Annotated in this window: 46 protein-coding genes, 3 tRNA genes and 3 pseudogenes (2 of these 52 running past the window's edge); 20 read left to right on the forward strand and 32 right to left on the reverse strand. The window is 71.8% G+C overall.

Annotated features, from left to right (window positions below; translation table 11 throughout):
• Both LN251_RS06895 and LN251_RS06900 read right to left on the reverse strand, forming a co-directional pair.
• Nucleotides 1-71 carry the 5' portion of an anti-sigma factor RsbA family regulatory protein gene (locus LN251_RS06895; RefSeq protein ID WP_458243597.1) on the reverse strand. It extends 871 nt beyond the left edge of the window, so only the first 71 of its 942 coding nucleotides appear in the window; the start codon lies at nt 69-71; its stop codon lies beyond the left edge, outside the window.
• On the reverse strand, nt 68-418 hold the full coding sequence (locus tag LN251_RS06900) for an STAS domain-containing protein (protein WP_458243598.1): 351 nt from the start codon (nt 416-418) through the stop codon (nt 68-70). The genes LN251_RS06895 and LN251_RS06900 overlap by 4 nt, the downstream gene beginning before the upstream one ends.
• 230 nt (nt 419-648) lie before the next feature.
• Here LN251_RS06900 and LN251_RS06905 point away from each other — a divergent pair, with 230 nt between their 5' ends.
• A complete protein-coding gene (locus tag LN251_RS06905; protein WP_458243599.1) occupies nt 649-1335 on the forward strand; it encodes an ANTAR domain-containing protein in 687 nt (228 codons plus the stop codon).
• Between the two features lie 347 nt (nt 1336-1682).
• Here LN251_RS06905 and LN251_RS06910 read toward each other — a convergent pair whose 3' ends face one another.
• From LN251_RS06910 to LN251_RS06930, 5 genes are all read right to left on the reverse strand, one after another.
• Nucleotides 1683-2207: a hypothetical protein gene (locus tag LN251_RS06910; protein WP_458243600.1), complete on the reverse strand. Its 525-nt coding sequence runs from the start codon at nt 2205-2207 to the stop codon at nt 1683-1685.
• Nucleotides 2208-2403: 196 nt separating this feature from the next.
• Nucleotides 2404-3360: an expansin EXLX1 family cellulose-binding protein gene (locus LN251_RS06915; protein ID WP_458243601.1), complete on the reverse strand. Its 957-nt coding sequence runs from the start codon at nt 3358-3360 to the stop codon at nt 2404-2406.
• Nucleotides 3361-3440: 80 nt separating this feature from the next.
• A complete protein-coding gene (locus tag LN251_RS06920) occupies nt 3441-4664 on the reverse strand; it encodes a L,D-transpeptidase (protein WP_458243602.1) in 1224 nt (407 codons plus the stop codon).
• Nucleotides 4665-4756: 92 nt separating this feature from the next.
• Complete coding sequence (locus LN251_RS06925; protein WP_458243603.1) at nt 4757-6052, reverse strand: alpha/beta hydrolase; 1296 nt, start codon at nt 6050-6052, stop codon at nt 4757-4759.
• A 192-nt stretch (nt 6053-6244) separates the two neighbouring features.
• A complete protein-coding gene (locus LN251_RS06930) occupies nt 6245-8062 on the reverse strand; it encodes an AMP-dependent synthetase/ligase (RefSeq protein ID WP_458243604.1) in 1818 nt (605 codons plus the stop codon).
• Between the two features lie 109 nt (nt 8063-8171).
• Between LN251_RS06930 and LN251_RS06935 the strand changes: the two are divergent.
• Nucleotides 8172-8636 (forward strand): annotated as a pseudogene (locus LN251_RS06935) (N-acetyltransferase family protein); the annotation flags it as partial.
• Nucleotides 8637-8765: 129 nt separating this feature from the next.
• Here LN251_RS06935 and LN251_RS06940 read toward each other — a convergent pair.
• The 12 genes from LN251_RS06940 to LN251_RS06995 all read right to left on the reverse strand — a co-directional run bounded on the left by LN251_RS06940 (nt 8766) and on the right by LN251_RS06995 (nt 18045).
• Nucleotides 8766-9602 (reverse strand): carbohydrate ABC transporter permease, encoded by an 837-nt coding sequence (locus tag LN251_RS06940; RefSeq protein WP_458243605.1) that lies wholly within the window; start codon nt 9600-9602, stop codon nt 8766-8768.
• Nucleotides 9603-9604: 2 nt separating this feature from the next.
• Entirely contained in the window at nt 9605-10585 is a 981-nt protein-coding gene (locus LN251_RS06945) for a carbohydrate ABC transporter permease (RefSeq protein ID WP_458243606.1), read from the reverse strand.
• An 86-nt stretch (nt 10586-10671) separates the two neighbouring features.
• Nucleotides 10672-12015, reverse strand: coding sequence for an ABC transporter substrate-binding protein (locus LN251_RS06950; protein WP_458243607.1), 1344 nt, complete (start codon nt 12013-12015; stop codon nt 10672-10674).
• Nucleotides 12016-12093: 78 nt separating this feature from the next.
• Complete coding sequence (locus tag LN251_RS06955) at nt 12094-13587, reverse strand: glycoside hydrolase family 32 protein (protein ID WP_458243608.1); 1494 nt, start codon at nt 13585-13587, stop codon at nt 12094-12096.
• Between the two features lie 387 nt (nt 13588-13974).
• Entirely contained in the window at nt 13975-15033 is a 1059-nt protein-coding gene (locus LN251_RS06960; protein ID WP_458243609.1) for a LacI family DNA-binding transcriptional regulator, read from the reverse strand.
• A gap of 293 nt (nt 15034-15326) precedes the next feature.
• Nucleotides 15327-15476, reverse strand: coding sequence for a hypothetical protein (locus tag LN251_RS06965; RefSeq protein WP_458243610.1), 150 nt, complete (start codon nt 15474-15476; stop codon nt 15327-15329).
• Between the two features lie 20 nt (nt 15477-15496).
• Nucleotides 15497-15814, reverse strand: a complete 318-nt coding sequence (locus LN251_RS06970) for a hypothetical protein (protein ID WP_458243611.1) — start codon at nt 15812-15814, stop codon at nt 15497-15499.
• 171 nt (nt 15815-15985) lie between these two features.
• Nucleotides 15986-16357 (reverse strand): hypothetical protein, encoded by a 372-nt coding sequence (locus tag LN251_RS06975; protein ID WP_458243612.1) that lies wholly within the window; start codon nt 16355-16357, stop codon nt 15986-15988.
• A 327-nt stretch (nt 16358-16684) separates the two neighbouring features.
• Complete coding sequence (locus LN251_RS06980) at nt 16685-16882, reverse strand: hypothetical protein (protein WP_458243613.1); 198 nt, start codon at nt 16880-16882, stop codon at nt 16685-16687.
• A 758-nt stretch (nt 16883-17640) separates the two neighbouring features.
• A tRNA-Ile gene (locus LN251_RS06985) sits at nt 17641-17717 on the reverse strand.
• A gap of 177 nt (nt 17718-17894) precedes the next feature.
• Nucleotides 17895-17967 (reverse strand) — tRNA-Asn (locus LN251_RS06990).
• Nucleotides 17968-17972: 5 nt separating this feature from the next.
• Nucleotides 17973-18045, reverse strand: a tRNA-Asn gene (locus tag LN251_RS06995).
• A gap of 134 nt (nt 18046-18179) precedes the next feature.
• Between LN251_RS06995 and LN251_RS07000 the strand changes: the two genes are divergently transcribed.
• The 4 genes and pseudogenes from LN251_RS07000 (at nt 18180) to LN251_RS07015 (ending at nt 23807) form a co-directional block, all read left to right on the forward strand.
• Nucleotides 18180-18485 (forward strand): YtxH domain-containing protein, encoded by a 306-nt coding sequence (locus tag LN251_RS07000; protein WP_142151804.1) that lies wholly within the window; start codon nt 18180-18182, stop codon nt 18483-18485.
• Nucleotides 18486-18535: 50 nt separating this feature from the next.
• Entirely contained in the window at nt 18536-19978 is a 1443-nt protein-coding gene (locus LN251_RS07005) for an FGGY family carbohydrate kinase (protein ID WP_458243614.1), read from the forward strand.
• Nucleotides 19979-20141: 163 nt separating this feature from the next.
• Nucleotides 20142-21875: an ABC transporter ATP-binding protein gene (locus LN251_RS07010; RefSeq protein WP_458243615.1), complete on the forward strand. Its 1734-nt coding sequence runs from the start codon at nt 20142-20144 to the stop codon at nt 21873-21875.
• A pseudogene (locus LN251_RS07015) lies at nt 21875-23807 on the forward strand (ABC transporter ATP-binding protein). Before LN251_RS07010 ends, LN251_RS07015 begins: the two are co-directional and overlap by 1 nt.
• A 114-nt stretch (nt 23808-23921) precedes the next feature.
• On the opposite strand, the gene LN251_RS07020 reads toward LN251_RS07015, so the two are convergent.
• From LN251_RS07020 to LN251_RS07040, 5 genes are all read right to left on the reverse strand, one after another.
• A complete protein-coding gene (locus LN251_RS07020) occupies nt 23922-25235 on the reverse strand; it encodes an RNA polymerase sigma factor (protein WP_458243616.1) in 1314 nt (437 codons plus the stop codon).
• 102 nt (nt 25236-25337) lie between these two features.
• Complete coding sequence (gene dnaG / locus LN251_RS07025) at nt 25338-27242, reverse strand: DNA primase (protein ID WP_458243617.1); 1905 nt, start codon at nt 27240-27242, stop codon at nt 25338-25340.
• A 107-nt stretch (nt 27243-27349) separates the two neighbouring features.
• Nucleotides 27350-28615 carry an NAD(P)/FAD-dependent oxidoreductase gene (locus tag LN251_RS07030; protein WP_458243618.1) on the reverse strand — a complete coding sequence of 422 codons (1266 nt, stop codon included), beginning with the start codon at nt 28613-28615 and terminating at the stop codon, nt 27350-27352.
• A gap of 162 nt (nt 28616-28777) precedes the next feature.
• Nucleotides 28778-30037 carry a deoxyguanosinetriphosphate triphosphohydrolase gene (locus LN251_RS07035; protein ID WP_458243619.1) on the reverse strand — a complete coding sequence of 420 codons (1260 nt, stop codon included), beginning with the start codon at nt 30035-30037 and terminating at the stop codon, nt 28778-28780.
• A 55-nt stretch (nt 30038-30092) separates the two neighbouring features.
• Entirely contained in the window at nt 30093-30935 is an 843-nt protein-coding gene (locus LN251_RS07040; RefSeq protein ID WP_458243620.1) for a sirohydrochlorin chelatase, read from the reverse strand.
• A gap of 215 nt (nt 30936-31150) precedes the next feature.
• Between LN251_RS07040 and LN251_RS07045 the strand changes: the two genes are divergently transcribed.
• A complete protein-coding gene (locus LN251_RS07045) occupies nt 31151-31822 on the forward strand; it encodes a SanA/YdcF family protein (protein ID WP_458243621.1) in 672 nt (223 codons plus the stop codon).
• Between the two features lie 102 nt (nt 31823-31924).
• On the forward strand, nt 31925-34033 hold the full coding sequence (locus tag LN251_RS07050; RefSeq protein WP_458243622.1) for a molybdopterin oxidoreductase family protein: 2109 nt from the start codon (nt 31925-31927) through the stop codon (nt 34031-34033).
• Here LN251_RS07050 and LN251_RS07055 read toward each other — a convergent pair.
• Entirely contained in the window at nt 34011-34445 is a 435-nt protein-coding gene (locus tag LN251_RS07055) for a gamma-glutamylcyclotransferase family protein (protein WP_458243623.1), read from the reverse strand. The two genes, LN251_RS07050 and LN251_RS07055, sit on opposite strands and share 23 nt — an antisense overlap.
• Before the next feature lie 134 nt (nt 34446-34579).
• Between LN251_RS07055 and LN251_RS07060 the strand changes: the two genes are divergently transcribed.
• A complete protein-coding gene (locus LN251_RS07060; RefSeq protein ID WP_458243624.1) occupies nt 34580-36244 on the forward strand; it encodes a M4 family metallopeptidase in 1665 nt (554 codons plus the stop codon).
• Nucleotides 36245-36317: 73 nt separating this feature from the next.
• On the opposite strand, the gene LN251_RS07065 is transcribed toward LN251_RS07060, so the two are convergent.
• The gene (locus tag LN251_RS07065; RefSeq protein ID WP_458243625.1) at nt 36318-36899 is read right to left on the reverse strand and encodes an NADPH-dependent FMN reductase; all 582 of its coding nucleotides are present in this window, start codon (nt 36897-36899) and stop codon (nt 36318-36320) included.
• 281 nt (nt 36900-37180) lie between these two features.
• Here LN251_RS07065 and LN251_RS07070 point away from each other — a divergent pair, with 281 nt between their 5' ends.
• Together LN251_RS07070 and LN251_RS07075 are read left to right on the forward strand one after the other, a co-directional pair.
• A complete protein-coding gene (locus LN251_RS07070) occupies nt 37181-37699 on the forward strand; it encodes a hypothetical protein (RefSeq protein WP_458243626.1) in 519 nt (172 codons plus the stop codon).
• Between the two features lie 133 nt (nt 37700-37832).
• Nucleotides 37833-38474, forward strand: coding sequence for a class F sortase (locus LN251_RS07075; RefSeq protein WP_458243627.1), 642 nt, complete (start codon nt 37833-37835; stop codon nt 38472-38474).
• Here the strand turns inward: LN251_RS07075 and cpt are convergent.
• A complete protein-coding gene (gene cpt / locus LN251_RS07080; protein WP_458243628.1) occupies nt 38455-38991 on the reverse strand; it encodes a chloramphenicol phosphotransferase CPT in 537 nt (178 codons plus the stop codon). The genes LN251_RS07075 and cpt overlap by 20 nt on opposite strands.
• A gap of 818 nt (nt 38992-39809) precedes the next feature.
• Here cpt and LN251_RS07085 point away from each other — a divergent pair.
• The 5 genes from LN251_RS07085 (at nt 39810) to LN251_RS07105 (ending at nt 45456) form a co-directional block, all read left to right on the forward strand.
• Nucleotides 39810-41021 (forward strand): NAD(P)/FAD-dependent oxidoreductase, encoded by a 1212-nt coding sequence (locus LN251_RS07085; RefSeq protein WP_458243629.1) that lies wholly within the window; start codon nt 39810-39812, stop codon nt 41019-41021.
• On the forward strand, nt 41021-43630 hold the full coding sequence (nirB, locus tag LN251_RS07090; protein WP_458243630.1) for a nitrite reductase large subunit NirB: 2610 nt from the start codon (nt 41021-41023) through the stop codon (nt 43628-43630). The genes LN251_RS07085 and nirB overlap by 1 nt, the downstream gene beginning before the upstream one ends.
• Nucleotides 43627-43977 (forward strand): nitrite reductase small subunit NirD, encoded by a 351-nt coding sequence (nirD, locus tag LN251_RS07095; protein WP_249834834.1) that lies wholly within the window; start codon nt 43627-43629, stop codon nt 43975-43977. The genes nirB and nirD overlap by 4 nt, the downstream gene beginning before the upstream one ends.
• Nucleotides 43978-44031: 54 nt before the next feature.
• Nucleotides 44032-44616 (forward strand): TetR/AcrR family transcriptional regulator, encoded by a 585-nt coding sequence (locus LN251_RS07100; RefSeq protein ID WP_458243631.1) that lies wholly within the window; start codon nt 44032-44034, stop codon nt 44614-44616.
• A gap of 72 nt (nt 44617-44688) precedes the next feature.
• Nucleotides 44689-45456, forward strand: coding sequence for an SDR family NAD(P)-dependent oxidoreductase (locus LN251_RS07105; RefSeq protein ID WP_458243632.1), 768 nt, complete (start codon nt 44689-44691; stop codon nt 45454-45456).
• A 12-nt stretch (nt 45457-45468) separates the two neighbouring features.
• On the opposite strand, the gene LN251_RS07110 is transcribed toward LN251_RS07105, so the two are convergent.
• Nucleotides 45469-46395 (reverse strand): oxidoreductase, encoded by a 927-nt coding sequence (locus LN251_RS07110; RefSeq protein ID WP_458243633.1) that lies wholly within the window; start codon nt 46393-46395, stop codon nt 45469-45471.
• 160 nt (nt 46396-46555) lie between these two features.
• Here LN251_RS07110 and LN251_RS07115 point away from each other — a divergent pair, with 160 nt between their 5' ends.
• The gene (locus LN251_RS07115; RefSeq protein ID WP_458243634.1) at nt 46556-46882 is read left to right on the forward strand and encodes a hypothetical protein; all 327 of its coding nucleotides are present in this window, start codon (nt 46556-46558) and stop codon (nt 46880-46882) included.
• A gap of 27 nt (nt 46883-46909) precedes the next feature.
• On the opposite strand, the gene LN251_RS07120 is transcribed toward LN251_RS07115, so the two are convergent.
• From LN251_RS07120 to LN251_RS07135, 4 genes and pseudogenes are all read right to left on the reverse strand, one after another.
• Complete coding sequence (locus LN251_RS07120) at nt 46910-47305, reverse strand: hypothetical protein (protein ID WP_458243635.1); 396 nt, start codon at nt 47303-47305, stop codon at nt 46910-46912.
• Nucleotides 47306-47386: 81 nt separating this feature from the next.
• The gene (locus LN251_RS07125; protein WP_403952163.1) at nt 47387-47710 is read right to left on the reverse strand and encodes a hypothetical protein; all 324 of its coding nucleotides are present in this window, start codon (nt 47708-47710) and stop codon (nt 47387-47389) included.
• Between the two features lie 318 nt (nt 47711-48028).
• Nucleotides 48029-50750: pseudogene (gene ppdK / locus LN251_RS07130) on the reverse strand (pyruvate, phosphate dikinase).
• 419 nt (nt 50751-51169) lie between these two features.
• The gene (locus LN251_RS07135; RefSeq protein ID WP_458243636.1) at nt 51170-52366 is read right to left on the reverse strand and encodes an ROK family protein; all 1197 of its coding nucleotides are present in this window, start codon (nt 52364-52366) and stop codon (nt 51170-51172) included.
• Nucleotides 52367-52486: 120 nt separating this feature from the next.
• Here LN251_RS07135 and LN251_RS07140 point away from each other — a divergent pair, with 120 nt between their 5' ends.
• From LN251_RS07140 to LN251_RS07150, 3 genes are all read left to right on the forward strand, one after another.
• A complete protein-coding gene (locus LN251_RS07140) occupies nt 52487-54118 on the forward strand; it encodes an MGH1-like glycoside hydrolase domain-containing protein (protein ID WP_458243637.1) in 1632 nt (543 codons plus the stop codon).
• Nucleotides 54115-56052, forward strand: coding sequence for an amylo-alpha-1,6-glucosidase (locus LN251_RS07145; RefSeq protein WP_458243638.1), 1938 nt, complete (start codon nt 54115-54117; stop codon nt 56050-56052). Before LN251_RS07140 ends, LN251_RS07145 begins: the two co-directional genes overlap by 4 nt.
• Before the next feature lie 151 nt (nt 56053-56203).
• Nucleotides 56204-57671, forward strand: partial view of a CDP-alcohol phosphatidyltransferase gene (locus LN251_RS07150; RefSeq protein ID WP_458243639.1) — the 5' portion only. 299 nt of this gene lie beyond the right edge of the window; the window shows 1468 of its 1767 coding nt (coding positions 1-1468); the start codon lies at nt 56204-56206; its stop codon lies off the right edge, out of view.

Below are 57671 nucleotides of genomic sequence, written 5' to 3' on the forward strand. Positions count from 1 at the left end.
TACTCCCGCTCGTCGCCGTAGAGAAGCGCGGGGTGGACGAAGGGGTCCTGCTCGGTGGTCGCGGTGCTCATGACGACGGCACCTCGATCGTGGGGATGCCGGGCCAGAACAGGTCCAGCGCACGACGCAGACTGACGGGGGGTTGCTGCAGCACGATCCTCCTGCCCTCCTCCAGTGACTGCGCCGCGGCGGCGAGCGCGTCCGTGCCCGCGACGTCGACGAAGGTGAGCGCGGACAACTCCAGCCGGTACACGGGCCGCGCGTCGCGCGCGGCACGGCTCAGCGCCCCTTCCCACTGCGCCAGGGTAGCGAGTCCGACCTCGCCGCCGACCCGCAGGCCCGCCCCGTCCGGCAGTGGGAACACCGTCAGCCGCGGTACGGGGGCGGTTCCGGACGGCGTCCGGCAGGGGACATCCACACCCTTCTCCCCTCTTCTCGCGGCCGCTCGGTGGACCCCGGTGGTCGTGGATTCACGTACCCGGCCGCGGCACGGCCATTCCCGGCGACGGTCGGTGTGTACTCCGTCGCCCTACGGGCAGGCGCATGGTCGGCACCGCCGGGTCCCCGCGGGGCCGGCACGGGAGACCCGCGCCCGGCGGCGGCCGGTGACTCAACGTCGTGACGACTGTCGGGAGCAGCGAGGCGGACATGACCTCAGTGGTACACACACCTCTCGGGGGGAAGCCGAACACCCTGGTCATCGACGCGAGGGTGGAGGAGGACCGGGCCGTGCTGACCCCACGCGGCGAACTCGTCCACGGCTGTACGGACGTGCTGTCGACGGCCCTGGAAAGACTGCCGGCGCATGTGCGCGGAGTGGATCTGGACATGACCGGCGTGGTCTTCATGGACACGGCGGGGCTGCAGTTCCTGGAGCGGCTCGGCGCCTTCGGGCGCCGGCGGGAGGTCCCGGTGCGCTCCCGGCACTGGAACGGCCAGCCGCGCCGGATCCTGGAACTGGCCGGTCTGAACCCCGACGCCCCCCTGCGGCACGCGGCCCACCCGGTGGACGGGGAGGCGGAGGCGCCGGGCGCCTCCGCGGTGGCCCGGGAGCGCGCGGAACAGCTGCGGGAGTTGCGCACGGAGGTCGAGCAGCTCAAGCAGGCGATGGCCTCCCGCCCGGTCATCGACCAGGCCCGGGGTGTGCTGATGGCCGTGCACGCCTGCACCTCCGAACAGGCGTGGGAGATCCTGCGCGAGGCCTCGCAGCGCTCCAACATCAAGCTGCGCGCCGTCGCCGCGGCGGTCACGGCCGGCGCGGAGCCCGACGGCCCCGCACCTTCCGAGGAACTGCGCCGGGCCCTGCGCACTGCGGTCTCGCACCACCTGCGCTGACGCCGGCCGAACCGGTCGAGGACGTCAGTAGGGCAGGATCCGCCCCGACGGCGTCCTGGTGTCGACGGGGGTGTCGCGGGGCTGGCTCGGGCGGCGGCTGACACGGACGCGTATCCGCTGGTTCATGACGACCTCCTCGGGTCTCTCGGTCCCTCTGGCCGACGTGAACCAGCCTGGTCCGCGTACCGCCCCGGCACATCGTGCCGACGAAGGCACCTGCCCTGCCTCTCCGGCGGGACCCGGCCGGGCGCCCGCTACTCCCCGGGGAGGAGGGTGACCCCAAGATCCCCCCGACGCCACACCCATAAACGATCGTTTTCGGCCACGCCCCGATTGACCTGGCGGAATCAGCTCAGTCCGAGGGAGGACAGCGCCGTCGTCCAGTCGGACGCGACCGCCTCTCGAGCGTCGTCCAGGCCGACCGTGCCGTTGCACACGGCCTTCTTCAGCTTGTTCTCCACGGTGTCCTTGTTGGCCGCGGTCGTGTCCCCGTAGCGCGGCTCGGGCCAGAGGTTCTCCGCGCTCTTCGGGGCTCCGCCGAGTTCGAGCGGGACGAGGTGGTCCTCCTCGTAGTCGGCCGTGCTGGTGTCCTCGTAGCCGTACTCCGCGATCTGCCGGACCTTGAGCGCGTTGGTGTAGGAGGTCGACGGCCGCACGGTGGAGGTCCATCCGGACACGCATATCGTCGAGCCGATGGTGTCCTGCGTGACGTCGGGGTTGTAGGCGCCGGGCTGGCAGGCGGGGTCGGGCAGGGGCAGGTAGTCCTGCGAGCAGCCGGCCGCATGAGCGGCGGTGCCCGTCCCGAGGATCAGGCCGGCGACGGCGAGACCGAGGGACGTGCTCGTGGCGGTGAGGCGGCGCATGGCGCGCATGGGGGTTCTCCCGCGTTCGGCCCGGGGATTCCGGGCAGTCGTGGGCATGACAGCACCGGCCGGGTCTATGCGGGTAGAAGCATCTGGCGAGAATTCGGTGAACTGGCCGAGTTCTTACCGCCCCATGGCATCCGGTTTCCCAACCCCTGGCGCGGACTTGGGAGTTGGGAAACCAACCGGAGACGAAAGCGCGCGGTCAGTGCGCGGTGAACTGCACGCGGGTCGGCTGGACGACGTTCGGCTTCACGGCGACCCCGTCCACCGTCAGCCGCTCGCCGTAGATGTCGGTGATCCTCAGGGACCCGCCGCAGCCGCTCCCCTTCTCGGAGAGGAAGTAGTTGTACGAGGTGCGCGGCAGCGCCAGCCATCCGCTCCCGGCGCGCACCTCCAGCCGCGCCACCGGGTTGCGGTGCCCGAGCACCTGGACCCCGCACCAGTACCGGCTGGACCCGGTCTTGTACCGCACCGAGAGCGTGCCGGCGTCGGCGGGGCTCACCAGCTCCCAGGACACGGCGATCCGCCCGGCCGACGGCGCGGCGAGCCTGGCGAACGCCTGGACGCTGAGGTCGAGTTGTCCGACGGCGCAGTCCCCCGGGCACTCGTTGACGATCCGCACCGTGACGGAGGCACCGCTCGCGGCACGGACCCGTACGTACGCCCCGCACGCCTTGGACGTCTCGTAGTCGGCGGTGTTCATCGCCGCGATCATCATGTCCGCGCTCGGACCGAACAAGCAGGCGCCGTCGCCGTCGGCGGCGTCGTAGTGCGTGGCGACGCCCTGGCGGGTGGTGCCGGGGACGATCCGCCCGGCCAGGGAGGCCGCGGCCGGTACGGCGCGCGGCGCCCTGGTCGGCTCGGGCCGTGCCGAGGCACCGGCCGCCCCGGCCGACGGCGTGGCGGAACGGGCCGTGGGCGACGGGGAGGCCGAGGCCGGTCTGCGGCCGGACGGCGTCGGCGACGGGCTCGCCTGCTCGACGCCCGCGACGGCCGTGGCCGCCGTGGCCGAGGTGTGCCCGGCGGCGGTCGCGCCCCCGCCGCCGGGCCGGAACGCGACCACCAGGGCCACGACGAGCGCCGCCGCCGCGACGGCGACGACGGACACGAGAGCCGGACGCCGGTCACGGGGCCGGCGGTGCGGAGTTGGGGACGCCACGGGCGAGGTCCTTACCTGGTTCGGTGACGGGATCATCGCCCCTGGGTCGCCGCCGGCGCCGAAAAGGTTGCCGCCGGTTCTCAGGACAGCGCGCTGCCCGCCCGCCAGGTCGCCCAGTCGACGTTCCAGTCCCCGTAGCCATTGCCCTCGGCGACGGGGTCCTTGGAGTGGACGACGGTGACCGGATCACCGAGGTGGACGTGCCCGAAGAACCACCGCGCGTCGCTCGTGCTCATGCCGATGCAGCCGTGACTGCCGTTGACCCGGCCGAACTTGCCCGCGTTCCACGGCGCCGCGTGCACGAACGTCCCCGAAGGGGTCAGCCGCACCGCCCACTTCACCGAACCGAGGTTGTACGCCTCGGGGCCGAAGATGCCCACGGTCCGGGAGTTCATCCGGATGCTGGGGACCTTCTCCAGGACGACCATGGTGCCGTTCCAGGTCTCGAAACCGGGCTTGCCGCTGGAGACCGGAAGGGTGCGCAGCACCTTCCCGTCCTCCTTGACCGTCATGGTCTTGCGGTGGGTGTCGACGGTGCTGACGACCGCGTGCCCGACGTGGAAGCGGACGACGCGCTGCTGGGTGCCGTACACCCCGCCGCCCGCGTCGACGCCGCTCAGGGCCATCCGCAGGGTGACCTCGGTGCCGGGCGTCCAGTACCCCCGGGGCCGGTAGTCGACGCGGTCCTTGCCGCTGTGGTCCTTCACCCAGCTCCATGCGCCGTCGACGTGCGGGCTGGTGGTCACCGAGAGCCTGCGTTCCACGGCCGCCTTGTCCCGGACGGGCTTGTTGAAGGCGACCGACACCGGCATGCCGACGCCGACGGTCGCGCCCTTCTCCGGGCTGTACTCGCCGACGAACGTGCGCGCCCGCGCGGTGGCGAGGGTGGTCCGCCGCGTCACCGTCTTTCCGTCCGCGTCCTTGGCCCGGGCGACGACGGTGTACTTCGTCGCCGGCGCCAGCAGGGCGGACGAGGTCCAGGTGTGTCCGTCCGCCGACAGCGATCCGCCGAACTCGTCGGTTTCCGGGGCGCTCACCCGTATGTCCACGAGCCTGCCGCCCGAGGAGTGGACCCGCACCTTGTCCCCCGGCGAGGCGGCCGCGCCGCCGCTTCCCGGCTGCACGGTGATGACCGACGCCGGGCTCTTCGTGGCCTGCTTGCCGTCGCTCTTCGCGCCCCCACCGCCGTCGCAGGCGGTCAGGAGCAGCGCGGCGAGGCCCACCGCGGCCGTCACTCTCCTCGCCACCCGGCCGCCACCGGGAAGGTCCGCTCCTCGCGGTCGTCGTGCCCGGCGCACCTGCATGAGTCCCTCCTCGTCGAACTCTCCTCCACGCTACGTCGGACGAGTGCCACGCCGGGACCGAGGAATGTGTCGCGCCGCGCGCTTTCAGTGGCTCACCGGCGCGTCGTGGCCGGGGGCCTGCTCGGGGTGCCCTCGGCGCGCAGCGGGCTGTGGCCGGGCCCGGGCCGGCCCGCGGCCTCCGTCGTCGGGCGCGGGTGGTGCCGGGGTACGACGTCCTGCGGGAAGGTCAGCTGGGCGTTCATCCACTTCAGGGCGGCGGGCATCTCCCGTACCCAGGTGGGGAAGTTGTGGCTGCCGTTCTCGGGGAGGATCGAGGCGACCCGCATGGGCGGCTTGACGGCCTTGATGAACGCCTGGGTCTCGGCGTAACCCTTCTCACCGTGCTTGCTGTTGGCGACCAGGACCGAGACCTGGGGGGCGGGCAGGTGCGCGAGCCGCCACATCAGGTCGTGGCCCTCGACCCGGGCCTGGCGGCCCGGACCGCTGCCGAAGAGGTTGCCGGTCGTGGGGTCGTCCTTGACCCTGTAGTCGGGCGACAGGGCTGCGGCCGTGGTGTAGACGTGCGGGTTGCGCATCGCGAGCTGGAGGGCGCAGCTGGCACCGGAGGAGTACCCCATGACGCCCCAGGCGCTGGAGTCGTGACCGGCCCGGTAGACGGACCGGACGGCCTCCGGCAGGTCCTTGGCCAGGAACGTCTCGGTCTGCGGCCCCCCGGGCACGTCCACGCACTCGGTGTCGCGCGGCGGGGCGATCGTGGGCCGGATCATCACCATGATCGTCGGCTGCATCTGCCCCTTGCTCTGCAGGTCGCCCGCGGTCTGCGAGACCCGCAGGTGCTGCGCGAGGTTGAAGATGCTGCCCGGGTAGCCGCTCAGCGCGACGATCACCGGGAAGCGCATGCGGTGGTACGCCTTCTGGAAGTACTGCGGCGGCAGATAGACGAAGGCCGGGTCGACGACGCCGGTGCGCTTGCCGATGATCTTGACGGACTCCACCCGGCCGACGGCGGCGGCCGGCCCCTGGGGCAGCCCGCTCACCCGGCTCAGCTGCTCGTTGCCGGCCGGCTGGACGAGTGAGCCGTGCACGCTGCTGATGCCGTTCACCGAGCCGTCGCCGTTCTGGTCGGCCGCCTGCGTCACACCCACGGGGGCGGTGTCGACGTTGCCGAACAGTTCTCCCCAGGAGCCGAAGAACTGGTACGACGAGTTCACCCCGCAGGCGAAGGCGGCGACGATCGTCACCTGTGTCACACCGATGGCGCACAGCCGTCCCAGCACCTGCCACAGCCCCGGTTTGGCGAGCCGTGGCCACAGCCAGACCAGCAGCGCCACAGACAGGGCTGCCAACGCCACCATCGCGTATACGGTCGTTCGACTGGTCAAACCCATGTCACTCAGTCCCTGAGATCCCTGCCCGTGCACTTGTCCTGCACAGGAGGAGGGCTGAAGAGCCTTCCGCGTTCCGTAACGAGAGCTTTGAGCGGAAGACATGGCCTGTTCCGCTATGTCACGCGGCGGGAAGACAGCGGGCGTCTCCTGAGCCCTCGGGAGCGAAGGCGGACGGCCCTCGCGGCGCTGTCCTCAGTCCTTCTTCCCGGGCGGCGCGTAGAGCGCCTCGATGTCGGCGGCGAACTTGGCGGTCACGTATCCGCGCCGCACCTTCTGCGAGGGCGTCAGCTCGTCCCCCACGGCGAAGCCCCGGCTCAGGATGCGGAAGCGCCTGATGGACTCGGCCGTGGACACCGTCCGGTTGGCCTCGTCCACCGCGGCCTGGACGGCCGACCTCAGCTCCGGATCGTCGCGCAGTTCCGCGACGCCGTGCGTCCGCGGCCGGTCGTGCTCACGCCCCCACCAGACGACGAACTCGGGGTCGAGCGTGATCAGGGCACCGATGTAGGGCCGCCGGTCGCCGACGAGCACGCACTGGTCGATCAGCCAGTGGGCCCGCAGCCGGTCCTCCAGCGGGGCCGGCGCCACGTTCTTGCCGACGGCCGTGACGATGAGGTCCTTCTTGCGGCCGGTGATGGTCAGATACCCGTCGTCCAGCTCCCCGACGTCACCGGTGCGCAGCCAGCCCTCCTCGTCGAACGCCTCGGCGGTGGCCTCCTCGTCGTGCAGATAGCCGCCGAAGACGTTCGGCCCCTTCACCAGCACCTCGTCTCCCGGACCGATGCGCACCGCGCAGCCGGGCAGCGGACGGCCCACGCTGCCGACCCGCTGGGCGCCCGGCAGGTTGAGGGTCACCCCGGAGGCGGTCTCGGTCAGCCCCCAGCCCTCCAGCACGGTGACGCCGGCCCCCCGCATGAAGTGCCCGAGGGCGGCCCCCAGGGGTGCGCCGCCGCTGCACGCGTAGGCGACGTGACCGCCCAGCGCCGCCCGCAGCTTCGCGAGGACCAGCCGGTCGAACACCCGGTGCCTGGCCCGCAGCCACAGGCCCGGCCCGCCGTGGTCCAGCGCCTCGCTGTAGGCGACGGCCGTGGCCTCGGCGGCCCGGAACATCCGCGCGTGCCCGCCCGCCACCGCCGTACGCTGCGCGGTGTTGCGCAGTTTCTCGAAGATCCGGGGGACGGCCAGCAACAGTGTGGGCCGGTAGGTGCGCAGTTCCGTGGTGAGGTTGCCGAGGTCGCTGGTGTGCGCGACCTGCGCGCCGTTGTGCACGGCGGCGAGCGCGACGACCCGGGCCAGGACGTGGGCCGGCGGCAGGAACACCAGGAGCCTGGTGCGGTCGGTCAGGACGTTCTCCGTGATCCCGTCGGCGGCGGCGACGTTGCGCACCTCGGCGACCAGGTTGCCGTGACTGATCAGACAGCCCCTGGGCCTGCCGGTCGTACCGGAGGTGTAGACGACGGTCGCCAGCGCGTCGGCGCCGACCGCGCGCCGCCGCCGCTCGACCAGTTCCCGGGGCACGGTCCGGCCCAGCTCGACGAGGTGCCCGAGCCCGCCGTCCAGGCGCCACACCTGGCGCACCGAGGCCACCTCGGCGGCGGTGACGACGCGGGCGCGCTCCTCGCCCTCGACGAACGCGGCCCTGGCACCGCTGTCCCGCAGGATCCACTCGACCTGCCCGGCGGACGAGGTCTCGTACACGGGCACGCTGACCGCCCCCGCGGTCCAGATCGCGAAGTCGCACAGCATCCACTCGTAGCGGGAGCCCGACATCAACGCGATCCGGTCGCCCGGCGCGATCCCGGCCGCCATCAGCCCGGCGGCCAGCGCCATGACCTCGTCGGCGAACTCCCGGGACGTGACGGTCCTCCAGACGCCGTCGGCCTTGCGGGCGAACGCCTCGTGGCCGGGGCGGTGCAGGGCGTTGTCGACGACGTCGTCGGTCGCGTTCGCCCGGGGCGACGTGACGTACTTGGCCGGGGTGTACCACGTCCGCGCGTGCGATGCCTGCATACCACCATGGTCGCGCTCCGCCCGGTCCCGGTAAGGGGACCAACAGCACCGGGTGAGGGCCCACCGGCCCAGGACGGCTCGCGAAAGGGCGCCCCACGATGGGGGCACGATGAGCCTTCAGCCCCGCCCCGACGACGTGCCCGCGGGCTACCCGTTCGCGTACGAGCGCGAGCTGCCGCTCCGCGACGGCCGCCGCGTCGTGATCCGGCCGATCGTGCCGTCCGACGCGCCGGACCTGGCGGCGGCGATCCGGTCGGCGGACGCCGACACGCTGCACCGCCGCTTCCTGGGCGGTCCGCCGCGCATCACACCGGACCTGCTGGACCGGCTGACGCGCCTGGACTACGTCCGCCGGTTCGCCCTCGTCGCCGCGGAAGCCGCCTCCGGACGGGGCGTCGCCATCGCACGGTACGAGCGTCTGGCCGACGGCGTCGCGGAGGTGAGCGTCGCCGTGGACCCGGCCTGGCGCCGCGTCGGCCTGGCGACCGCGATGGTGGAGTTGCTGGCCCAGGCGGCGCTGGAACGGCACATCCACAGCTTCAGCGCCTCCTACCTCGCCGAGAACCGCCCGGTGGCGGCCCTGTTGTCCCTCGCCGACCTCACCGGCCCCCAGGAGGTCGACCTCGGAATGGCCGAGTCCGAGGTCGAGCTCGACCGCCGCAGCGTCACCGCGGCCGTGCACGCGATGGACACGCAGCAGTGGTCAGCCCTTGACCGCGGAGCCGGCGACCCCCTGGACGAACCACCGCTGGAAGAACGCGAAGACGACCAGGACGGGCAGGATCAGCAGGACGCCGAAGGCGAGGACCTGTCCCCAGTCGACCGGCATCTGCCCCTGGAAGACGCTCATCTCCAGCGGAAGGGGCCGCACCGCGGGGTCGGAGACCATCAGCACGGGCCAGAGGAAGGCACCCCACTGGGTGAGGAAGGTCAGGATCGCGACGGAGGCGAACACCGGCTTCGACATCGGCACGATGATCGCGAAGAAGGTGCGCCAGGGGCCCGCGCCGTCGATGCGGGCGGCCTCCTCGATGCTGGGCGGGATCGCGCGGAAGAAGGTCGAGAACTGATAGACGGAGAAGGCGTTGGCGATGAACGGGACGGCCTGGATGTAGACGGTGTTGCGCTGGTCGTTGAACAGGTAGAACAGCGGGACGGCGACCGCCTCGAACGGCACGAGCATCAGGAGCAGGACGAGGGCGAAGACCGCGCCCTGGCCGCGCCACCGCAGCCGCGTCAGGCCGTAGGCGGCCATGGAGTTGACGATCAGACCGCCGAGCACCACGACGGTGGCCAGGAGCAGTGAAATGCCCATGAAGCGCCAGAAGTAGCCGGTGGCGTCGGAGTCGAAGCTGCTGAGGACGGCCCGGTAGTTGTCGAAGGACAGATGGGTGGGCAGGAAGCCGGTCAGTCCGTTCAGGACCTGGTCGGAGGGCTTGAAGCTGCCGAGGATCAGGTAGAGGACAGGCAGGACGAAGACGAACGCGAGCACGCCGAGGACGGCGTGGTCGGCGAAGCGGCGCAGGGGTGTGCGAGTCATGATCAGTCCTCGTTGCCGGGGCGGACGACGCGGCGCTGGATGAGGGTCAGGGCGACGACGATCAGGAAGAAGACGACCGTGATCGCGGCGGCCTGGCCGATGTTGTTCTGGTCGAAGGCCGTGGTGACGGCCTGGTACATCACGGTGCGGGTGGCGTCCTCGTCGAGCCCGCCGCCGTGGACGAGGACGTAGACCTGGTCGAAGACGCGGAAGGACAGCACCGAGGTGAGCAGGGCGACGAAGACCAGGGTGCTCCGGATGCCGGGCAGCGTGACGTGCCGGAACTGCTGCCACCGCGTGGCCCGGTCGAGCTCGGCGGCCTCGTAGAGCTCGCCGGCGATCTGCTGGAGGCCGGCGAGCAGGATGACCATCTGGAAGCCGACGCCCTGCCACACGGACAGCACGATGACCGAGGCCATGGCGGTGAGGCTGTCCCCGAGCCAGTCGAAGGCGCCCCAGTGGCCGAAACTGACCGCGTGCAGCGCGGAGTTGAGCAGGCCGTCGCCGCTGCGGGCGAGGATGAGCCGCCAGATGACCGCCACCAGGGCCATGGGGAAGACGACCGGCAGGAAGAACAGCGACCGGAAGACGCCGATGGCCTTGAGCTTGCGGTTGAGCAGGATGGCCAGCGCCAGCGCGAGCCCCGTCTGCAGCGGTACGACGACCACGGCGAAGGTCAGGTTGTTCAGCAGGGCCCGCAGGAACGGGCCGGACATGTCGGGGTCGGTGAAGATGCGCCGGTACTGCTCGACGCCGAAGAAGCGCGGCGGGAGCGGCGAGCCGAGCCGCACGTTGTAGAAGGACAGGACGACGGCGTAGACGAACGGCACGGCGACGAAGGCGATCAGTCCGCCGAGAGCGGGCGCGGACATCAGCAGGCCGTGCAGCGCGTCGCGGTTCCGGCGCCGGGGGCGTACGGGGGCGGGGGTGGTCGGGGGTGCACTCGGCTTCCGCCGGTCCGGTGCGGCGGGTGCGGGGTTCACGATGGTCACGGTAGGGGTCCTCTTCCCGGCCGGGAGGGACGGACGCTGTCAGGGTGCGTACGCCCCTCCCGGCTGCTGGATGCCGGCTACGGCAGCTGGTAGCCGTCGTTGTCCGAGAAGTCCTGGTCGATGGCGCGGGCGGCCTTCGCCAGCGCCGTCTTCGGGTCGGCGCCCCCGTAGACGTCGCTGAGCGCCTGGCTGAACTTGGCGGTCACCGTGGGGTATCCGGCGGTGACCGGGCGGGTCACGGCGACGCAGGACGTGGTGATGTCCCGGTCGCCGCACGGCTTGGCGAGCTGGTCGGCGAAGAGCTGAAGCGGGCCGCCGGGCCGGTACAGGCTGCTCTTGGCGAGTGCGGACCGGGTGCCGGGAGGAGCGCCGTTGGCCTTGGTCATCGCCGTGACGTTGGTGTCGTCGAGCAGGGAGTCGAGGAAGGCGCCGGCGGCCTTGCCGTTCTTGGTGGCGGCGCCGATGCCCCATTCCCAGGAGCCCTGGCCGGTCTTGGGGCCGTTGCCGAAGTCGGGCAGCGGCAGCACGACGAGGTCCTTGCCGAGGGCTTTGCCGTAGGCGGGGTACATCCAGTGGCCGACCCAGCTCAGGGCGACGCGGCCCTTGGCGAAGGCGTTACCGTCGGTGTTGGGGTCGGTGTACTTCTTCCAGGACTGGAAGGTCTTCAGCGCCGACACCACCGCCGGGCTGTCCAGGGCGCCTTGGGCCTTGCCGTCCTTCAGCAGCGAGCCGCCGGCCGACCAGACGACGGGGGCGAAGCCGTAGGTGCCCCACTCGTTGGCGAACCCGTTGCTCTCCTGCAGGTCCAGGCTCTTGCCGTCGGGGTCCTTGGCGGCCAGCTTCTTGACGGCGTCGGTGAACTCGGCCGCCGTCCAGGCGTCGGACAGGCCCTTGGGGTAGGTGATGCCGGCGGCGTCCAGCAGCTTCTTGTTGCCGTAGACGCCGAGCCCGGAGTCGTACATGCCCAGCCCGTACTGCCTGCCGTCGACGCTGCCCTCGGCCTTGATGGCGGGCGTGGCGTTGGCCAGGGTCTTCGCGGAGACGTAGGAGCCGATCGCGGCGAGCTTCTTGTTGTAGACGAAGTTGGCCATGGTCGGGCCGTCGAACTCCATCACGTCCGGCAGCTTGGCGGCGTCGGTGGCGGTGATGGTCTTGGTGTAGTCGGTGTCGGGGATCAGCGTCAGCTTGACCTTGACCTTCTTCTGCGAGGAGTTGAAGGTCTGCACCGCGTTCTGCAGTGCGGCGGCCTCGCTCGCCTGCCCCTGGTGGGCCCAGACGGTGATAGTGCCGGTGCCGCTGCCCTGTTCGGCGGAGGCGCCGGTGCCGCTGCCGCCTCCGCAGGCGGCCAACGCGGCCAGGGGCAGGGCGAGTGCGGCGGCCGTGGCGGCCGTACGGCGGGATCTCGGGGTGCCGGGATTCATGCGGGATGCCTTCCGGTGTGTGGCGCGGGTGAAGGGGGGTGGTGCGCAGCTGTGGGGGTTCGGGACCGGCCTCGTGCCTCACGGCGACGAGGGCGAGGGCTCCGTGCGGGGGACCTGGCCGGGGGCCGGGTCGGTGTCGGCGCTCGGCTCCTTGACCGTGAGCGGCAGCAGGTGCCAGGCGTCGACCGTGTAACTCAGGCGCGTGTGGGGCGCGGTGCGGGCCTGAAGGCGCCAGGGGCCGTCGCCCGTGGGGTAGAAGCGCAGGGTGAGCACCTGGCCGGTGGTGGTCAGGAAGACCTCGGCGACGGAGTGGTCGACGACCAGGCGCAGGTCGACGGGCCCCGCGGTGGGGCAGGGCATGCGGTAGGAGCCGCGGTGGGCCCGGTCGTCGGACGAGGCGTGGTCGCGGTCGACGACCAGTTCGCCCGCGGCGGCGTCGAGGCGGAGGTCGAGGTACTCGTCCGGACCGGTGAGCAGCCGCAAGGTCCCCACCCCGGACGTCTCCAGACGGGCCGTCAGGTCGAAGGCGCGTCCCACGCCGCCCAGTTCGACGGATTCCCGGTGGACCGAGCCTTCCGCGTGCAGCGTGTGCTCGCCGCGCAGGTCGAGGAGTTCGGCGGCGGGCCGCTGGTGCAGCGTGCCGTCGGCGGCGACGCGGATCTCGCGGGGCAGGGTCAGCACGCCGGCCCATCCGTCCGCGACCGCCCAGTCCTCCTCGCGGGCCTCCGGGGACCAGCCCCACAGCAGCCAGCGGTCGCCCGGCGCTCGCAGCAGGGCGGGTGCGTAGCAGTCCGGGCCGTGGTCGACGAGGGCGGGCGGGCCGGCCTCGAAGACGCCGTCGTGCTCCTCGCCGATCAGGGCCGTGACGCAGCGGTCGCCGTCATGGTCGTTCCAGGCGCTGAAGACGAGCGCCCCGGGGCGGCCGGATCGCGGCGGCAGGTACTGGGGGCACTCCCAGCCCTCGCCGGTGTGCAAGCCGGTGCTGCCGACCGGCTCCTGCCGGCGGGCGTCGAAGGGACCCCGCGGCGTCCATGTCTCCAGGTCCGCCGACTCGTACAGCAGGGCCGCGCCCCGGCCGTCCGCGAGGGCGGCGCCGACCAGCATCCGCCACCGGCCGCCGTCCCGCCAGACGTAGGGGTCGCGGTACATGGTGCAGTCCTCGGGCCAGGAGGGGATCAGCAGGTCGGCGCGCGGGGCGAAGGTCAGGCCGCCGTCGAGGGAGGTGGCGGTGGTGACCGGCTGGTGCTGGGGCGAGCGGTCCCGGCGGTGGGCGGAGTAGAAGACGACGAGGCGGTCGCCGTCGGAGACGGCGTTGCCGGAGAAGCAGCCGTCGGCGTCCACGCCGCCGGGGTCCGGGGAGAGGGCGATGGGCAGCCGTTCCCAGCTCAGCAGGTCGGGGCTGCGGAAGTGACCCCAGTGCATGTCGGCGTGCGTCGCGCCGTACGGGTTGTACTGGTGGAAGACGTGGTAGTGGCCGTCGTGGAAGACCAACCCGTTGGGGTCGTTGATCCAGTTCCGGGGCGGCCGCAGATGGGCGACGGGCCGGTACGGATCGCAGGGCGCGGTGGACACACGCGTGCCTTTCGATATGTGCGGCGGAGCGGGCGAGGACGGGCGGCCGCAGGGCGCGGCCGGCCACGATCGCCTCGTGGGACTCCGTGAAGGTGGCCTCCCGCCGCGCCTGCCGAGGGCTCCGTGGCACGGCGACGGACGCCGGGTCCGGCGCGCGGCCGGCGGCGAGGTGCGGGAGGGGTGGTGTGCGAGCCGGCCGACGGGCCGGCGGGGAGCGCGGCTCAGTACTCCGCGGCGCTGTCGTGAATCAGCCGGTCATGGCGGTGCGACGGCTCGTCGAGAATCTCGGGGGACATGTGTACCCTCACTGTGTTCCACGTACTGGCAGGACCGACGACCGGTTGCGACGGTCGCCTGTCACGGTGCGAGAGCTTCGCCGTCCCGGGGTCAGAGTCGGGGCGGCGAAGCGACCGATGCCCGCGCCACCAGCGGGCAAGGCAGTTCTTCCTTGATGTCCGGGCCCGGTGGCCGGCCCGAAGTCCTGGTGAGTGCGAGCAGTTGGGCCACGGCCCGTGCCCCCATCTCGTAGTGCGGGAGCTGAACCGTGCTCAGCTGCGGGTGAACCGACTCGCAGACCAGCTCCTGGTTGTCGAACCCGATGACCGACAGGTCGCCGGGGATGGACAGCCCCAGTTCGGCCGCGGCCCGGTAAGCGCCCGCGGCCATACGGTCGTTGAAGCAGAACAGCGCCGTCGGGCGCTGATCCGCCGCCAGCAGGCGGCGTGCGGCCCGGTAGCCGGTGTCCACGTCACCGCCGACGGTGTTGAACGGCACGGCCGTCTCGGCGGCGACGAGCGACGGGTCGTAGGCGATGCCGGCCTCGGCGAGCGCCTTGCGGTAGCCCTCCAGGCGGCCGTTGCGGGCGGGAAGGTCGACGGTCTGCACGGTCACACCGATCCGGCGGTGGCCGTGGTCGATCAGCTCGCGCACCGCCACGTAACCGCCCTGGACCTCGTCGGGCACGACGGAGGGGATGGCGGGGTCGGGCGAGCCGGCGTCGAGCAGCACGGTGGGCGTGGCCCGCAGCGTCTCCGGCAGGGTCACGATCCGGTGGTACATGGCCGCGTACAGCACGCCGTCCACCTGACGCTGGAGCAGCATGTCGATGCTGGTGCGCTCCAGTGCGGCGTCGCCGCTGGTGTTGACCAGCAGCAGCACCAAACCCTCGGCAGCGGCGGCCTCCTGGGCTCCCAGGATCATCCGGCCCGCGTGCGGGGTGGTAGCGATCTCGTCGCTGACGAAGCCGATGGTCTGCGACCGCTGTGTCCTGAGCCCGCGGGCCAGTCCGTTCGGCGCGTACCCGAGCTCGTCGGCGGCCTTCCAGACGCGCTGACGCGTCTCCTCGCTGATCCGCTTGCCCTCGACCCGGTTCAGGACGTGCGACACGGTCGCGGTCGACACACCTGCCGCCGCTGCCACGTCCTTGATCCCGATCCGGCGCGCCATGTCCCCTGCCCAAAGTGGTGGATTCCGGTCTGGCTAATCGTTTAGCCAACCGCGTGGACATGAGAGTGCCGTCACTGGCGGGCCACTGTCAATGGCTCGTTACGAACTCGCGGCCACGAGGTGTCCGCGCCTCGGGGGCGGCACTGCGGCACGTGGGCGGGGCGGGGCGACCGCTGGGAGCGCCCCATCGGACCAGAAGCGAGCGCGGGACCGGTCGCCTCAGTACGTCACCGCGCGGGTAGCCGCGCGTACCCAGTCGGCCACCGGCAAGGCGGAGAGACGGTGTCGGACCGTCAGCCGACGCGCGTGATCGGCGGGCACTGCCAGCGCGCGTCGACGACTTCGGGGCGCGGCAGGTACCTGCGCAGCGCGACGAACCAGGCGTATGCGCGACGCCAGTCGCTGACCGCTTGCGGCGCGGGGCCCGTTCCTGCGGAAGCCATCACCGCGCTCCTCTCTGTGCTCAGCGGCACGCGAGCCGGCTCAGTTGGCACATCACGCAGTCGTAGTCGCAGCCCGGGTTGAGTCCCACGGTCGCGCGACTGAACTGGTACGGGCCCGGCGACCGCATCAGGATCGCCTCCACCGCGGGGCTTTCGTGCAGGTCGATGTCCCAGTGCTGCACGGCAGCATCGGCGAGGCAGGACGGCACGGTCTGCCGCTCGGCTACCGCCGCTGCGATCTCTCTGAACTTGCCACCGCCGACCCGGATGACCTTGGAACCACCCGGGCGCATGACGATGTTGGTGCCGCCGAACGGTGCGGCGACGAGGGTATGCACGGCGCGATTCCCTTTCCGAGGGGTTCTGGACGAGCGCGCGAGCCGGGACTACCAACCGGCCCCTCGGGGGCGTAGGGATGCCTGCTGTCCCGGGCGGTTCGACCGCCCGGGACCGGCGCTGGTGCCGGCGGCGCGGGAGGTGAGGAGGTGCACCCCCACCCCGCCGGGGTCTCAATGCCGAAGGCGCGGTTCCTCGCGCATTCGGCAGCCTCCGGCCGGCGCGAGTTCACCGGGACGCTCGAGCAGCGCCAGCGCGGCGCGCACGACTACGCCCAGGTCCTCCAGCCGGGCCGCCGCGTCCGAGCGTGGCGCCCGCTCGTCGAGGACCTCGCCGACGTGGCGCAGCACAACAGCCGCCAGCGGCTGCATGGTCTCGCTCATCCGCGGCACGAGCGCAGCCAGTTGCGGGCCGAGCTTGCGGACGTAGCCCTCAAGTTCGACGGCGAGTTCCTCCGTCTCCTTTACCGTCGGCGCAGGGTTCCACAGCGCGCGCTTGCACGCGTCGCGCATCCTGCTGTTGTCGACCTCGGCTCCGTCGCCCACGGGGCAGCCTCCTCGTTCCAGCCGTCGCCCACCGCGTCGCAACGGGCTCGTAGGCACCCCCACGACACTTACCTCTCCCGACGTGTGTCGGACATGTGCGCATCGGGGATGGTTCGCCACATCGGGTGAAGGCCCATGCGGCACAAGCCGTCGCCCTGCCGTCGCCAAGGGGTGCCTCATCGGATCCCCCGTAGCCGCTCCACGTCGGAGACCTGCCTGCGGTACCAGGCCGGGTCTGCGCGTGCACCGAGCGGCGGGAGCCGGCGGCGCCGGACGAGGCCGCTTCCGGCGAGAACGCCGGGCACAGGCCCCTGCCCCTGGTAGGTGTCAGTCGCTGGCCGACCGGCCTTCCGGCCGGTCCTCGATGCCGTGGGCCATCGCCGCGACGCAGGCGGCGACGGCGAGGTAGGCGTTGGCGTCGGCGCCTGCGAGGCGGACTTCAAGGTGCGCGCCGGGGCCGTGGCCGGTGACGCGGACGGCACAGCCGCGGTGGTCGCAGCCCCAGTTGAACCGGGTGGCCACCATGACCCACGTCTTATCAGCAGGCGTACCGGGTGTAACCGTCCTGGCCGTCGTCCGCATCTACAGGAGTCAGCAGAGACTGGCCGCACGCCTGGCGAACATCGAGGCCGAGATCGCCGCGGACAAGATCGCGCGCCTCACACAGCAGCCGGCTCCCGCCCTGCCGGCGGAAGAGGAGGAACCCGCCGAGCCGGCACGCCGCAGACGCCATCTCGCTCTCTACCTCGGCGGCGGTGTCGCCGCCGTCCTCAGCTCCCTGGGCGAGCGTCTCCGCTCTTCGTGGCGGCGAAGCCCCGCTCTCACAGCGACCGGCACCGTCGCCGTCGTGGCTGCGGCGTCCACCGCCGCGGCTCTGTGCCTCCGGTCCGACGACACCGGGCCGGACGCTCCCAACGCGCCGCAGCCCGCCACGGTCGCCCGCCACGGTCTCGGGGACCCTCCGCGTCGGCGCCTCGGACTGTTCCGGCCTGGCGACCGGGCCCGGTTCGCCGGACAACGACCGGGCCGGCGCGAACGACAGCAGGCATCAGACCACGGAGATCAGCATGACCGGGCCCTGACATCCGGCGCGGGGGAATCGCCGGAGCGCAACGTCAGCTACGACGCGAAATCCCCGTCGCTGAATGCCGGTCGCCCCTTGAGGCCCACTACGTCAATCTCGCCCCAGCCCAGTCCGGGTGACGCGGGAACCAGTCCAAGTGACCCGGGGCCGGGGGGCCTTCTCATCATGCAGGTGGGAGCGGTTCTGCCCGCGTAGTCAGTGGTGGGGCGGGTGGGACTCGAACCCACGGCCGACGGATTATGAGTCCGCTGCTCTAACCGGCTGAGCTACCGCCCCATAGCGGCGTGTCGCGTACATGTGTGCGCGCCGTCTGCCGCAGCATAGCCGCTCATACGATCTCCTGCTTCGCAGGGGCGACTTCGCATGCCCTTCAGGACTCCGCCGTGACCTGCACGGTTCCCCCGCGCGCGGCCGGACATGAAAAAGGACCCCGCGGGGTCCTCGTTCAGCATGCTCCCCCGACTGGACTCGAACCAGTAACCTGCCGGTTAACAGCCGGCTGCTCTGCCAATTGAGCTACGGAGGACCGAGCTCCCCCGACTGGACTCGAACCAGTAACCTGCCGGTTAACAGCCGGCTGCTCTGCCAATTGAGCTACGGAGGAATGCCTCGTTGCATCGAACGCACCTACCTGGGTATTCGCCAGGGGGCGGGCGCTCGCTGCGACACATACATTAGCGCAAGCAGGGGGGTGCTCCGCCAATCGGTATCCCCCATGGACGGAAGGGTGGCTCCCCCATGCGCTACAAGCTCACGTTCGTCGTCGGCCTGGCACTGGGTTACGTGCTGGGCACGCGCGCCGGACGCGAACGCTACGAGCAGCTGAAGAAGTCCGCGCGCCAGGTCGCCCAGAACCCGGCGGTCCGCAACACCGCCGAGACGGCCGCCCAGCAGGGCCGCCAGTTCGCGGGCAAGGCGTACCACGTGGTCAGTGACAAGGTCGGGGACCGCGTGCCGGACTCGGTGACGGACCGGGTGCGCTCGCTGAAGGGCCGGCACACCAACGGCACGGGTGAGGACGACTGGGGCACCAGCAACACCTAGGCGTACCTCGCCGCGAACTCCCGCGGCCCGTCGCCCATAGAATTTTCGCCATGGGGATAGTCGCCGGGCTGGACAGTTCGCCCGATTTCACTCGCATCGTCGTCTGCGACACGGACACGGGCGCCGTACTCAGGCAGGGGTATGCCCCGCACCCGCTGGACGGCGACCGCCCCGCCGACGTCGATCCGCAGGCCTGGCTGCTCTCCCTCGGGGAGGCGGCCGGCGGCGGGCTCCTCGAAGGCGTGCAGGCCATCGGCGTGTCGGCGCAGCAGAACGCCGTGATCGCGCTGGACGCCCAGGGCAACACGGTGCGCCCGGCGATGGTCGGCGGCGACCGGCGGACGCAGGTCGCGGCCGCGGATCTCATCGACGCGCTCGGCGGCCGGGAGGCGTGGGCGCAGGCGGTGGGGTCCGTGCCGCAGGCGGCGCAGCCCGTCACCAAGCTGCGCTGGCTCGCCAAGAACGAGCCGGACGCCGCGCTGCGCGCCGCGATCCTGATGCAGGCCCACGACTGGCTGGTGTGGCAGCTGCTGGGCCGTCCCGTGCGACGGACCACCGACCGGGGCGGCGCCTCCGGGACCGGCTACTGGTCGGCCGCCACCGGCTCCTACCGCACCGACCTCGTGGACCTGGCGCTCGGTCACCAGGTGATGCTGCCCGAGGTGATCGGCCCGGCGGAGGCGGCCGGTACGACGCCGGAGGGGCTGCTGATCTCCGCCGGGACCGGCGGGACCATGGCCGCGGCCTTCGGGCTCGGGATCGGGCTGGGCGACGCGGTGGTCTCGCTGGGCGCCTCGGGGTCCGTGATGGCCGTGCACCCCGAGGCCCTCGTCGACGGCACCGGGATGATCACCGCCCTCGCCGACGCGACCGGCATGCACTTGCCCGTGGTGACCACCCTGAACGCCGTGCGGACCCTGCGCGGGACCGCCGAGCTGCTCGGGCTGCCGGACCTGGAGAGCCTGTCCGACCTGGCGATGAAGTCGACGCCCGGCTCGCACGGACTGGTGCTGCTGCCCTATCTGGAGGGCGAGCGCACGCCCAGCCTGCCGCACACCGCCGGGACCCTCGCGGGCCTGCGGCGCGAGTCGATGAAGCCCGAGCACCTCGCCCGGGCCGCGTTCGAGGGCATGCTGTGCGGGCTCGCCGACGCGCTGGACGTGCTGCGCGGCCGGGGCGTCGACGTACGGCGGATCTTCCTGCTCGGGGCGGCCGCCGAGCTGCCCGCCGTGCAGGCGGCGGCGCCCGCCCTGTTCGGCGCGCAGGTCGTCGTCCCGCAGCCCGCCGACTACGCGGCGATCGGTGCCGCCCGGCAGGCCGCGTGGGCGCTGGGGGTGTCGCAGGGCGCGCTCGACCCGCGCAATCCGCCGGCCTGGCAGGGCGCGGCGGCGCAGGTGCTGGAGCCCGGTGAGGAGCTGGCGGTCGGGCAGGCGGTGCGGCAGCAGTACGTGTCCGTGCGGGAGCAGACCCATCCGGGGGCGTTCCGGGCGTAACGGTGGGCGGTGGAACGTAAGGATCCGGTAGGAGCCGCAACCGAAAGGCCGTACGAAAGCGCGCTCTCGGCTTAATCGGTTGAGGTAACGCGGGGGGAATGTTCGACGATGGGGGCGACGGGCAACGAACCCGCCCCCCACCGCCGACTCCGAGAGACGCAGCGTGCTCATACGACTTCTACGGACCTATCTCAGGCCGTACAAGAAACCCATCGCCGCGGTGGTGCTGCTGCAGTTCCTGCAGACCTGCGCCACCCTCTATCTGCCGACGCTGAACGCGCACATCATCGACAACGGTGTCGTCAAGGGCGACACCGGCTACATCCTCTCCTTCGGCGCGCTGATGATCGGCATCTCGCTGGCCCAGGTCGTGTGCAACACGGGGGCCGTGTACTACGGCGCCCGGACCGCGGCGGCGCTCGGCCGGGACGTGCGCGCCGCGGTCTTCGACCGGGTGCAGTCCTTCTCCTCGCGGGAGGTCGGCCATTTCGGGGCGCCCTCGCTGATCACCCGGACCACCAACGACGTGCAGCAGGTCCAGATGCTGGCCCTGATGACGTTCACGCTGATGGTGTCGGCGCCGATCATGTGCGTGGGCGGCATCGTCCTGGCGCTCGGGCTGGACGTGCCGCTGTCCGCGGTGCTGGTCGCTGTGGTGCCGACGCTGGGCATCTGCGTGACGTTGATCGTGCGGCGGCTGCGGCCGCTGTTCCGGGCCATGCAGACCCGCCTGGACACCGTCAACCGGGTGCTGCGCGAGCAGATCACCGGCAACCGCGTGATCAGGGCGTTCGTCCGGGACGAGTACGAGAAGGAGCGGTTCGGGAAGGCCAACGGCGATCTCACCGAGATGCAGCTGGCCACCGGCAACATGCTCGCGCTGATGTTCCCGATCGTCATGACGGTGGTGAACCTGTCGTCCATCGCGGTGGTGTGGTTCGGCGCCCACCGCATCGACAGCGGCGGCATGCAGATCGGCGACCTGACCGCGTTCCTCGCCTACCTCATGCAGATCGTGATGTCCGTGATGATGGCCACCTTCATGTTCATGATGGTGCCGCGCGCGGAGGTGTGCGCCGAGCGGATCGAGGAGGTCCTCGACACGTCGTCGAGCGTCGTCCCGCCGACCGCCCCGGTGCTGGAGCTGCGCCGGCACGGCCACCTGGAGATCCGGGGCGCGGGCTTCCGCTACCCGGGTGCCGAGGAGCCGGTGCTCAAGGCCGTCGACCTGGTCGCCCGGCCCGGTGAGGTGACCGCCGTGATCGGCTCGACCGGCAGCGGCAAGTCCACGCTGCTCGGCCTGGTCCCCCGCCTGTTCGACGCGACCGACGGCGAGGTCCTGGTCGACGGCACGGACGTGGCGACCATCGAGCCGAAGCTGCTCGCGAAGACGGTCGGCCTGGTCCCGCAGAAGCCGTACCTGTTCGCCGGGACGGTCGCGACCAACCTGCGCTACGGCAACCCGGACGCCACGGACGAGGAGCTGTGGCACGCGCTGGAGGTGGCGCAGGCCAAGGACTTCGTCTCCCGGCTGGAGGGCGGGCTGAACGCGCCGATCGCGCAAGGAGGCTCGAACGTCTCCGGCGGCCAGCGCCAGCGGCTCGCGATCGCCCGCACCCTGGTGCAGCGTCCGGAGATCTACCTCTTCGACGACTCCTTCTCCGCCCTCGACTACGCGACCGACGCGGCCCTGCGCGCGGCGCTCGCCGAGGAGACCGCCGAGGCCACCGTGGTGATCGTCGCCCAGCGTGTGGCGACCATCCGGGACGCCGACCGGATCGTCGTCCTCGACGAGGGACGGGTCGTCGGCACCGGCCGGCACCACGAGCTGATGGCGGACAACGAGACCTACCGGGAGATCGTGCTCTCCCAGCTGACGGAAGCGGAGGCTGCCTGATGGCCGGGCCGATGGCGCGGATGATGGGTCAGGGCGGCGGGCCCGACAGCCGTTCGATGGACTTCAAGGTGTCGGGCCGGCGCCTGATCGCCCAGTTCAAGCCGGAGCGGCTGACGATCTACGCGCTGCTGTGCTGCGTGGTCGTCAGCGTCGGGCTCAACGTGATCGGGCCGAAGATCCTCGGCCGGGCCACCGACCTGGTGTTCGCCGGGATCGTCGGGCGGCAGATGCCGGCGGGGGCCACCAAGGAACAGGTCCTGGACTCCATGCGCGCGCGGGGCCAGGGCCAGATCGCCGACATGCTGCGCAGCACCGACTTCACCCCGGGCCAGGGCATCGACTTCGACGCGGTGGGCCGGGTCCTGCTGCTCGCGCTCGGTACGTTCCTGGTCGCCGGTCTGCTGATGGCGGTGGCGACCCGGCTGGTGAACCGGACCGTCAACCGCACCATGTACCGGCTGCGCGAGAACGTGCAGACGAAGCTGTCGCGGCTGCCGCTGTCGTACTTCGACAAGCGGCAGCGCGGTGAGGTGCTCTCGCGGGCCACCAACGACATCGACAACATCGGCCAGACGCTGCAGCAGTCGATGGGCCAGCTCATCAACTCGCTGCTGACCATCATCGGTGTGCTCGCGATGATGTTCTGGGTGTCGTGGCTGCTGGCGCTGGTGGCCCTGGTGACCGTGCCGCTGTCGTTCGTCGTCGCCACGCGCGTCGGCAAGCGGTCGCAGCCGCACTTCGTGCAGCAGTGGCGCTCCACCGGCAAGCTGAACGCCCACATCGAGGAGATGTACACCGGGCACACCCTGGTGAAGGTGTTCGGACGGCAGGACGAGTCGGCGCAGCAGTTCGCCGAGCAGAACGAGGCGCTGTACGAGGCCGGGTTCAAGGCGCAGTTCAACAGCGGGATCATGCAGCCGCTGATGATGTTCGTCTCCAACCTCAACTACGTGCTGGTGGCGGTCGTCGGTGGTCTGCGGGTCGCCTCGGGCGCCCTGTCCATCGGTGACGTGCAGGCGTTCATCCAGTACTCGCGGCAGTTCTCGATGCCGCTGACGCAGGTCGCGTCCATGGCGAACCTGGTGCAGTCGGGTGTCGCGTCGGCCGAGCGGATCTTCGAACTCCTGGACGCGGAGGAGCAGGAGGCGGACCCGGTCGAGGGCACCCGGCCCGAGGAGCTGCGGGGGCTGGTGGAGCTGCAGAACATCTCCTTCCGTTACGACCCCGAGAAGCCGCTGATCGAGGACCTCTCGCTGAAGGCGGAACCGGGCCACACGGTCGCCATCGTCGGCCCGACCGGCGCCGGCAAGACCACCCTGGTCAACCTGCTCATGCGGTTCTACGACGTCTCCGGCGGGCGCATCACCCTCGACGGCGTCGACATCGCCGCGATGAGCCGGGACGAACTGCGGGCCCGGATCGGCATGGTGCTGCAGGACACCTGGCTGTTCGGCGGCACGATCGCGGACAACATCGCCTACGGCGCCTCGCGCGAGGTCACCCGCGGCGAGATCGAGGAGGCGGCGCGGGCCCGCGCACGCCGACCGGTTCATCCGTACGCTGCCCGACGGCTACGACACGGTGATCGACGACGAGGGCTCCGGGGTGAGCGCCGGTGAGAAGCAGCTGATCACCATCGCGCGGGCGTTCCTGTCCGACCCGGTGATCCTGGTCCTGGACGAGGCGACGTCGTCGGTCGACACCCGGACCGAGGTGCTGATCCAGAAGGCGATGGCCAAACTCGCCCACGGGCGGACCTCGTTCGTGATCGCGCACCGGCTGTCGACCATCCGGGACGCGGACACGATCCTGGTGATGGAGAACGGCTCGATCGTCGAACAGGGCTCGCACACCGACCTGTTGGAGGCCGACGGGGCCTACGCGCGGCTGTACAAGGCGCAGTTCGCGCAGGCGGTGGCGGAAGTGGACTAGCCGCTTCGCGGGGAGTGCCGCGATGGGCCGTCAGTCGTCTGCCGGTCCGTCGCGGCTGGTCGCGCCCACGCGGCGGAGCCGCATATCGACACGGCCCCGCGCCCCTGGGAGGTTTCAGTCCAGGTATCCCCGAAGCTGATCCGCAAAGGCGTGGTCCCGGAGCTTGTTCAGCGTCTTGGACTCGATCTGCCGTATCCGCTCCCGGGTCACGCCGAAGATGCGGCCGATCTCCTCCAGCGTGCGCGGGCGCCCGTCGGCCAGGCCGTACCGCAGCTGCACGACCTTGCGCTCCCGCTCCCCCAGCGTGGACAGCACGGCCTCCAGGTGCTCCCTCAGGAGCAGGAACGCGGCCGACTCCACGGGGCTCGCCGCGTCGCCGTCCTCGATCAGGTCGCCGAGGGCGACGTCGTCCTCCTCGCCCACCGGGGCGTGCAGGGAGACCGGCTCCTGGGCCAGGCGGAGCACCTCGCCGACGCGCTCGGGCGCCAGGTCGAGGTGGGCGGCGACCTCCTCGGGGGTCGGCTCGTAGCCCCGTTCCTGCAGCATCCGGCGCTGGACGCGCACGACGCGGTTGATCAGCTCGACGACGTGCACCGGGACCCGGATGGTGCGGGCCTGGTCGGCCAGCGCCCGGGACATGGCCTGCCGGATCCACCAGGTGGCGTAGGTCGAGAACTTGTAGCCGCGGGCGTAGTCGAACTTCTCGACCGCCCTGATCAGGCCGAGGTTGCCCTCCTGGACGAGGTCGAGCATGGTCAGGCCGCGGCCGACGTACCGCTTCGCGACGGACACCACCAGCCGCAGGTTCGCCTCGATGAGGCGGCGCTTGGCCATACGGCCCATGACCACCAAGCGGTCCAGGTCCAGCGCCAACTCGCTGTCCAGGTCGGGGGTGGTGCTCAGCTTCTCCTCGGCGAACAGGCCGGCCTCGACCCTGCGGGCCAGCTCGACCTCCTCGGCGGCCGTGAGCAGCGGGATACGGCCGATCTCACGGAGGTACTGCCGGAACAGGTCCGAGGACGGTCCGCCGGTGTCGGCGCGGGCCCGCGCCGCGGCGGGCGTCTCCACGGGCTCCGGAGTCTCCGTCTCCAGTGCCTCGGCGGGCGGTTCGGCCGCCTCGGGCGGCCCTTCGGGTTCCACGGGGTCCGCCTCTGGGTGGTGCACGGCACGGGTCTGCGGGGGGACCGCGACGAGGACGTCGGCCTCCGCGTCCGGCTCCGTGACGTCGTTGCCGGTGTCGGTCTGGGTGAGGGTCTGGGTCTGCACGCGGGCGACCTCCAGGATGATCGCTGCCAGGGGGTACGGCAGCGGTACTTCGGGGGCGGAGTCGGCGGCCTCGCCGCTGTCCGTCCCGTACGCGTTGAACGGAACCGCGGGGGTCTGGGACCCGTACGGGACGGATCGGCCGCGCTCCGAGGACTCAGGCACCGGAACCCAGTGTGGAGTACGACACATCGCCGCCACGAGGGGCGTGCGGTGACTTTTTGCAATCGGGCCGTGACCGGGCGGTGACCGTGTCGTCCGGTCGCCTCAGAGAGCCGCGGCGCCGTGTTCGCGCAGGGCCTGGTCGTACTGCTGCAGCACCCACAACTCGTTCTGTACGGCGGCCAGTTGGGCGGGATCGCCGGAGGTGCCGAGGCGGGTGAGAGTGGAGGTGATGTCCCGGACCCGGCGCTCGACGGCCCGGCGGCGGACGGTGACCAGCTGGGCGCCCGCGTACACCTCGTCGACCGACTTGCGCATGATCGCCTCCACGGCCAGCTCGGTGACCATGGCGCGCACGGTGTCGTCCGGCGCGGCCTCGCGCACCCGGACCAGGTAGTCCTGGGGGTCCCGCACGCCGTACTCGGTGCCGCCCGCTTCCATGATCGCCTGGCGGACGGCGGCGTAGGGCGCGGCGGTGAACTCGTCGGCGCCGTAGGCGTCGAAGGCCGGGGAGACCAGCTCCGGTCGCTGGAGGGCGAGCTTGAGCAGCTCGCGCTCGGTGGCGTAGACGGGGTTGCGCAGGGTGAGGGCGGGGCCCGAGGCGGTGGGGCGCGGGGCGGCGTCGTAGGGCTGGTGGGGGCCGCGACCGCTGGGCGCGGGGCCCTTGCCGCCGCGGTCGCGGGCCCAGCGGGCGAGCTGGGCGACGCGCTTGACGACGAACTGGGTGTCGAGGATGCCGAGCATGCCGGCGAGCTGGACGGCAACCTCGTGCTGGGCGCCGCTGTTCTTGATGCGGGCCACGATGGGCGCCGCCTCGTCGAGGGCGGCGGCGCGGCCGGCGGGGGTGTCGAGGTCGTAGCGGACGACGATCTGGCGCAGCGCGAACTCGAAGAGCGGGGTGCGGGGTTCGACCAGGTCGGCGACGGCCTCGTCACCCTTGGCCAGGCGCAGCTCGCAGGGGTCCATGCCGTCCGGGGCGATCGCGATGTAGGTCTCGGCGGCGAACTTCTGGTCGTCCTCGAAGGCGCGCAGGGCCGCCTTCTGGCCGGCCGCGTCGCCGTCGAAGGTGAAGATCACGCGGGCCGAGCCGTTGTCCATCAGCAGCCGACGCAGGATCTTGATGTGGTCGCCACCGAAGGCGGTGCCGCAGGTCGCGATGGCCGTGGTGACGCCGGCGAGGTGGCAGGCCATGACGTCGGTGTAGCCCTCGACGACGACGGCGCGGCTGGCCTTGGCGATGTCCTTCTTCGCCAGGTCGATGCCGTACAGGACCTGGGACTTCTTGTAGATCGCCGTGTCGGGGGTGTTGAGGTACTTGGGGCCGTTGTCCGCCTCGTAGAGCTTGCGCGCGCCGAAGCCGACGACCTCTCCGCCGATGTCGCGGATGGGCCACATCAGGCGGCCGCGGAAGCGGTCGATGGGGCCGCGGCGGCCCTCCTGGGAGAGGCCGGAGAGGACGAGCTCCTTGTCGGTGAAGCCCTTGCCGCGCAGGAAGCGGGTGAGGTGGTCCCAGCCCTGGGGGCTGTAGCCGACCGAGAAGTGCTGGGCGGCGGCCTGGTCGAAGCCGCGCTCGGCGAGGAAGATCCGGCCGGTGTCGGCCTCGGGGCTGGTGGCGAGCTGCTCGGCGTACCACTCGGCGGCGATCTTGTGGGCCTCGACCAGACGGATGCGCTCGCCGCGCTGGTGGGAGGGGTTGTAGCCGCCCTCCTCGTACCGCAGGGTGATGCCGGCCTGGGCGGCGAGGCGCTCGACCGCCTCGGAGAAGGAGAGGTGGTCGACCTTCATCACGAACGTGATGGTGTCGCCGCCCTCCTGGCAGCCGAAGCAGTGGAAGAGCCCCTTGCTCGGACTGACCTGGAAGGACGGTGACTTCTCGTCGTGGAACGGGCACAGGCCCTTGAGGTTGCCACCGCCCGCGTTGCGCAGCTGGAGGTACTCGGACACCACGGCGTCGATCGGGACCGCGTCCCGTACCGCCTTCACGTCCTCGTCGTTGATCCGTCCTGCCACAGGGTGATTCTACGGGTCAGAACTGACACTCCTGGGGCGAGACGGCCCTCGGCCGGGGGTCCGGGGGTTGCCCCCCGGAAGATTGCAGCACGGGGATGGACTGACACTCAAGAGACGAGGCTTTCGAGCGGAACGTGCGGGTCCGCCAGTGCCTCCGTGTCCACCCGGGTCCTGGTGCGGATCAGCGTCTGGATGGGGTCCGTGACGTTCCACACGTTCACATTCATCCCGGCCAGCACCCTTCCGTCCTTGACCCAGAAGGCGATGAACTCGCGCTTGCCGGCGTCTCCCCGGATGACCACTTCGTCGTAGGTGCCGGGGGGCGCCCAGCCGGAGTACTCCATGCCGAGGTCGTACTGGTCGGAGAAGAAGTAGGGCACGCGGTCGTAGGTGATGTCCCGGCCGAGCATCGCCCGGGCCGCGGCGGGCCCGCCGTTGAGGGCGTTGGCCCAGTGCTCGACGCGCAGCCGCGTGTCGAACAGGGCGTGCGGGAAGGAGACGACGTCTCCGGCGGCGTAGATGTCGGGGTCTGAGGTGCGCAGCCGTTCGTCGACGGCGACGCCGCCGCCGTACCGCCGGTCGGCGATCTCCAGGCCCGCCGCCTCCGCGAGGCCGGTGCGCGGGGCCGCGCCGATCGCGGCGAGGACGTCGTGGGCGGGGTGCTCCTCGCCGTCGTCGGTGCGGGCCGCCAGGACCATGCCGTCCTGGCCGACGATCTCGGCGAGCCGCGCGCCGAAGTGGAAGCGGACGCCGTGCTCGCGGTGCAGCTCGGCGAAGAGGTTGCCGAGCTCGGGGCCGAGGACCGCGTGCAGCGGGGTGGTGTGCGGCTCGACGACGGTGACCTCGGCGCCGTACTCACGGGCCGCGGCGGCGACCTCCAGGCCGATCCAGCCTGCGCCCGCGATGACGATGTGGCCGTTGTCCCGGCCGAGCGCGGCGAGGACGTGCTTGAGCCGTTCGGCGTGGGCGAGGCGGCGCAGGTGGTGCACGCCCGCGAGGTCGGTGCCGGGGATGTCGAGGCGGCGCGGCTCCGCGCCGGTGGCGAGCAGGAGCTTGTCGTAGTGGACGAGCGTGCCGTCCTCGCCGAAGCGGACCGTCTTCGCCTCGCGGTCGATGGCGTCGACGGTCTCGCCGAGGTGCAACTCGATGTCGTGGCGCGCGTACCAGGCGGGTTCGTGGACGAAGACGCTGTCGCGCTCCTCCTTGCCCAGCAAATAGCCCTTGGAGAGCGGGGGACGCTCGTACGGGTGGTCGCGCTCGTCGCAGATCAGTATCACGCGGCCGGTGAAGCCCTCCGCTCGGAGCGTCTCGGCCGCCTTCGCGCCGGCGAGGCCGCCTCCGACGATGACGAATGTCTGATCCGCGTCGACCACTTGATGCCTCCTACGGGGGATCCGGGGGGTGTCCTCACAGAAAACACTGTGGGTACCGCCACATGCGAGCGTCCCGCACGGAGCGTGATGGGGGAAGAGGGAGTGGCCCGATCAGGCCACGGAGTGTCACATTCGGGTTCATTCCTCGTCACCCGCGCCCCCTCAGTCTCCCGTCTGCCCCGTCAGGCGTCCGTGAAGCGAGCGGGCCGAGGCGTCGGTGAGGGAGGCGATCTGGTCGACGATCACCCGTTTGCGCGCGCGGTCGTCGCCGGCCTGCTCGAACAGGGACCGGAACTGCGGGTCCAGGCCGTCGGGCGCACGCACGGTGAGCGCCTGGGCCAGTTCGGCCACGACGACACGCTGGTCGGCGCGCAGCCGCTCCTGCTCGGCGCGCTGCATCACGTAGCGGTGGGCGACGGCCTTGAGGATCGCGCACTCCAGACGGGTCTCGCGCGGTACGACGAGTGCCGCGTCGTACCGCGTGAGGCGGCCCGTGCCGTACGCGGCGCGGGTGGCGGTCTCGGCGGCGAGGGCGAAGCGGCCGATGAGCTGGCTGGTGGCGTCCTTGAGGCGGGCCTGGGCGACGGCCGTCCCGTCGTAGCCGTGCGGCCACCACTCCTGGTCCTGCAGGCGGTCGAGGGCGGCGGCGAGTTCGGCGGGGTCGGTGTCCGCGGGGACGTACCGGCCGCGGGCCACCGCGAAGACCTCCTGGCGCTCGGGCTCGGCGTGCAGGCAGTCGGGGTCGACGTGGCCGGCGTGCAGACCGTCCTCGACGTCGTGCACCGAGTACGCCACGTCGTCGGACCAGTCCATGACCTGGGCCTCGAAGGTGGTGCGGGTGCCGGGGGCCTCCTTGCGGACCCAGTCGAAGACGGGGCGGTCGTCCTCGTAGACACCGAACTTGGGCGAGGCGGGATCGGTGGGATGGGCGCCCCTGGGCCAGGGGTACTTGGTGGCGGCGTCCAGGGTGGCCCGCGTGAGGTTGAGGCCGACGGAGCCCTCCGGGGTGAAGCGCTTGGGCTCGATGCGGGTGAGCAGCCTCAGGGACTGCGCGTTGCCCTCGAAGCCGCCGCAGTCGTGGGCGAATTCGTTCAGCGCCTGTTCGCCGTTGTGGCCGAACGGGGGGTGGCCGAGGTCGTGCGAGAGGCAGGCGGCCTCCACCAGGTCGGGGTCGCAGCCGAGGGCCGCGCCGAGTTCGCGGCCGACCTGGGCGCACTCCAGGGAGTGGGTGAGGCGGGTGCGGGGGCTGGCGTCCCAGACCCGGGTGCGGGTGCCGGGGGTGACGACCTGGGTCTTGCCGGCGAGCCTTCGCAGGGCCGAGGAGTGCAGTACGCGCGCGCGGTCGCGCTGGAATGCGGTGCGGCCGGGGCGTTTGTCGGGTTCTGGGGCCCAGCGTTCTGTTGCCTGCGCGTCGTACGACATGTCTCGACAGTACGGGCAGGGACCGACAATCCGCGTACGTGTCCGCCGGGATCGCTCACATGGCGAGTGCGGGCTGTGTGCGGCTTGTCGCCCAGTCCGTCGTGCCCTTTACGGCGTTGTCGTACCGGTGCAGGAGCAGTTCCGCCATCGCCGGGTGGGTGCCCAGGGGGGCCGAGGCGATCCACGGGGCCGCCTCGGCGCACTCGGTGGCGAAGCGGCCCGGGGCCGTGAAGTAGGAGGCGACCGCGACGCGGTGACGACCCCTCGCCGCCAGGGCCCGGATCGCGTCCGGGACGGTCGGGGCCGACGTCGTGGCGTAGGCGGGGACCACCGGGACGCCCAGGCGCTCGGCGAGGAGTTCGGCCGTGCGGCCGGTGTCGACCCCGGACTCGGGGTCGCGGGAGCCCGCGGCGGCCAGGACGACCGCGCTCGCGCGCCGTGTCTCCTCGTCCGCGCAGGTGCGCCAGCCGGCCTCGACGAGGCGGGCGTACAGGGCGTCGACCAGCAGCGGGTGCGGGCCCAGGGCGCCCGCCACGCGCGCGTGCACGTCCGACGCGGCGGCCATCTCGGGGATGTCCCGCTTGATGTGGTAGCCGCGGCTGAGCAGCAGGGGGACGAGGACCGCCTCCCGCCCGCCGAGGCCGGCCAGGGTGTCGGGGAGCAGGGGCTCGTTCAGTTCGATGTGGCCCAGGTGGACGGGCAGACCCGGACGCCGCTCACGGACCCGCTCCAGGAGCGCGCGGACGGTGCTCAGAGCCCGCGGGTCGCGGCTGCCGTGCGCCACGACGACCAACGCGGGAGGGGCCGGGCGGCGCCGGCCGTCCAGGGAGACGAGGCTGAGCCGGCCCGCGAGCCGGCTGCCGATCTGGCTCAGGAGGTGCGCCGTACTGTCCGTCATGCATCGATCCTCGCCGGGGCACGTTGCCGTCCCGTTGCCTGGTGATGACGGGCGTTTTCCAGCCCTTCACCGCGCCGGACGCGGGCCTGTGAGCCGCCACGACCTGCGGTTTCGTCGCACGGAGTGAACCTGGTCACGTAGGGTGTGCCGAACCGCCGGGCTCGACGCGACGTCTCTGACTGTCGAGAAGCAGGCGGAAGAGGGGGAACGTTCGAATGCGCAAACCGCGGCTGCCCCGCACACGCACCGGACAGCGGCGGCTGGTGCAGGCCGTGACGGCCGGGTGCGTGCTGGCGCTCCTTCCGTCGACCTGGCTGTACGTCTCCACGGCCGGCCGGCTGGGCACGGTCGCGGACGCGCCCCGCGCCGAGGTCGCCGTCGTCTTCGGCGCCGGCCTGTGGAACGGCGAGCCGTCGCCGTACCTGGCCAACCGGCTCAACGCGGCGGCGAAGCTGTACCGCGACAACCGCGTCGAAGTGGTCCTCGTCACCGGCGACAACAGCCGCGAGGACTACGACGAGCCCGACGCCATGCGCGCCTACCTGACCCGGCACGGCGTGCCGGACCGGCGGATCGTCAGCGACTACGCGGGCTTCGACACCTGGGACTCCTGCGTGCGCGCGAAGAAGATCTTCGGCGTGGACCGGGCGGTGCTGATCAGCCAGGGCTTCCACATCCGGCGGGCGGTGGCGCTCTGCCAGGCCGCGGGCGTGTCGTCGTACGGCGTCGGGGTGGACGCCAAACACGACGTGACCTGGTACTACGGCGGCACGCGCGAGGTGTTCGCGGCCGGCAAGGCGGCGCTGGACGCCGTGTTCCACCCGGACCCGCAGTTCCTCGGGCACAAGGAGAAGGGCGTCGCGAAGGCGCTGGCCAGCGCCCGGTGACGCCGGGCTCACGCCGGCCGGCGCGGCAGGGGGAGGCGGTCGTCCCGTCCGCGTAACAAGGGGCCGCGCCGCGCGTAACACGGCCGACGCACGCTGGCCGGTATGCAGAACACCGTGACGCCCACGCACTGCCCGTACTGCGCCCTGCAGTGCGGGATGAACCTGACGCCCGCCGCGGACGGCACGGTCGAGGTGAGCGAGCGCACGGACTTCCCGGTGAACCGGGGCGCGCTGTGCGGCAAGGGCCGTACCGCGCCGGCCGTGCTCTCGTCCCGGGTGCGCCTGACCTCCCCGTTGGTGCGCTCCGAGAAGGGCACGCTGGTGCCCGCCACCTGGGACGAGGCACTGGACCGGATCGCCGGCCGGCTGCGGCGGACGCGCGCGGAGCACGGGCCGGACGCGGTCGGCGTGTTCGGCGGGGGTGGCCTGACCAACGAGAAGGCGTACACGCTCGGCAAGTTCGCGCGGGTGGTGCTCGGCACCTCGCAGATCGACTACAACGGGCGTTTTTGCATGTCGTCGGCCGCGGCGGCCGGCATGAAGGCGTTCGGGCTCGACCGGGGGCTGCCGTTCCCGCTCGAGGACATCCCGAGGACAGGCTGCGTGATCCTGGTGGGGTCCAACCTCGCCGAGACCATGCCGCCGTCGCTGAGGTTCTTCACCGAGCTCAAGGAGAACGGCGGCACGCTGATCGTCGTCGACCCGCGGCGCACCCGCACCGCCGAGCAGGCCGACCTGCACCTGGCCCCGCGGCCCGGAACCGACCTCGCGCTCGCCCTGGGCCTGCTGCACCTGGTGGTCGCCGAGGGACGGGTCGACGAGGAGTACGTGGCCGGGCGCACCGCCGGCTGGGAGGACGCGCGGGCCGCGGCGATGGCGCACTGGCCGGAGTACGTGGAGCGGATCACGGGGGTGCCCGTTCCGCAACTCCGAGAGGCGGTGCGGCTGTTCTGCGAGCCCGAGCACGCGATGGTGCTGACGGCGCGCGGGCCCGAGCAGCAGTCCAAGGGCACGGACACCGTGGGCGCGTGGATCAACCTGTGCCTGGCGACCGGCCGGGCGGGACGGCCGCTGAGCGGCTACGGCTGTCTGACCGGGCAGGGCAACGGACAGGGCGGGCGCGAACACGGCCAGAAGGCCGACCAGTTGCCCGGCTACCGCAAGCTGGACGACCCGGCGGCACGGCGGCACGTCGCCGAGGTGTGGGGCGTGGACCCGGACAGCCTGCCGGGCCCGGGACGCAGCGCGTACGAGCTGCTGGACGCGCTGGGGACGGACATCAGGTCGCTGCTGCTGATGGGTTCCAACCCGGTGGTGTCGGCGCCGCACGCCGCGCACGTGGAGGAGCGCCTGAAGTCCCTCGACTTCCTGGCCGTGTGCGACGTGGTGCTGTCGGAGACGGCGGCGCTCGCGGACGTGGTGCTGCCGGTGACGCAGTGGGCGGAGGAGACGGGCACGACGACCAATCTGGAGGGCCGGGTGCTGCTGCGGCGGCGGGCGATCACGCCGCCCGACGGCGTCCGCAGCGATCTGGAGGTCCTGCGCGAACTCGCCGACCGGCTGGGCGTGGAGAAGGGCTTCCCGACCGATCCGGAGGAGGTCTTCGAGGAGTTGCGCCGGGCGAGCGCGGGCGGACTCGCCGACTACTCCGGGATCACGTACCGCAGGCTCGCGGAGGAGAACGGGGTGTTCTGGCCGTGCCCCCAACTCCTGCAGCAGGAGCCCGAGGAGGCCCACCCGGGCACCCCCCGGCTCTTCCTCGACCGGTTCGCCACCCCGGACGGCCGGGCCCGGTTCGTGCCCGTCTCGCACCGGGCGACCGCCGAGGAACCCGACGCCGAGTACCCGGTCCTGCTGACGACCGGCCGGGTCGTCGCCCAGTACCAGTCCGGCGCCCAGACCCGCCGCGTCGACGAGCTGAACGCCGCCGCGCCGGGCCCGTTCGTGGAGCTGCACCCGCGGCTGGCGGCGCGGCTCGGGGCGGCGGAGGGCGATCCCGTGGCGGTGGTGTCGCGGCGCGGGCGGGCGGTCGCCCCGGCCCGCATCACGACCGCGATCCGGCCCGACACGGTCTTCATGCCCTTCCACTGGCCGGGCGAGGGGCGCGCCAACACCCTGACCAACCCGGCGCTGGACCCGACCTCGCGGATGCCGGAGTTCAAGGCGTGCGCGGTGCGGCTCGAGCCGGTCACCGCCCCGGGGAACTCCTGAGCAGCCAGTCCCCGCCCTCGATGGGCCGCCCGCGGGTACGCAGACGGGCGGCGACCGCGGGGGCGGCGACGTACACCCAGGCGCGGACGAGGACGCCGTCGGCGTCGCGTCGCACCGCGCGCTCGACGCGCTCGTAGAGGTTGCGGGGGTCGCCGGGCGCGTACTCCTCCAGCCGGTCCAGGGCGACGAGCAACTCCGCGTACCGCTCGGGCATCGCGGTCACCAGCTCGCCGCACACCTCGCCGGCGCCGGGCGCCTCCACGGCGTACGGGTAGCCGGGTCCGGCGTACAGCACCGAACCGGTCAGCCGCCCCGGTTCCTCGGCGCGGGTGCGGCCGCGCAGGAAGAGGTCGTGGTTGACCTCGCCGGGGCGGAGGGTGCCGTAGACGAAGAAGGGCAGCTGGGGGCTCACAAAAACGATTCTCTCTCCACACACACCTCCTCACACGCACTCTTTACGGCTGCCTGTCATGACCCCTTAAATCTTGGTCAACACAGCGCCGACCCACCCCCACGCGCCCTCCCGGCGCCCTACCGAGGAGATCGATGAGTCGGATCCGGCTGCACCCCACCACCGCACGCAGGTCCCGTCGTCTCGCCGCCGCCACCGCGGTGGCCGCCACCACCGCCGCCCTGCTGGCCTCCGCGCTCTCCCCCGGCGCCGTCGCCGCCGGCAGACCGACCAGGGCCGGCGCCATCGAGAACGCGGCCTCGGCCCTTCTCGCCCACGCCGCGAGCCTGGGCCTGACGTCCGCCGAGGGCACGTCCGTGCGGGACGTGATCGTCGACGCGGACGGCACGCAGCACGTCCGCTATGACCGCACCTACCGCCAACTCCCCGTCCTGGGCGGCGACTTCGTGGTCCACCTGGCGCCGGACGGAAAGTACCGCGGCGCGAACCGGGCGACCCGGAGCGAGATATCCCTGGCCTCGATCGTGCCCTCCATATCGGCGCCCAAGGCCGCCGACCTCGCGGCGAACGCCCTGCGCGCCGTGAACCTCGGCGAGACCCTGAAGCAGCTGACGGCCAAGCCCCACCTGGTCGTCGACGCCCTGCACGGCACCCCCAGGCTGGCCTGGCGCACCCAGGTGGCGGCCAAGGACTCCCTGGGCAACCCGGTCGCCCGCACGGTGCTCACGGACGCGAAGACCGGCCGGCAGATCGACGCCTGGGACGACATCGAGACCGCGACGGGCGACGGCAAGTCGCTCTACAGCGGCACGGTCCCGCTGGAGACGACCCTGTCGGGATCGACGTACCAGCTCAAGGACCCCACCCGCGGCAACACGTACACGGGCGACGCGGCGAACAAGACCGACCTGTGCTTCCTGACGAGCATCTGCATCAGCCGCGCCCCCTCGACGGTGTTCACCGACACCGACAACCACTGGGGCACCGGAGCGACTTCGGACCGTTCGAGCGCCGCTGTCGACGCCCAGTACGGCACGGACGTCACCTGGGACTTCTACAAGAACACCTTCGGCCGCAACGGCATCGGCGGCGACGGCAAGGGCTCCTACAACCGCGTCCACTACGGCAACGCGTACAACAACGCCTTCTGGGACGACAGTTGCTTCTGCATGACCTACGGCGACGGTGACGGCACGACGTTCGGCCCGCTGGTGTCGCTCGACGTCGCCGGCCACGAGATGACCCACGGCGTCACCTCCAAGACCGCCGCCCTGACGTACTCGGGCGAGTCCGGCGGCCTGAACGAGGCGACCTCCGACATCCTCGGCACGCTGGTGGAGTGGTACGCGAACAACTCCTCCGACCCCGGGGACTACCTCATCGGCGAGAAGATCGTGAAGTCCGGCTTCGGACGCGAGGCGCTGCGGTACATGGACAAGCCCTCGAAGGACGGCAACTCGGCCGACTACTGGAGCAGTTCGGTCGGCAACCTCGACGTCCACTACTCCTCCGGGGTCGCCAACCACTTCGCGTACCTGCTCGCGGAGGGCAGCGGCGCGAAGACGATCAACGGCGTCAGCTACAACTCGCCCACCTCCAACGGCTCCACGGTCACCGGGATCGGACGGGACAAGCTGGGCCGGATCTGGTACCGGGCGCTGACGGTCTACATGACCTCGTCGACGAACTACGCGGGCGCCCGGACGGCGACCCTCAACGCGGCCAAGGACCTGTACGGGGCCGGGAGTGCGGAGTACAACGCGGTGGCGGCGGCCTGGAGCGCCGTGAACGTGAACTGACCCCGCGCCGACCGCGGACCGCGGCCGCTCCGGTGCCGACCGGAGCGGCCGTCCCCTTTCCCCGGGCCGCCGGTCATCCCCCGTACGGCCGGCGCTCCCGCGCCTCCCTCAACCCGCGTGCCCACCACACCAGTTGGTCCAGCATGGTCTTCGCCGCCGCGTCCGGACCCGTCGGGTCCTTCGGACGGCCGTCCTCGAAGGCGCCGCCCGCGTTGTGGAAGGAGACGGTGTCCCGCACCGTCACGGCGTGCAGTTCGGCGAAGACCTGGCGCAGGTGTTCCACGGCGCGCAGGCCGCCGGAGACACCGCCGTAGGAGACCAGGGCGACCGGCTTGGCCTGCCATTCCGTGTAGTGCCAGTCGATGAGGTTCTTCAGGGCCGCGGGATAGGAGTGGTTGTACTCGGGGGTGAGGACGACGAAGGCGTCCGCCGCCGCCAGTTTCGGGGTGACCGAGGACAGGGCGGCGGCCGTCTCCGGGGTCCGGGCGAAGGTCGTGGGGAGCTCGGCGTCGGCCACGTCCACGACCTGCGTGATCAGGTCCTCACGGTCGTGCAGGCGGCTCAGGAGCCAGTCGGCGACGACCGGGCCGAAACGGCCGTGGCGGTTGCTGCCGAGGACGACGGTGACCTGGAGAGGGGCATCGGGTGTCTGCATGCGGATCAGCGTCGTCCCTCAAGTCCGGTTGAGGTCAAGCCCGGGCCCCGCCGACGCCGGATCACCCGTTCACACGCGCGCTCTGCGCCCTTCGGGTGCTCTTCCGCCGATCGCCCTCATAACGCCGTTGACCTGCTGAAACCGCCCGCGGAGAGATCCTGGTCGCACAGGTCTGACACCCATTCACCCCATTTCTGACGCTCCTTCAGGAAGCGCGCTCGCTCCGCTGCCACTTACCTCGGAAGGGCAGAGGACACCAGCAAGAGCTCGGAGGAGCACCGATGCGCCGTACCGCCCGTCTGCTGTCCGCCGCCGCGCTCGCCGTCGCGGCCGCGGGGCTCGTCGCGGCGCCCGCGTACGCCGACGACGAGGGCAGCCTGGAGGTGTATCCGTCCTCGGCCGAGCCCGGCGGGCAGGTCACCGTGAACACCTCGGCGTGCGAGGGCGGTACGGCGGAGGGCGACGCCGGGGCCGTGGGCGCCGGCGCGTTCACGCTCGCGCCCAGCACGCACGAGGACGACGCGATCGGGCAGTTCCGGGTGCCGCCGAGCGCGCAGCCGGGGACGTACGAGATCGTCGCGAAGTGCGCCGAGGGCGGTCACGAGGTCTCCGGCGACCTGGTGGTGACGCTGTCGCCGGCGCGGGGCCAGGTGCAGCCCCGAGGAAGTGTCAAGACGGGGGTCGGTGGCGTGATGGGCCCCGACCCCGTGCAGACCGCGGCCGGCGTGGCGGCTCTCGCCGTCGCCGCCGCGGGCGGTACCTGGCTCCTGCATCGCCGGGCGAGAGGCGGCGGGATCTGACGGACACCCTCCGCTGTCCGTCCGCCGGTACCGCATGTCCCTCCCCCTCCGGGTCCGACGCCCCTCGCGGCCCGGAGGGGGACCGGGGTTCCCACCGTGACAGGGTCCGCCCGCTCCGAGGCAGGAGGCTCGAGTGCGCAGGTTCAGCTTCAGCAATGTCGCCATAGCGTCCGTGACCGTCGTCTCCCTGTGCACGGGCGCCTGGCTGCTCGAGAGCGGTGAGCAGACGCACGCCCCGCCGCAGCCCTCGGCGGCCGAGGCCCGCTCGGGCCGGCCCGCCGACCCCGGGTCCGCGCCCGCGCCGGCGCCCGCGCTGCCGGCCTCCCCGCCGGAACGCATCCGCATCCCGTCGATCCGCGTGGACGCCCCGCTCATGGGCCTGGGCCTCACCCGGTCCGGCAGCCTGGACGTGCCGCCCGCCGGGAAGAAGAACCTCGCCGGCTGGTACGAGGCCGGCACCGCCCCCGGCGAGCGGGGCACGGCGGTCGTGGCCGGCCATGTCGACAACGCCGACGGACCCGCCGTCTTCTACGACCTCGGTGCCGTGAAGAAGGGCAGCGCGATCGACATCGCCCGGCGCGACGGCAGCGTCGCCCGGTTCACCGTGGACGCGGTCGAGGTGTACAAGGCGAGCGACTTCCCCGACCAGAAGGTCTACGGCGCCGCGGACCGGCCCGAGCTGCGAGTGATCACCTGCGGCGGCGGCTACTCGCGGTCGACCGGCTACCAGGGCAACGTGGTCGTCTTCGCGCACCTCACGGGCGGTCACCGCTGACCACGGCCGCCACGACGGTCCGCGCGCAGTCCAGGGCCTCGGTGTGGGTGGTGTCCACCTCGAGGTCGTAGACCACCCCCTGGTGGACGGCCTCCGCCTGCTTCTCGGCCATGCCGGGCGCCCGGTCGCCGCGGACGATCTCCCGGCCCGCGGCCACCGCCGTCTCGCAGCGCACACCGACCCACAGCACGTCGAGGCCGGCCAGCGGCTCACGCCAGCGGTCCTGGGACGCCGCGCCGCCGAGGAAGACGTCGTCGACGATCACCCGGGCGCCCGCCCGCGCCGTCGCCGCCACGCCGCGCCGCCAGGCGGCCTCCAGCCTGCCGAACTCCGGGCCCACCTGCACCGATCCGTCCGGCGAGACGAGCGCGGCCTGCAGGGAGGCCGGCATCGCCTCCACGAGGCCGTCGATCCCGAACGCCAGCCACGGCTCGGGCAGCAGCGCCTGCAGGCACCGCACGATCCCGGACTTGCCGGAACTGGAGCCGCCGTTCAACACGATCACCTCAGTCGCCATGCCGCGACCGTACCGCGGGGGCGCCGGCTTGCCGTAGGCGATATTCGCGGGGCCCGGTAGGCGCGGGGCACAGGGCCGATCTCCGCCGGGCGCGGGCCCCGGTATGCGCCGGGCACAGGGCCGATCTCCGCGAGGCACGGGTCCCGGTATGCGCGGGGCGCGGGGCCGACCTCCGCCGGGCGCGGGCCCGATCTTCGCCGGGCACAGGGCCGACCCCCGCCAGGGCACAGGCCCCGGTATGCGCGGGGCGCGGCGCCGACCTCCGCCGGGCGCGGTCCCGATCTTCGCCGGGCACAGGACCGACCCCCGCCAGGGCACAGGCCCCGGTATGCGCGGGGCGCGGCGCCGACCTCCGCCGGGCGCGGCCCCGATCTTCGCCGGGCACAGGCCCGACCCCCGCCAGGACACGGGTCCCGGTATGCGCGGGGCGCGGCGCCGACCTCCGCCGGGCGCGGTCCCGATCTTCGCCGGGCACAGGCCCGACCCCCGCCAGGACACAGGCCCCGATCTTCGCCAGGCACAGGCCCGACCTCCGCCAGGACACAGGCCCCGATCTTCGCCGGGCACAGGCCCGACCTTCGCCAGGACACAGGCCCCGATCTTCGCCGGGCACAGGCCCGACCTTCGCCAGGGCACAGGCCCCGATCTTCGCCGGGCACAGGGTCGATTTTCGCCGGGCGCGGGGCCGATCTCACAGCGCGTCCCCGGCGGGTGCGCCGAACCCTCACACGCACCCCGCGCCGTAGCTGAGGGCAGCGTTCCTCGCGGGAAACAGACGTGATGCGGTCGGGTAACACCGGCACCGCAGGCTCCTGGACATGACCTCGAATACGCGTGTGGTGGTGATCGGCGCCGGGCTCGCGGGCGTCCGGCTCGCCCGGCGGCTCGGTGAGCTCGGCACGCCCGTGACGCTGATCGGCGAGGAGGAGCATCGCCCGTACAACCGGGTGCTGCTCGCCGAGGTGCTGGCCGGGCGCTACAGCCCGGACGTCATCGCGCTGCCCGCGCCCGCGGAGCTGATCCGCGGCCGGGTCACGGGCATCGACCGCGAGGTGCGAGCCGTACACCTCGCGGACGGCTCGGAGATCGCATACGACACCCTGGTCCTGGCCACCGGCTCCAACCCGGTGCTGCCGCCGCTGCGCGGTCTGTTCACGCCTGATCACGTGCTGCCCGAGGGCGTGCACGCGTTCCGCACGATGGACGACTGCCTGGGCCTGTCGAAGGCCGTACGGCCCGGCGTGCGGGCGGTCGTCATCGGCGGCGGGCTCCTCGGGGTGTCCGCGGCCCGCGCGCTCGCTTTGCGCGGCGCGCAGGTCGTCCTCGCCCAGCAGTCCGAGCGGCTGATGGAGCGCCAGCTCGACCCGGCCGCCTCGAAACTGGTCCGCCGGCACCTGACCGACCTCGGCGTCGAGGTCCACACCGAGTGCCGGGTGCGGGACGTGCGCTGCGTCGGCGGTGCGGTCCGCTCGGTCGAGATGCACGACGGGTACGCGCTCGACGCCGACCTCGTCGTCCTGGCCTGCGGGGTGCACCCGCGCGTCGGCCTCGCGCAGACCGCCGGGCTGGAGGTCCGCAAGGGCGTCCTCGTCGACGACGAACTGCGCACCTCGGACCAGAGCGTCCGGGCGATCGGCGACTGCGCCCAGCACGACGGGACGGTGTACGGGCTCGCCACCCCGGCGCTCGAACAGGCCGAGGTGCTGGCCGAGTTGCTCGCAGGCCGCGCCGACGCCCGCTACACCGGCACCCGTTCACTCACCCGGCTGACGCTGGCCGGTGAGGGCTTCTTCGACCTCGCCGCGTTCGGCGAGACGGAGCCGCGTCCCGGGGACGACGTCGTCCAGCTCACGGACGCCACCCGCGGCACCTACCGCAAGGTCGTCGTCCGCGACGACCGCCTGGTCGGCGGGGTCCTCGTCGGCGAACTCGGCACCGTCGGCGCGCTCGCCCGCGCCTGGGAGGGAGCAGAGCCGCTCCCCGACGACGGCCCCCTGCTCCACCTGCTCACCAATGATGGAGGCTCCTGATGACCGCCGCCCTGGAGGCCACCCCCACGATCGTGCTCGTCGGCCACGGCATGGTCGGCCAGCGCTTCCTCGAAGCGCTCGCCGCCCGCGGCCTGACCGCCACGCACCGCGTGGTCGTGCTGTGCGAGGAGCCGCGTCCCGCCTACGACCGCGTCGCCCTCACCTCGTACTTCTCGGGCCGGACACCCGAGGAACTCTCCATGACCGACCTGGAGTTCATCGCCGACCACGGCATCGAGCTGCACGTCGGCGACCCGGCCGAGACCGTCGACCGCGAGGCGCGGAAGGTCACCGCCCGGTCCGGCAAGGTCTTCGCGTACGACACCCTCGTGCTGGCCACCGGCTCCTACCCGTTCGTGCCGCCGGTGCCGAACAAGGACGCCGAGGGCTGCTTCGTCTACCGCACGATCGAGGACCTGCTCGCCATCGAGGAGTACGCGAGGTCGAAGGCCACGACCGGCGCGGTGGTCGGCGGTGGCCTGCTGGGACTGGAGGCGGCCGGCGCCCTGAAGGGCCTCGGACTGACCTCCCACATCGTGGAGTTCGCGCCGCGGCTGATGCCCGTCCAGGTCGACGACGGCGGCGGCGCGGCCCTGCTGCGCACCATCGAGGAGATGGGCCTGAGCGTCCACACGGGCGTCGGCACGCAGGAGATCGTGGTCGGTGAGGACGGCGCGGTCACCGGCATGAAGCTGTCCGACGGTTCCGAACTCGCCACGGACATGGTGGTGTTCAGCGCCGGTGTCCGCCCCCGCGACCAGCTGGCCCGCGACTGCGGCCTGACCGTCGGCGAGCGCGGCGGCATCGCCGTCGACGCCCAGTGCCGTACCGTCTCCGACCCGCGCGTCTTCGCGATCGGCGAGTGCGCGCTGGCCTGCGACGGCCGGGTGTACGGCCTGGTCGCCCCCGGCTACGAGCAGGCCGAGACGGCCGCCGCGACGATCGCCGAGGACGAGGCGTCCTTCACCGGCGCCGACCTGTCGACGAAGCTGAAGCTGCTCGGCGTCGACGTGGCCTCCTTCGGCGACGCCCACGGCGCCACCGCCGACTGCCTGGACGTCGTCTACTCCGACTCCCGCGCCGGCCTGTACAAGAAGCTGGTCATCGGCCGCGACGGCACGCTGCTCGGCGGCATCCTGGTCGGCGACGCGGAGGCGTACGGCACGCTGAAGGCGTTCACCGGTTCCGTCCCGCCGGTCAGCCCCGAGTCGCTGGTGCTGCCCGCCGGCGCCGGCGAGTCCGTGCAGCTCGGCCCGACCGCGCTGCCGGACGACGCGATCATCTGCTCCTGCAACAACGTCACCAAGGGCACGATCCGCGGCGCGGTCACCGAGCACCGGTGCACCACCGTGCCCGAGGTGAAGAAGTGCACCAAGGCCGGTACGACGTGCGGCAGTTGCGTCAAGGTGCTGGGCCAGCTCGTCGACGCCGAGCTGGAGGCGTCGGGCGTCGAGGTCGACAAGGGCCTGTGCGGCTGCTTCTCCCAGACCCGCGAGGAGCTGTACGAGATCGTCCTCGCCCTGCGCATCAACACCCACCAGGACCTGCTCGACCGCTACGGCCGCGACGGCGCCCGGGGCGGCGAGGGCTGCGAGGTCTGCAAGCCGGCCGTCGGCTCGATCATCGCCTCCCTCGCCCCGACGATCGGCGCCAGCACCTACGTCCTGGACGGCGAGCAGGCGGCCCTGCAGGACTCCAACGACCACTTCCTGGCCAACCTGCAGAAGAACGGCTCGTACTCGGTCGTGCCGCGCATCCCCGGCGGTGAGATCACCCCCGAGGGCCTCATCGTGATCGGCGAGATCGCCCGCGACTTCGGCCTCTACACGAAGATCACCGGTGGCCAGCGGATCGACATGTTCGGCGCCCGTGTCGAACAACTCCCCTTGATCTGGATGCGGTTGGTGGACGCCGGCTTCGAGTCCGGCCACGCCTACGGCAAGGCGCTGCGCACCGTGAAGTCCTGCGTGGGCTCCACGTGGTGCCGCTACGGCGTCCAGGACTCCGTCCGTATGGCGATCGACCTGGAGCTGCGCTACCGGGGGCTGCGCTCCCCGCACAAGCTCAAGTCCGCGGTGTCGGGCTGCGCCCGCGAGTGCGCGGAGGCCCAGTCGAAGGACTTCGGCGTCATCGCCACCGCGGGTGGCTGGAACCTGTACGTCGGCGGCAACGGCGGCGCCACCCCGCGCCACGCGGACCTGCTCGCCCAGGACCTCTCCGACGCCGAACTGATCCGTCTCATCGACCGGTTCCTGATGTTCTACATCCGCACCGCCGACCGCCTGGAGCGCACCTCGACCTGGCTGGAGCGCATCCCCGGCGGCCTGGACCACGTCCGTGACGTGGTGGTGGAGGACTCCCTCGGCATCTGCGAGGAGCTGGAGTCCCTGATGGCGGCGCACGTGGCGAACTACGCCGACGAGTGGGCCACCACCATCAACGACCCCGAGAAGCTGGCCCGGTTCGTGTCCTTCGTGAACGCGCCGGACACCCCGGACCCGGTCGTCGGCTTCGTCCCCGAGCGCGACCAGATCAAGCCCGACCTGCCGCTGCTGTCCATCGGCATGCGCCCCGCCGACAGCCTCCTGGAAGGAAGCGCCCAGCGATGACCCTGGCACCCGAGACCACCGACCTGAAGATCCAACTGCAGCTGGAGGAGGGCTGGCTGACGGTCTGTGACCTGACCCAGCTGGTCCCCGGCCGGGGTGTGGCCGCGCTGCTGCCCGACGGCCGCCAGGCGGCCCTGTTCCGTGACCGCAACGGCGAGCTGTACGCCGTGGACAACCGCGACCCCTTCGGCGGCGCGGCCGTCCTCTCCCGCGGCCTGACCGGCACCCACCGGGGCCGCCCGTTCGTCGCCTCGCCCCTGCTGAAGCAGCGGTTCGACCTGGTGAGCGGACAGTGCCTGGACGACGAGTCGGTGCGGATCGCCACGTACGAGGTGCGGGCGGCGTAGCTCCACACCTCGCTTTCTTGACCGATCGTTCTGCTTTTCACTAGGCTGCGTTCCGTGGCCAGGACCAAGGAGTTCGATCCTGAGGCCGCGCTGCAGGCGGCGCTGGAGCTGTTCTGGCAGCGCGGCTACGAGGCGACGTCGATGTCCGACCTGGTGGACCACCTCGACATCGGCCGCGCCAGCATCTACGCGACCTTCGGCAGCAAGCACGAGCTGTACCTGAAGGCGCTGGACCGCTACGACCGGGCGGGCCTCCCGCCGATCATGCGGGAGCTGTCCCGGCCGGGTCCGGCCCTGCCCGCCGTACGGGCCGTCGTACGGCGTTACGCCGCCGAGGCCGCCGACGACCGGCTGCGCCGCAGCGGTTGCCTGGTCACCAACACGGCGGCCGAACTCGCCCCGCACGACCCGGCCGCCGCCCGGCGGGTCGAGCGCAACTGGGACCAGCTGGAGACCGTGCTGCACTCGGCCCTGCTGCGGGCCCAGGCCCAGGGCGAACTGCCCGCCGGCCGCGACCCGCTCGCCCTGGCCCGCACCCTGCTGGTGCTGATGCAGGGGTTGCGGGTGGTCGGCAAGGCGTCCGGCGACCCGGCCCGGGTACGGGACGCGGCGGAGCAGGCGCTGGCGCTGCTGGACTGAACCGCCCCTACTCACCGAGGGGCGTTTTTCTCGCTCTCATATTGAACCGATCGGTCAAGAAAAGGGGAGATCATGACCAGAGGCCGTTTCGCGGGGAGGACCGCTCTCGTCACGGGCGGGGGGTCGGGCATCGGCCGGGCCGTCGCGCTCGCGTTCGCCGCGGAGGGCGCGCACGTGGTCGTGGCCGGCCGGCGCCAAGAACCGCTCGACGAGACGGTCGCCCTGATCGAGGGGTCGGGCGGCAAGGCGCTCGCCGTGCGGGCCGACGTCTCCCACGACGCGGAGGCGGCCGCCGCGGTCCGGGCCGCCGTAGAGACCTTCGGCTCCCTGGACGTGGCCGTCAACAACGCGGGCGTCTTCCGGGGCGGCGCTTCCCTGGCCGACCTGTCCGAGGAGGACTGGCAGACACAGCTCGACGTCAACGTCACGGGTGTGTTCCTGGCGCTGCGGGCGCAGGTGCGGCAGATGCGCGGGCAGCCCTCGGGCGGCGCGATCGTCAACGTCTCCTCCACCTTCGGGGTCCACACCAGCCCCGCCGGCGCCGCCGCCTACTCCGCCACCAAGGCCGCGGTGACGGCACTGAGCCGGGGCGCGGCCCGGGACCACATCGGCGACGGCGTCCGCATCAACGTCGTCAGCCCCGGCGCCACCGACACCCCCATGTCGCTGCGGCCCGGCGAGACGGAGTCCGACCGCGCCCGACGGGCCGCGACCACACTGCCGTTGGGCCGCATCTCGGCGACCGGGGAGATCGCGGCCGCCGTCCTGTACCTGGCCTCCGACGACGCGGCCTCGGTGGTGGGCACGGACCTGGTGGTGGACAGCGGCGGCTCCCTCTGAGCGGTCGGCGTTTCACGCCTTCAACGCGTCGTACGACACCCCGGTCAGCCGCTCCGAGGCATCCCAAAGCAGCGCTCCGGCCTGGTCGTTGAGGGTCCAAGAAGCCCGCCACGACGGGGCCGGCGCCCCGCGCCACATCATGAACGACGGTCCCGTGAACGAGTCCGGACGCACACCGGGTGCCGTCGCCGCGTACAGGACGGGCAGGGCGCCGGCGTCCGCCGACTGGGCGAGGACGCGGTTGCCGAGCTCGACCAGCCGGCCGGCCAGCCGGCGCCCCTCCATGCGGGGGCCTTGGGTCTGCAGGTTGGTCGAGGCGTATCCGGGGTGCGCGGCGGCGGCCACCACGTCCGAGCCGTGGGCGGTCAGCCGCCGCGCCAGCTCGTGCGTGAAGAGCAGGTTGGCGGTCTTGGAGCGGCCGTAGGCGACCCAACGGCGGTAGCGGCGCTCGCTGTTGAGGTCGTGGATGTCGATGTTGGCCACCGCGTGCATCTCGCTGGAGACCGTCACCACCCGGGCGCCGGAGGTGGCGAGCAGGGTGGGCAGCAGCAGGCCGGTCAGGGCGAAGTGCCCGAGGTGGTTGACCCCGAACTGCGTCTCGAAGCCGTCCGCCGTCGTCCCGTACGGCAGCGCCATCACCCCGGCGTTGTTGACGAGCAGGTCGAGGTGCTCGTACGGGAAGCGGTCCGCGAAGTCCCGCACCGAGCCCAGGTCTCCGAGGTCGAGCCGCGCGCACTCGGCGACGGCGTCCGGGACCTCGGCGACGATCCGGTCCACGGCCGCGTTCCCCCGCACCTCACTGCGGCACGCGAGCACGACCCGCGCCCCCTTGCGGGCGAGCTCCCGCGCGGCGACGAACCCGATGCCGCTGTTGGCACCGGTGACCACGGCGATCCGCCCGGTCAGTTCGGGAATGTCGTCGACGCTCCAGCCGGGCATGGCGGAACTCCCTTCACCGTGGGCGAGCGATTCGTGTCCGCGCCCCAGCCTAGGAGACCCGACCGCCACGGGCCGGAAGGGACGGCACCTCCGTCCACGGAATTCGGCCGACCAGCCGTGACCCGCGGCGATGTCTGACGTCGATGAGAGGGTGTCCGGCGTGGAGACACCAGTCGCCCCCGACAGCGGGGATGAGGAACACGCCGTCATCGCGCACCTACGGCTCACTGGTGACGGCTTCGGCGATGCCGACCAGCGCGAGCTGGTCTACCAGGCCGCGCGAACGATGGCGACGGCTGCCGAGAAGGCGGGCGTCGGCGAGGTCGACGGTAACGAGTTCGGAGGAGGCGAAGCTGTCGTGTACGCCTACGGGCCGGACGCGGACGCACTCTTCGAGGTCCTGGAACCGACGCTGCGCGGCCTGCCGCTCCGGCCGGCTCACGTGATGCTGAGACGGGGCGACACCGAGTCCCGCGTGGACCTGTGAGTCCGACCGCGTGGCGGCCATGCCCTCTCAATCCACGTCCTCCTCCGGCCCCACATGCCGCAACGTCGTGCGGAACTCGCCCGTGCTCACGAGATGGTCGATGACACGGACCATGGCGGGGATGCCCGGATCACGGACGATCAGGCCGTCCCAGACCCAGAAGTAGCTGCCGCCCAGACACTCGTCCGTGTCACGCCAACGATCCATGTTCCGCCGCACCACATCCAGGGTGTACACGGTGCCGGACCAGCGGTCGCCGTCGTCGAGGGTCACCCACATGTCGACGTCGTCCACCTCCGTCAGGTCCTCCCCCGCGCCGGGCACGAAGCAGATCTCGTACCCTTCGCGCCGCACCCGATAGAACGGCCCGTCCCACACGCCCGCCTCCCCCTCCTGCACCGAGCCGAGGATTGGTGCACGCACCCCCCCTGCCCTCGACGATGCCGCCCCAGCGGATGCCGGGGCGGCGATTGATTTCCCCTTCTCGGCGGAAGTGCCGGGCAATCAGCCCTTCTTGAAGGTCGCGTCACTGCTCCAGAATGCCTGGGAGGTCGCATGGTTGAGGTCAACCGTTACGCCAGTGATGCGGCCGTCGAGGTTGAAGGTGCCCGAGTACTCGCCGAGGGGTCCCTTCTCGTCTCCGGCCGGGTTCCAGTCGACAGTGAATATGAAACTGTCTCCCTGAACCCTGCCCCTGCCTGTCCCCGCCATCCCCGCAGCGCTGGCGCTCCCGGTCAACGAGGTGCCGTTCTGCTGGATGTTGAAGGTCGTCTTGAAGCCGTTGCTCTGATGGAGGCTCCACTCTCCGTGGACGTCGAACTCAGGCATCAGCTGCTCCTTTCGCCGACATGGGCTCCTATCAGCCAGAGGGTCACTCTTGCGCTCTGATACACCTTTTCGAACCTAGACGCACTGATGCGCTTTTTGAGTAATTGATCGACTGTTCCAGCAGCATCGCAAAGCGTTCATCCTGGATGGAGCCGGAGCCTCTGCCGTGGCGGCGGGTGAGAGGCGGCTTGAAGTCGCGCCGACCATGCCGAAGAGGCGGCACCTCCGCACAAGGTGCCGCCTCTCTTGGTGGTCCGGAGCCGCCGCCCATCGGTGTTGAGGGTCGGGGACGGGCGGCGGCTCCGGGGCTGGGGTGGGTCAGCGGTGGTCGCTGCCCTCCGACTGGACGGCCGCACGACCGGCCTCCAGGCGCGCCACCGGGATCCGGAACGGCGAGCAGGAGACGTAGTCGAGACCGACCTCGTGGAAGAAGTGGACCGACTCCGGGTCGCCGCCGTGCTCGCCGCAGACGCCGAGCTTGAGGTCGGGACGGGTCTCGCGGCCCGCCTTCGCGGCCAGGCTGACCAGGGAGCCGACGCCGTCCTTGTCGATGGTCTCGAAGGGGCTGACGCCGAAGATGCCCTTCTCCAGGTAGGCGGTGAAGAACGAGGCCTCGACGTCGTCCCGGCTGAAGCCCCACACCGTCTGCGTGAGGTCGTTCGTGCCGAAGGAGAAGAACTCCGCCGCCTCCGCGATCTGACCCGCCGTCAGCGCGGCGCGCGGCAGCTCGATCATCGTGCCGATGGCGAGCTTGAGCTGCGTGCCGGTGGCGGCCTCGACCTCGGCGACGACCTGGTCGGCCTCGTCGCGGACGATCTCCAGCTCCTGGACGGTGCCGACGAGCGGGATCATGATCTCGGCGCGCGGGTCGCCCTTGGCGGCCTTGCGCTCGGCCGCCGCCTCGGCGATGGCGCGGACCTGCATGGTGAACAGGCCGGGGATGACCAGACCGAGGCGTACGCCGCGCAGGCCCAGCATCGGATTCTGCTCGTGCAGGCGGTGCACCGCCTGCAGCAGGCGCAGGTCGTTCTCGTGCGACTCCTGCCGGGACTCGGCGAGCGCGACGCGCACCGACAGCTCGGTGATGTCGGGCAGGAACTCGTGCAGCGGCGGGTCGAGGAGCCGGATGGTGACGGGCAGTCCGTCCATCGCTTTGAACAGCTCCACGAAGTCCGCCTTCTGCAGCGGGAGCAGCTCCTTCAGGGACTCCTCGCGCTCGGCCTCCGTGTCGGCCAGGATCAGCCGCTCGACCAGCTCGCGCCGGTCGCCGAGGAACATGTGCTCGGTACGGCACAGGCCGATGCCCTGGGCGCCGAAGCGGCGGGCGCGCAGCGCGTCCTCGGCGTTGTCGGCGTTGGCGCGTACCCGCAGGCGGCGCATCCGGTCGGCGTACCCGATGATCCGGTGCACGGCCTCGACCAGTTCGTCGGCGTCGTCGGCGCCGGCGTGCATACGGCCCTCGAAGTACTCCACGACCGGCGACGGCACGACCGGCACCTCGCCGAGGTACACCTTGCCGCTGGAGCCGTCGATGGAGATGACGTCGCCCTCTTCGACGACGTGGCCGCCGGGGACGGTCATCCGGCGCCTCTTGGTGTCGACCTCCAGCTCCTCGGCGCCGCAGACACAGGTCTTGCCCATGCCGCGGGCGACGACGGCCGCGTGGGAGGTCTTGCCGCCGCGGCTGGTCAGGATGCCCTCGGCGGCGATCATGCCGTCGAGGTCGTCGGGGTTGGTCTCCCGGCGCACGAGGATGACCTTCTCGCCCGAACGGGACCACTTCACCGCGGTGTACGAGTCGAAGACGGCCTTGCCGACGGCGGCGCCCGGCGAGGCGGCGATGCCCCGGCCGACCTGCGCGACCTTCGCGTCCTCGTCGAAGCGCGGGAACATCAGCTGGGCCAGCTGGGCGCCCGTGACCCGCTGCAGCGCCTCGGCCTCGTCGATGAGCCCCTGGTCCACCAGCTGGGTGGCGATGCGGAAGGCGGCACCGGCGGTCCGCTTGCCGACGCGGGTCTGCAGCATCCACAGCTGGCCGCGCTCGATGGTGAACTCGATGTCGCAGAGATCCTTGTAGTGGTTCTCCAAGGTCTCCATGATCTGCATGAGCTGGTCGTACGACTTCTTGTCGATCGACTCCAGCTCCGCCAGCGGCACGGTGTTACGGATGCCGGCGACGACGTCCTCGCCCTGGGCGTTCTGCAGGTAGTCGCCGTAGACGCCCTGGTGGCCGCTGGCGGGGTCGCGGGTGAAGGCGACGCCGGTGCCCGAGTCGGGGCCGAGGTTGCCGAAGACCATGGAGCAGACGTTGACGGCCGTGCCGAGGTCGTGCGGGATGCGCTCCTGGCGGCGGTAGAGCTTGGCGCGGTCGCCGTTCCAGGAGTCGAAGACCGCCTTGATGGCGAGGTCCATCTGCTCGCGCGGGTCCTGCGGGAAGTCCCGGCCGGCCTCCTTCTTGACGATCTTCTTGAAGGCGGTGACCAGCTTCTTGAGGTCGGCGGCCTCGAGGTCGGTGTCGACCGTGACGTTCTTGGCCTCCTTGGCCTTCTCCAGCGCCTCCTCGAAGAGGTCGCCGTCGACGCCGAGGACGGTCTTGCCGAACATCTGGATGAGGCGGCGGTAGGAGTCCCAGGCGAACCGCTCGTCGCCGGCCCTGGTCGGCGAGACCCTTCACGGACTTGTCGGAGAGTCCGATGTTCAGGACGGTGTCCATCATGCCGGGCATCGAGAACTTCGCACCGGAGCGGACGGAGACCAGCAGGGGATTGTCGGGCTGGCCGAGCTTCTTGCCCATGCGCTGCTCCAGCGCGTCGAGGTGCGCACTCACCTCGTCACGCAGTGCCGCCGGTTCCTCGCCGCTGTCGAGGTAGACCTTGCAGGCTTCCGTCGTGATGGTGAAGCCGGGGGGAACGGGGAGTCCCAGATTGGTCATCTCGGCGAGGTTCGCACCCTTGCCACCGAGGAGGTCCTTGAGATCCTTGTTTCCCTCGGTGAAGTCGTAAACGAGCTTCGCTCCATGAGGTTCTTTGTTTTCCGACACGGGTCTCGACTCCCTCGAAGACGCGGTGGCTGCCCTGACGGCCAGGAACATACCCAGATCGAAGGCGTCTGGGTACGTCTACTCGTGCGTCATGTGCCCGTAACCAGCGCTCCGCCAGAGGATTGAAAGTCAAAGCTCGGCAAGCAACCAGCCGCTTATGTTTTCACTTCTTGAACGCAACCACGCCCACAGGTGCGGTTTTGCGCTCAGATGAGCAGCACTCACGCGCACCTGTTTTCGCTCGATGAACGATCAAACGGTGGCACCCAGTGCCACTCCTTGGAGAAGTGCAGTCGCCCAAGATCCGCTCATCTGAGCGCAACCCTTATCAAGGGTGGCGAGAATCACGCTGCCACAGCGGCCCGGATTTCACCATGCGGACGCGCCCTGGACCTGCGGCGGAACGAAAAAGCCCGACGTCACACGCCCATCGCCGACAGCCGCTCCTCGACGCGCTCCGGCGCGTACAGGTACTCCACCACCAGTGCTCCGGCCCCCACCAGGCCAGCCCGCTCGCCGAGCCGCGAGGTGACGACGTCCAGATGAGCGGTGGAGCGGGGCAGCGCCCGCTGGTACAGCAGCTCCCGCACCCCCGTGAGGAAGGGGGTTCCGGCCAGATCCCCGGCGATCATCAGCACCCCGGGATTCAGCAGCGTCACGACGGTCGCCAGGACGTCCCCCACCCGCCGCCCGGCCTCCCGCGCCAGCCCGACGGCCTCGGGGTGCCCGGCCGCCAGCAGCTCCCGCACGTCCGAGCCGGAGGCCGCCGGCACCCCCGCCTCCGCCAGCCGCCGCGCCACGGCGCCGCCACTGGCGACAGCGGCGAGACACCCGTAGGACCCGCACCTGCACAGCGCCTCCACGCCCACCCGGATGTGCCCGATGTCCCCCGCGCCCCCGTCGATGCCGCGGAAGACGGAACCGCCGACCACGACCCCCGCCCCGATGCCGGTCGACACCTTCACCAGCACGAACGCCGAGCAGTCGGGGTATCCGGTGCGCTGCTCGCCGTACGCCATGAGGTTCGCGTCGTTGTCGACGAGCACGGGGATCGCCCCGGTGCCCGTGCGCTCGCCGAAGGCTCTGCTCAGGCGCCCTCTTATGTCGTAGCCGTCCCAGCCCGGCATCATCGGCGGCTGCACGACCCGACCGGTCTCGCTGTCGACGGGCCCGGGCACGGCGAGCCCGATCCCGCAGGCCGACTCCGCCGGCCGTCCGGCCTTCTGCAGCAACTCGGCGAACCAGCCGCCCAGTTCGCCCAGTACGGCGTCCGGGCCGTCCTCGATCAGCAGGACGCCGGAGCGTTCCGCGAGGATCTCGCCGGTCAGCGTCAGGACGGCGGCGCGCGCGTGCCGGGTGTCGAGGTCGGCGGCGAGGACGACGGCGTGCTCGCCGTCGAACTCCAGTGTGATGGAAGGGCGTCCGCCGAGCGGGGAGTCCACCGGACCGCCGGCGCCCTCGCGCAGCCAGCCCGCGCGGAAGAGGCGGTCGAGGCGCTGACCGACGGTGGCGCGGGACAGGCCGGTGACCTGCTGGAGCGCTCCACGCGTGGTCGCGCGTCCGCTTCGCACCAGTTCGAGCAGATCGCCGGCGCGTGCCTGTCCACGTCCCGTCATGCGCACCCCCTTGTGCTTCTCAACTCTGCATTACATATTGAGTTTTGCGTGTTAAATAGACGTAACTCTACGATGGCTACGACCGAACCGGTCGCCCGCACCTCTTTCGGGGAGCCCCGAGTGGATCGCACCGCCCAACTGACCAGCCGCGCCACCAAGCACCCCACTGCATACGATCCACCCCTCACGGGGGATTCGCCGCACGCCAGGGCCGCCCGGGTGCTGGAGGAGAACTGGACGGGCTCCTCCACGGTCCCCTCGCGCAGCCTGTACCCGCACCAGTGGTCGTGGGACTCGGCGTTCATCGCGATCGGCCTGCGCCACCTGTCGCCGTTACGGGCGCAGACGGAGCTGGAGACGCTGCTGGCCGCCCAGTGGGGCGACGGCCGCATCCCGCACATCGTCTTCAACCCCTCCGTACCCCTCGACGCGTACTTCCCGAGCCCGGACTTCTGGCGCTCCTCGACCGCGGGGCGCGCTGCGGGCGCCCCGCGCACCGTACAGACCTCCGGCATCGTGCAGCCACCGGTGCACGCGCTCGCGGCCTGGCTGGTGCACTGCGCCGACCCCGGACTCTCCCGTGCGCGCGGCTTCCTGGCCCGCCTGTACCCGCGCCTGGCCGCCTGGCACCGCTATCTGCTGCACCGCCGGGACCTGGGCGGCGGCGGGCTCGCGTCCGTCGTCCACCCCTGGGAGCAGGGCATGGACAACAGCCCCTGCTGGGACGCCCCGCTCAGCAGGATCACCCCCGCCCCGGCCCGCTCCTTCCGCCGCGCCGACCTCGACCACGGCGCCCCCGAGGACCGGCCGACGGACCTCGACTACGGCCGCTACGTGCGGCTGGCGACGGACTACCGGGATCGCGGGTACGCCGACGGGGGCGGCGAGTTCGCCGTGGAGGACCCGGCGTTCAACGCGCTGCTGATCGCCTCCGAGCACGCGCTCGCCCGGATCGCCCGCGAACTGGGCGCGACGGGCACGGCCCGCCACGCGCGCGCGGAACGCCTGACGGCAGCGCTGGTGCGGCGCCTGTGGGACCCGACGAGGGAGATGTTCCTGTGCCGCGACCTGCGGTCCGCCGCAGGAGCCGGGGAGATCGGTGCTCTCGGTCCGGAGCGACGCTCCCGGAAGGGTGCTCCCGGCGGAGAGCACCACTCACAGAGCACCGCTCACACGCCAGAGCACCACTCACAGAGCACCGCTCACACGCCAGAGCACCACTCACAGAGCACCGCTCACACGCCAGAGCACCGCTCACACCCCGCCGGCACCCTCCTCCCCGAGCGCAGCGTCTCCGGCCTCGTCCCGCTGATCCTCCCCGGCCTCCCCCGCGACGTCGTCGCCCCGCTCCTGCGCACCCTGCGCGGAGCGCACTTCGGCCTCGGGGACAGCACCCGCCTGGTGCCCAGTTACGACCTCCTCGGCGAGGCCTTCGACCCGCACCGCTACTGGCGCGGCCCCGCCTGGTTCAACACCAACTGGCTGCTGGAAAGCGGGCTGCGCACCCACGGCGAGCCGGAAGCGGCCGACGCGCTGCGCGCGGCCGTCCTGGACATCGCCGACGCGTCCGGCTTCGCGGAGTACGTGGACCCGCACACCGGCGCGGCCTGCGGAGCGCTCGGCTTCGGCTGGACCGCCGCGCTCGCGCTTGATCTGCTCCACACGCGCCCCGGAGACGGCGTGTCCCCGACGGGCATCGACACGTTCGACGAAATGAGCGACGAGAACGCAAGGGGAGGGGACCGGGGATGAGCGACCGGCATCATCTGCTCGTGCACGGCGGAACGTTCGCGGCCGTGAGTGACGGCGGGGACATCAGCGGGGTCCGGGGAGCCGGCTCCCCGGACGGTCTGTTCGTGCGGGACGCCCGGCACTTGAGCCGCTGGCAACTGACGGTCGACGGCGCCGTGCCGGAGTCCCTCACGCCGGTCGCGGACGGAGACACGGCGCGCTGTGTCCTCGTCCCGCGCGGCGGACGCCAGGAGCCGCCCGCCTGCACGGTGTTCCGCGAACAGGCAGTCGGGGACGGCGCGTTCGTGGAATCCCTCAAGGTCACCAGCAACCGCCCGGCACCCACCACGGTCCGCCTCGCGATCACCGCGGACGCCGACTTCACCGATCAGTTCGAACTCCGCTCCGACCACCGCACCTACGCCAAGACCGGCGCCGTCCGCTCCCGCCAAGTCCTGGACGACGGAGTGGAGTTCGCCTACCGGCGCGGCGAATGGCGGTCCTGTACGACGGTGACGGCCGAGCCCGCTCCGGACGGCGTGGAGGAGACGGGCACGGGAGCCCGCCGCCTCGTATGGACCCTCGACCTCGCCCCGCACGGCACCGCGGAGCTGGTCCTTCGCGTGATGGCCCGCCCGCACGGAGACGAACGGACGCTGCGCGTGCCGGCCTCCCCCGCCGCGGCGACCGAACAACTCCTCGCTCTCGAAGGCGAGTTCGTGGAGGGCGTTGCCTTCCCGACCGGCTGGCCGGAGCTGGCGGCGGCGTGCGCGCGGGGCCTGGCGGACCTCGCCTCGCTCCAGCTGTCGGCGACGGGCCCGGACGGCGAGGAACTGCGCGTGCCGGCCGCCGGCGCCCCCTGGTTCCTGACCCTGCTGGGCCGGGACGCCCTGCTCACCTCCCTCTTCGCCCTCCCCTACCGCCCGCAGCTCGCCGCCGCGACCCTGCCCGCGCTGGCCGCCACCCAGGCCACCGAGACGGGCGTGGACTCGGTGGCCCAGCCGGGAAAGATCGTGCACGAGGTCCGCCACGGCGAACTGGCGCACTTCGGCCAGGTCCCGTACGGCCGCTACTACGGCTCGGTGGACGCCACGCCCCTCTTCCTCGTCCTCCTCGGCGCCTACGTCGAACAGACCGGCGACACCGCTCTCGCCCGCCGCCTGGAGCCCCACGCCCGCGCCGCGATCGGCTGGATGCTGGACCACGGGGGCCTCACCTCGCGCGGCTACCTGGTCTACCGCGCCGACCAGGGCGGCCTGGCCAACCAGAACTGGAAGGACTCCCCCGGCGCCATCTGCTCCGCCGACGGCACCCGGGCGAGCGGCGCGGTGATGGCGGCCGGGGCCCAGGGATACGCGTACGACGCGCTGCGCCGCACGGCGTGGATCGCGCGCACCGTGTGGGCGGACGAGACGTACGCGGCGCTGCTGGAGCAGGCGGCCGGCGACCTGCGGGACCGTTTCCAGCAGGACTTCTGGATGCCGGAGCGGTCCTTCCCCGCCCTGGCGCTGGACGGCGAGGGCCGGCAACTGGACGCGCTGGCGTCGGACGCCGGCCATCTCCTCTGGTCGGGGCTGCTGGACAAGGAGTACGGGGAGGCGGTGGGCCGGCGGCTGCTGGAGCCGGACTTCTTCTCCGGCTGGGGCGTACGCACCCTGGCATCCGGCCAGGCCGCCTACCACCCGCTTTCCTACCACCGGGGCTCGGTGTGGCCGCACGACAACGCGCTGATCACCCTGGGGCTGGCGCGGTACGGACTGCACGACGAGGCACGCACGGTCGCGCACGGCCTGGTGGACGCGGCGAACGCCACCGGCCACCGGCTGCCGGAGGTCATCGCCGGGTACGGCCGGGACGCGCACGCCGAGCCGGTGCCCTATCCGCACGCCTGCATCCGCGAGTCGCGCGCCGCGGCGGCGCCCCTGGCCCTGCTGACGGCGGTCGGCGGCGCCTGACGCCGGAGCCGTTGACCGGCCGTTTGCCGGGTGTTTGCCCGGTGCCGTGAACACCCGCGCGGGGCCCGCCGTACGGAAGGTCGGCGGGTCCTTGCCTCCCCAGCGTGACCCGCCCCTCCCTCCCCGGGCCTCGCTACGGAAGGACCTTCGGGTGCCTGTCTTCACGCGCCTTCGCCACCAGCCGGAAACCGCCGACGCCGTCACCGAGGGCACGACACCCGAGCAGGAGACGGCCGAGCGGGTCACCCTGCGGTCGCGGTCCGCCGCCTGGCGCGAAGGGCATCCCGCGGTCGTCCGCGGCACCCGCTGGACGATCACGGCGCTCGCCGCGGCCCTGGTGTTCCTGGCACTGGTCCTGCCGAACAGGCAGAGCGCCCTGCACGCGGACCGGTTCGTGCGGATACCGGTGGAGGCGATCCTCGGAGCCGCCGCGGCCCTGACCCTCCCGCGCCGCCCCCGGCTGGCGGTGGCGGCCCTCTCCGGCGCCGCACTCGGCGCGATGACCATCCTCAACCTCCTGGACATGGGCTTCTGGGAGTACCTGGGCCGCCGCTTCAACCTGGTCCTGGACTGGGAACTCCTCCCCGACGCCCAGTCCTACGTCAAGGACTCGATGGGCGGCACGGTGGCGACCCTCGCCACCGTAGGCGCCCTCCTGCTGGTCGTACTCCTCCTCACCGTCATGGCCCTGGCGATGGTCCGGCTCAGCTCCGTGCTCGCCCGCAACAAGCAGGCAGCGACGCGCGGAACACTGGCCGCCGCCGTCGTATGGGTCACCTGCTCCGCGCTGGGACTCCAGATAGCCGGGTCGCCGGTCGCGGCCGACCGCGCGGCGGGAGGGGTGCTGTCCCAAGCCCGGCTGGTGCACACCACCCTGCGCGACGAGGCGGAGTTCCAGAAGATCGCCAAGATCGACGCGTTCGGCAACACCCCGCCCGGCCAGCTGGTCCCCGACCTGCGCGGCAAGGACATGGTCTTCACCTTCATCGAGAGCTACGGCCGCAGCGCGATCGAGGACCCGGTGGAGGCACCCGGCGTCGACGCGACCCTCGACGCCCGCACCAAGGCCCTGGCAAAGGCCGGCTTCCACGCCAAGAGCGGCTGGCTGACCTCCGCCACCTACGGCGGCAGCAGCTGGCTCGGCCACTCCACCACCATGTCGGGCCTCTGGATCGACAACCAGCAGCGCTACCGCACCCTCATGGCGAGCGACCACATGAGCCTGACGGAAGCGTTCAAGAAGACGGGCGCCTGGGACACGGTGGGCATCATGCCCGGCGTGCAGAAGAGCTGGCCCGAGTCCAAGTTCTACGGCCTGGACTCCTACCGCAACGCCTTCCAGATGGGCTACAAGGGCCCGAAGTTCAGCTGGTCCACCATGCCCGACCAGTACGCGCTGCAGCAGTTCCAGAACCTGGAGCACGCCAAGAAGCGCACCAAGCCCCTGATGTCCCTGGTCATCCTGACCTCCAGCCACCAGCCCTGGGCGCCGATCCCCAAGATGGTCCCCTGGAACAAGCTGGGCAACGGCTCGATCTTCAACGCCATCCAGAAGGCCGGCAACAAGCCCTCGGACATCATCGCGAGCTCCCCCAAGTCGCAGGCGGAGTACGGCAAGT

The organism is Streptomyces sp. MAI_2237, assembly GCF_054189285.1.

Bases quoted from the DNA above. Each gene is read 5' to 3' on its own strand.
- LN251_RS06905 (WP_458243599.1), top strand. From the start codon at position 649: ATGACCTCAGTGGTACACACACCTCTCGGGGGGAAGCCGAACACCCTG.
- LN251_RS06910 (WP_458243600.1), bottom strand. From the start codon at position 2,207: ATGCGCGCCATGCGCCGCCTCACCGCCACGAGCACGTCCCTCGGTCTC.
- LN251_RS06920 (WP_458243602.1), bottom strand. From the start codon at position 4,664: ATGCAGGTGCGCCGGGCACGACGACCGCGAGGAGCGGACCTTCCCGGT.
- LN251_RS06925 (WP_458243603.1), bottom strand. From the start codon at position 6,052: ATGGGTTTGACCAGTCGAACGACCGTATACGCGATGGTGGCGTTGGCA.
- LN251_RS06930 (WP_458243604.1), bottom strand. From the start codon at position 8,062: ATGCAGGCATCGCACGCGCGGACGTGGTACACCCCGGCCAAGTACGTC.
- LN251_RS06940 (WP_458243605.1), bottom strand. From the start codon at position 9,602: ATGACTCGCACACCCCTGCGCCGCTTCGCCGACCACGCCGTCCTCGGC.
- LN251_RS06950 (WP_458243607.1), bottom strand. From the start codon at position 12,015: ATGAATCCCGGCACCCCGAGATCCCGCCGTACGGCCGCCACGGCCGCC.
- LN251_RS06960 (WP_458243609.1), bottom strand. From the start codon at position 15,033: ATGGCGCGCCGGATCGGGATCAAGGACGTGGCAGCGGCGGCAGGTGTG.
- LN251_RS06965 (WP_458243610.1), bottom strand. From the start codon at position 15,476: ATGGCTTCCGCAGGAACGGGCCCCGCGCCGCAAGCGGTCAGCGACTGG.
- LN251_RS06980 (WP_458243613.1), bottom strand. From the start codon at position 16,882: ATGGTGGCCACCCGGTTCAACTGGGGCTGCGACCACCGCGGCTGTGCC.
- LN251_RS07000 (WP_142151804.1), top strand. From the start codon at position 18,180: ATGCGCTACAAGCTCACGTTCGTCGTCGGCCTGGCACTGGGTTACGTG.
- LN251_RS07005 (WP_458243614.1), top strand. From the start codon at position 18,536: ATGGGGATAGTCGCCGGGCTGGACAGTTCGCCCGATTTCACTCGCATC.
- LN251_RS07035 (WP_458243619.1), bottom strand. From the start codon at position 30,037: ATGTCGTACGACGCGCAGGCAACAGAACGCTGGGCCCCAGAACCCGAC.
- LN251_RS07040 (WP_458243620.1), bottom strand. From the start codon at position 30,935: ATGACGGACAGTACGGCGCACCTCCTGAGCCAGATCGGCAGCCGGCTC.
- LN251_RS07045 (WP_458243621.1), top strand. From the start codon at position 31,151: ATGCGCAAACCGCGGCTGCCCCGCACACGCACCGGACAGCGGCGGCTG.
- LN251_RS07050 (WP_458243622.1), top strand. From the start codon at position 31,925: ATGCAGAACACCGTGACGCCCACGCACTGCCCGTACTGCGCCCTGCAG.
- LN251_RS07060 (WP_458243624.1), top strand. From the start codon at position 34,580: ATGAGTCGGATCCGGCTGCACCCCACCACCGCACGCAGGTCCCGTCGT.
- LN251_RS07065 (WP_458243625.1), bottom strand. From the start codon at position 36,899: ATGCAGACACCCGATGCCCCTCTCCAGGTCACCGTCGTCCTCGGCAGC.
- LN251_RS07070 (WP_458243626.1), top strand. From the start codon at position 37,181: ATGCGCCGTACCGCCCGTCTGCTGTCCGCCGCCGCGCTCGCCGTCGCG.
- cpt (WP_458243628.1), bottom strand. From the start codon at position 38,991: ATGGCGACTGAGGTGATCGTGTTGAACGGCGGCTCCAGTTCCGGCAAG.
- LN251_RS07085 (WP_458243629.1), top strand. From the start codon at position 39,810: ATGACCTCGAATACGCGTGTGGTGGTGATCGGCGCCGGGCTCGCGGGC.
- nirB (WP_458243630.1), top strand. From the start codon at position 41,021: ATGACCGCCGCCCTGGAGGCCACCCCCACGATCGTGCTCGTCGGCCAC.
- nirD (WP_249834834.1), top strand. From the start codon at position 43,627: ATGACCCTGGCACCCGAGACCACCGACCTGAAGATCCAACTGCAGCTG.
- LN251_RS07105 (WP_458243632.1), top strand. From the start codon at position 44,689: ATGACCAGAGGCCGTTTCGCGGGGAGGACCGCTCTCGTCACGGGCGGG.
- LN251_RS07110 (WP_458243633.1), bottom strand. From the start codon at position 46,395: ATGCCCGGCTGGAGCGTCGACGACATTCCCGAACTGACCGGGCGGATC.
- LN251_RS07125 (WP_403952163.1), bottom strand. From the start codon at position 47,710: ATGCCTGAGTTCGACGTCCACGGAGAGTGGAGCCTCCATCAGAGCAAC.
- LN251_RS07135 (WP_458243636.1), bottom strand. From the start codon at position 52,366: ATGACGGGACGTGGACAGGCACGCGCCGGCGATCTGCTCGAACTGGTG.
- LN251_RS07145 (WP_458243638.1), top strand. From the start codon at position 54,115: ATGAGCGACCGGCATCATCTGCTCGTGCACGGCGGAACGTTCGCGGCC.